Source organism: Candidimonas humi (genome assembly GCF_019166065.1).
In the GTDB taxonomy this organism is placed as follows: Bacteria; Pseudomonadota; Gammaproteobacteria; order Burkholderiales; family Burkholderiaceae_B; genus Candidimonas; species Candidimonas humi.
Map to the genome: position 1 here is coordinate 1 of NZ_JAHTBN010000003.1, position 57,671 is coordinate 57,671.

Sequence of the window (57,671 nt, forward strand, 5' to 3'; positions counted from 1 at the left end):
TGGATCTCTCGGCCACGCTGCACGCGTTCTATGAATACATCTCGGATTCCTAAGATAGAATCTACTGGGGACATCGGTATTCGCTCCATTAAGCTCGTTCTTCGCAAAAACAAGTTTAATGAATACCACTTGTCCCCCGTTCATGAGGAAGAGCCAATTTCAATGAGATTTTTTCATCCCTAATGCTGTTGGGATCGGAAAAATGCCTCTCTAGCACCCCCATTCCTGTACATTTTTTGGCCCATCAATACGGGGGCCGGCATGTCGCATTGTTTCTATTCGCCGCGCGACGTTGCTGCGACCATGGCTTCTATCCCATCTAATTTGGGATTTGGGGAGCAAGCGTGGCGCTGACTGACGTACATACGGATTCCGACATAACTATCAGTCTCTGATGCCTACGCTTACTGGGTTGAGCAGTATGTTATTTCGGTGAGCGGAATGTAGTTCGAGGAAGAGGTATTAAATAATGAGCGTCTGCTAACGGCCAGGACCAGACATTGCCATAGTTAAGGAAACCGTAGTTCCTTCCTACGGTTTCCACCCAGAGCCGGCATGCGGATCAAATGGCATCCCTTGCCTCAGACCTTTTTAAGGATGCTATGGCGGCTGTAAAAAGGGCGGCGTCCTTAGCCTTGTCTCGCTCATAATTTCCACATAGAACCGAATCGAGCGCCCCAGCTGCTTTGCTAAAGACTGTGGTTGCAATCTTGTCATCTTTGAAAGCAGTGGCAACCCTCTCGCAGTATTTTTCAAACTTGTTGGAGTTCATGCGCTCAGTCGTTTCGCCTGCGATGATAAATCGAGCTACGGGAAGCAAATGATATTTGAAAGGCCGGTATTTCGTATCCAACCCCTTGCGCCGAAAGAGAGACTCCAGGCGATAGAGCGCCAAGGCGCTAGCGTAATATGCGACCGGAGGGTGGTCTGCAACGAAAATTCTAGACTCTATGGATTTCAACAACGACCCGTAGTAGCGACTGGCCTGATGCGGAACGGCTAAGAACATTGAGGCGAATGCTCGGATTTGGTTTGCGATAGTGACAATGCGAATTTTCTCGATGCCTGTTGTCGCACGAAACTGCTGGGACCGACGCTCATAGTACAGCTGCGAGTCCCCATCGCCCGCCTCATAGTAGTCCTCCAGCGATTTCTGGAAGTCGGTCAATGACGTAAGTTCCTCTGGTTTGACCATGGTTTGCCGGTTCGTGGCCTTAATTATTTTGTTCTTCACGGCTCCGTCTTGGGAGACAATGAGTTTGAACGGTATCTGAACCTTTTCGAGCTTATTCTTATTACGGAAAAGTACGTTGCTTGTTTGGCACCCATTAACGACTTGGTAGCCTTCAAGAGTAAAGTTGTCCCCAGTTTTCTGGATCGAATCTGCTACGACGGTTACGCCGTTGTTCATCAGCACAAATAGGCGTCGTGCCTCGTCCTCAAGCGTCTTCTCGATCTCCATATTGACGTCGTTGTCGCCTTGGAAGTCGCGCACGTTGTCGTAAAAGAGTCCCTTGAGCATGTTGCCAGAATCGTCCGAGATAAGCTTCATAAACTCCTCTGAGGGCAAGTAACCTAGGTACGACTCTTGTATCCCAGGCAGCGCAGGAAGAGTGATCTTGCTAGCGAACTCAATGGACTTCGAGAAACGGTTCTTTGCGTTCGAGTAAAGCCGCTGGAGGGTCTTCGCGTCTACGGGGATAAACTCAACCGATTCGAAAATATCGAGATCCATTAGGCCGTCGCGTTCAACATCTATTCTCTTGACCAGCTTGGGATCTTCCTGCCACTTGCCTGTGGTGGCATAGTAAATTTTCACGGATGGATTGCCGCGCTTGAACAAGGCGCTTTGTCCGTAGATGAACTTGATGAGGCGCTCCTTCTCCGCGATTCTGCTGTTACGCGTCATCGACGGCTTGACCGATAAAAGATCCTTTAAACCGAAAAAGGTATTAGAGATTTCGTCACCCGAAAACCCGCCGGATTTGGATTGACAGAAGACTAAATTGACTTCGAGATATTTATTCGTAGACACCAAGTCCTGAACTTCCTCCTCGTCTAAAACAAGGGTTCCGTTCACGATGACAGCTACTCCGTCGATACCTAGATCGTCTCCCCCTCCTGTGTACAAATCACCGACATCGAATTCCTCTCCGTATTCATTAGAGACGGCACAGTAGTTAACGAAATGTTCCAGAACGGTGGCGTCGTCCGTCTTCTTGGGAAGCGACTCTTCGGCTTTGAATGCAGCCACTAGATTTTGGGTAACAAGATCCATGCAAGAAACCTAAATGATAGTGTGGGTGTGGCAGATGCTGTTTCTGATAATGTCATGTTGTTTCTAATTATGGCAGAAGCTGTCGTTATTGAGAAGTCTCCGGGATATCCATTGTGAATGGAATTGCAAACCCGTGGAATTAAGGATATGAATGACTCCTATGGGTCGAAAGCGGCCAATCATAAGGGGTTGATTTCGACCCTGAGGAGCCTTTCGCGGCTTTGTGACTACATGGGCCGCCACTGAGGTTCAGCGGGTATAGACGTTATAAAGGCTGACTCGATGAACAACGTTGAAATCCAGATGCCGCAGCGATGACTCAACCTAGCAAAAGTAACTAGAGCACGATAATGGCGAGACTTTTGTTGCGCAGAAATGGGGTATTGAGGCATCTAGCCTCCGTTAAAGTCACGCACGATGGTTCAATAAAACTCAACCTTGTAAGGGAAGGTATCAGCGAGAACGGTTATAAGTGGACTGTCGATGGGGATGGATCAAGTCCGGTTTCTTCGCGGGACACTCCAGAGTCAAAAACAAAGTCGATCACGATCCACACGAGTGGGCGAATCAACTATCACTTTGGCGGTGGTTCTATCCGTTACGTTCCCTGCCTGTTAGATCTAGCGCACGTAGTAACGATCATCCATTACTCTATTCCTAGCGTTGACCTTTTGGATGATGTTGAGCAGTCTCGCGAGGAAGATTGGATCTGTGAGTTCTCTGCTGAAATCGATCATCGAATGGTCTTCTCCTTCTCGGTGCTACCAGCAGTGTTGCCAGCAGTACCCGGGGAATTGGGGCGCTTCGGTGTCGAGGGACTCTACGCATTAACTTGGTGTGCGGAGCTTGACGTCTCAGGAGTAACCACGGGCAACCTTCCCGAAGCGGTATTCACCACATTCCGTCCCAGCGCCAGCTTGCCTACGCAAACAATTCGCGAGGAATATGTGTATTTGCGATTTCGGCGGGCAATGTATGCAAACGACATTACCAAAGCCGTAGCGGATTCACCAAACAGCGACGCAATTACAGCAGAACAGATTGAGGCAATGATTCAGGCTGGCCCCGGGGTATACCCGCCCAACAACGAAGGCATCTGGACAGTGATCACAAGCGTTCCGATGCGGATAGCCCCACGTCTCATTGTCTCCTTCGAAGACGAAAGATTTCGAGCGGAGACTGTAGACCTACGCCCGGGTGATACACGACTAGCAACGGTTAGAGTGCGCTTTAAGGTTTTCGACGAACAGACAAAGAGGTACGTAAAGCAGCGGGTAGCAATTCGCAACCTTGTGCTTGACTCAGAGCTATGACGTGAGTGCGTCCCATAGGGCTTCGGGCTGCGAAACTAGCGGTATAAGAAGGTGAGTTGACTTTTGAACATCCTCCGAGCCTGTGGCTGAATGTCGCTTGTTGGCCGAAAGCTGACGCCCGCAAGGCAGCCTTCTTCCCTAGGCTTTGTTTGCCGAGAACGCCCCTGCAGTCAAATCAATATCCGCACCGCTAATGCGCATCTGACGAGCAGCGTCCTGCCATCGATCGACAACCACGACTATCCCATTCACAATTTGCCGAGCCTGCACATCGGCCAGCCCATAAAAAGCGGCCGTGCTGAGGACAGTCTCTAGGCTAGGCCGATTGTCGACGTCGTCAATATTCAAGACATGCTCTGCCTTGTCGATATTCGGATTGACGTCAAACGCGGGTGCAAGTCTCCATCCTGTCTTGCCAAGCACGAATCCGTGATTGCGAAGGTGGTCGTCGCGGTTGCCGACCGTGACGTTGAACGCCACGCGCCGAAATAGCTGTTCCAAGTCTGCATCCGCATGCTCGGCATCCCCCTGAGCGCGAATGAACTGCGCCAATTCCAGATAGCTCGTACCTTCACTTTGCGTCTTGCGAAGCAGTGTCATCGCCGAGGCATAGAAGCGTCGCGAACTGTTGGCTCGATCGAACCGTTGGACGCAGAAGGTATGGAAGTCGTTGTTTAGCTTGATGAGCTTCGCAGGCGGTACGTCTATCCCAGCTTCTTGCGCGAGTTGATGAACGACATATTCCCAAGCTCCGACGTCTCGATCGTCATCCCTGGCTGGGAACTTGCCGATCCAGAGTGAGCCGTCGGTTTCGGTGAAGTTGGCCTTTGGTCTTGCTCCGCCCAGAGACGCGCCAGGTGCGACGAGTACGGCGAGCCACTTTCGTAGCGCATCGAGGTCGTCGATACGCCGGTTGCTGAGCTGGTAGGCCACGGCTTCCAGCTCTCGTAGCGTCGTTACCGGCGGAGCCGCCATTTTCTCGTCGCCAAGAAACGCTTCTGTACCTGGCCGGCGAAAACGCAGCGCGCCTTGGCGAGTGAGGTCTTGCACGCCGATCAGGAAATCCCAGGCGTACAGCGTACGAGGAGAGCGTTGCTCATCCTTTGCCTGCAGGGTCTCGCGCCGCTTCATCAGTGTTTGTCCCCATCGATCTGGTGACGAGTCCAGGAAGACGCCGAAGTTGCCTAGCTCGGGCTTGGGAAAGAAGGGGTGTTCATCCAGAGATAGGTCGGGATCCAGTGCGAAGGCGCGGGGGTCTTGTAGCCAATCGCGTTCGTAATGGAAGCGGATCTGGCCGCGATCATGGGCGAGCGTGCCGACTTGGCGTGCAGGGCCGAGGTCATCATCCAACCAGACTTCCAGGGTATTGTCCTGCCCGCTCATGTCGATTCCTTGTTGTTTGAGGCTGACGAGGGTTTGATCGCCTTGGCACGGGTGGCCGTGCGGCGCCTGGGAGTTGGTTCAAGCTCGAGGTCCTGCAATTTCCGACCAACTTTGTCGTCGGCCCCAAGCTGATTGAGGTCGCCCTCAAGACCAAGCACGGCCAGAACCCGAACATAGGACCCCAGCGTGGCCCCTGGATCACCCGCCTCAACCTTGTACAAGGTGGTCCTTGAAATTCCTGCTCGTTGCGCTACGACGGCATTGCTTAGCTTGCGTCGCTTGCGGGCAAGACGGAGCCGCTCTCCCAGTGAGGACAGGAGACGCTGCTCTTGAGGGAAGACGATAGGCGGTTTGCGTGGCATGTTCGCTATTATGGTCTATATGATTCTAATTTGTCTATAATAGCGTTAAATAAAAATTTTTGTGTTAGCGCCTAAGGAGAGTGGACAGCAGCCGCCAAGCCGGTCCAAAATGCGGTACATCCTTGCTTGCTCAGCGGGGATGTCGCCTTATTTATCAAAGAGTTGGATGCTAAGTTCTGTTCTCTTCACCCGCTCCATAATTCGAAAAGCCCCGTGTTTCTGCATGGGGCTTTTGTTTATCTGCGAGCATCTGCCGAGCCTTGTTCGACGAACGACTCCGCCCCAGTAACGGGATGTCGGGAGACATTCTCGGACCCGGCTAATTACGAGACCCATGCTAAATGACCCTAGAGCTTATTCTTGCCTTTATAAATTCAAATATGGGTTCAAAATGTATTTAATAGATCATTTATGAGTGATTATTCATGTTGGAGTGGGTTTTTTCTTGGATTTATGTTCGAATATGATCGGTAAAGAGATAGATTCAGTCATATCTGGGCGATTAAAGCATGCAGTCTCCTCGGCCGAAGAATCCTGACTCACGGGTTGCGTTGCCGCGGCCCGTAGAGCGCGCGTTGCACCGTTTGGGGCAGGACATCTCCATTGCGCGCCGTATGCGCCGCTTAAGCCAGGAAGATCTGGCACAGCGTATCGGCACGTCATTGAGTACAGTCAGGCGCACGGAGGACGGCTATCCCGGCACAGCCCTGCACACTTTTCTGCGTGCCTTGCACGTGCTTGGTCGTCTCGATGACGTGGTAAAGGTGATGGCCATTGAGAACGACAAGTTGGGGATGGAGCTGGTGCGGGAGCAATTGCCCCAACGAGTGCGGACGTCCCGTAGCGGCAAGTCGCGTGTGGGCCGCCTCGCTAGCACCAAAGAGGGTATCGCGGCTGACACCGATGAGCTGGAAGGCTTCTGATGGCTACCAGGGTATGCCTTGCGGTAGTTTCATTTGGCCTTCGCCTTTTTCTGCGCAAGAATTTTCTCATTTTCCGCCGCTGCGGCGCGGATCAATGTCTTGAAGGCCCGGTCATCGATTTTGTCGCCTTCATGAAGGTCGATGGCGCGGCGCGTACCGCCTTCCAGGCTGGCATTGAACAGGCGTGACGGATCTTCGAGCGAGGCGCCTCTGGCGAAGGTGAGCTTCACGGTTGCCTTGTAGGTCTCGCCGGTGCATATGAGACCATCGTGCTCCCAAACGGGGACGCCCTGCATATTGTTCGAGGGCTTGCGCCATTTCACGTCCTCGACCACGTCGGGGATAGCTGCTTTGATAAGTGTGCGGACGCGAGCCAGCATTTCGCTGCGCCAATCGTCACGTTTTTCGATCTGATTATCGACCAAGCTCATCTCCAGCCCAGTGCCGGCGCCACGTGCGTCAAGATTGCCTCGATGACGTGCGCGTTGTATTCCACGCCGAGCTGGTTCGGGACTGTCAGCAGCAGTGTGTCGGCCTCGGCGATAGCCTCGTCTTTCTTTAGCTGTTCGATCAGGACATCAGGCTCGGCGGCGTAGCTGCGGCCGAAGACTGCCCGTGTCTTTTCGTCGATGAAGCCCACTTGGTCTTCGTCCTGTCCAGAGCGACCGAAGTAGGCGCGATCCCGATCGTCCACCAGCGCGAAAATGCTGCGGCTGACGGAGACCCTCGGCTCGCGCGTGTGGCCGGCTTCTTTCCATGCAGCCCGGTATGCGCGGATTTGCGCTGCCTGCTGGACATGAAAGGCTTCCCCGGTCTCGTCGTCCTTGAGTGTCGAGCTTTGCAAGTTCATGCCCAGTTTCGCCGCCCAGACGGCGGTCGCGTTGGAGCCAGCTCCCCACCATATTCTGTCGCGCAGTCCTTCCGACAGCGGTTCCAGGCGCAAGAGGCCCGGCGGGTTGGGAAACATCGGGCGCGGATTGGGCTGCGCAAAGCCTTCGCCCTGGAGCAGGTGGAGCAAGGCCTCGGCATGTTGGCGCCCCATGTCGGCGTCGCTCTGTCCTTCGGCAGGCTGGTATCCGAAATAGCGCCAGCCGTCGATGACTTGCTCGGGTGAGCCCCTGCTGATTCCCAACTGCAGCCGCCCGCCTGCGATGAGGTCGGCCGCGCCGGCGTCCTCGACCATGTAGCAAGGGTTCTCGTAGCGCATGTCGATGACTGCGGTGCCGATCTCGATGCGCCGCGTCCTGGCGCCTACGGCGGCAAGCAGGGGAAAGGGCGATGCCAGCTGGCGCGCGTAGTGATGAACGCGGAAGTACGCGCCGTCCAGCCCGAGTTCTTCGGCGGCGACCGCGAGTTCGATGGATTGCAACAACGCGTCCGATGCGGAGCGGGTTTGCGACTGGGGCGACGGCGTCCAGTGGCCGAAGGAGAGGAATCCGATTTTTTTCATCGTGAAGGGCCTTAAGAACTTGGTTTCAGCTTGGGGCGGGGGCCGCAAGAATATGAACAGGTCGGACGGGTCACCGGAGCTTTCACATACCGGGGTCGCCGACTCTCACCTGTGCGGCGTGCTGTCTCCCGCGGGATATTTGACCTTGTTCGCCTGGATTTTGTGGACTATGGCCTCGTTCAGGTCGACGTGCAAGACGCTGCATAGGCGTATCAGATACAGGGCGACGTCGGCCAATTCGTCGCGAACCGCCCTGGCCGTCTTCGGGTCGTCGGCGACCTGGAGGGACTGGTCTTCGGTCAGCCATTGGAAGATCTCGACCAGTTCTCCGACTTCGCCGGTCAGCGCCATGGCGAGATTCTTGGGGGAATGGAAGGGGTTCCAGTCGCGCTCGTCGGCAAAAGCCTGCAGCGCTGTCTCGAGCGCGGCGACATCGATGAGGCGGGTCTCTGTATTCATAGTGCGTCGGTCTTGGCGGCTCTGCGGGAATTTTCTTTTATCGTCGACAGCGAAGCAGGCATGCCGGTCTTCGATTTGCCGGTGGAAACACCGGGTAGGTCCTTTGTACCAGATCGAGAAGCCGGGCTTCACGATGGCATCGAACAATCGGGCCGTGTTTGGCCCGGACGATGCCGCAAGTCGCGCCTTGTAACTGACAATTTTGTCAGCCAACGCGAGGCGGCGGCCTGCATTTGGGCGGATGTCAGGTACCTGCAGTAAGATGCGGCGATCCAGGGCCTGCGCGCATCCAGGCCCGATTGCCATCCGTCCGGCGCCCACGCCCTTAGCCGCATGTCATCCAGCCTTGCTCCCACCGAGACCCAGCCCACCGCCTGGCGCCTGTTCCTGATTTTTTCCCGCATAGGCCTGACCAGCTTCGGCGGTGGACTGAGCGGCTGGCTGCTGCGCGAGTTCGTCCAGGACCGGCACTGGATCAGCGAAGAGGATTTCCTCAACGGCCTGTCGCTGGCCCAGGCGCTGCCAGGGGTCAACGTCAAGAACATGGCGATCTGGATAGGCTACCGCCTGGCCGGCGCGCGCGGGGCGGTAGCGGGATTCACGGGCATCATCGTGCCGCCCGCAATTTTCATCGTGTTGCTGGGCATATTGTTCGCCTCGCTGGCGCGCTATCCCTTGAGCAATATCGCGCTGGCCGGTGCAGCGGCGGCGGCCATCGGCCTGTCGGCCAGCATGGCCATCGTGGCCGCGCGGCGCGTGCCGCGCCGGGTGCTCCCCTTGTTGATAATGGCGAGTACTTTCGTCATGGTGGGCTTGCTGCATTGGCCGCTGGTATGGGTGGTGCTGGCCGAGGCGGCCGTCAGCATCACTGTCGAGTACCGCCGGCTGAAGTCCGAGTAAGGCAGCGGAAACGGCCATGAAAAACGCGCTTTGGGACTTGTTTTCGGTATTCGCGCCGCTGTCGCTGGTCACGGTCGGGGGCGGCCAGACGACGCTGGCCGAGATCCAGCGCCAGGTGGTCAGCGTCCATCACTGGATGAACGCGCAGGAATTCCTCAATGCCTTCGCCATCGCCCGCCTTGCGCCGGGGCCGGGTTCGCTGCTGGTGACGCTGATAGGCTGGCAGGTCAGCGGTTTCTGGGGCGCAGTGGTCGCGACGGTGGGGATCTTCGGGCCCACGGCGTTCCTTATCTATGGCGTGGCCTATCTGTGGAAGCGCCACCGGGGCGCGCGCTGGCAGATCGCCCTGGAGACCGGCCTGCGTCCGGTGGCCGCGGGCATGATCATGGCCGCGGTCTATGTGCTGCTGCTGGCGCTGGAGGGCGGCTGGGCGGCGCGCGGCATCGCGGTCGTATCGACCGCGCTGATGTTGCGCACGAGGCTCAATCCCCTGATCCTGATCGGCGGCGGCGCGGCGCTGATGATCGGGCTGGATCTGGCGGGCTGGTACGGCTGAGCCTGCGCAAGCCCGCTAGTCCCGGGGTTCGATAAAGCTCGGGCTCGATAAAGCGGGAACAAAAGTCGCCGGCTTCGGCGAGCGGGGCGGTGAAGGACGTATCAACTGCGCTCCGGCGGCTTGCGGTCGCGCGGCGCGCCCAGCCCGGCTGCGAGCCAGCCGCCTATGCGCGCGTACGAGGCAATCATGGCGCACAGCATTTGCGCTTCGCGGCTCAGGCGCCGGCCCGCCTTGCGCACCATGGCTATGTCGTAGATGCGCGGCGGATCTTCCACGGCGATGGCGGCAAGCCTGCCCTGGACCAGCGGATGTTCCAGCACCACCTCGGGCAGGCGCGCCAGGCAGTCGGATTCCATCAGCATCGACACGGCGTCGAACAAGGACGAGGAGTAGGCCGCGATGCGGGGGCGGCCCAGCCGGGTGTCGTCGAACAATTCGGTCAGGCTCGCGTCTTCTTCGCCGCGCCCGGGTATCGAGCCGACGACGATCCAGTCGCAGCGGATCAGTTCCTGTACGGTTTTGGCTGCTATCAGCGGGTGCCCGGTGCGCGCCAGGATGGCCGGCCGCCCCTGGTAGAGCATGTCGACCTGCAGGTCTTCGCAAGGCAGCCCGGCGGGCAGGCGCAACAGCGCGATCTCGATGCGGTTGTCGCGCAACTGCAGCAGCAGGTCGCTCGAGACCGTTTGCGTGACGTGCAGCGCCACGGAGGGGTTCTTGCCGCGAAAGTCGTTGAGTACGGTGGAGGCCAGGCGCAGCGCCGGGTCGATGGACAGGCCCAGCGCGATGCTGGGCTGTTGCCGTGCGCCGGTCCGGTACAGCCAGCGCGAGGCCCGGTCCGCCTCCAGCACGGTGGCGTGCGCCAGGTGCAGGAATTCCTCGCCGTCCTTGGTCAGCGTCAATCCCTTGGCATCGCGCGCCAGCAGGGCGACGCCGTGTTCGTCCTCGAGCCTGGCCAGGCTTTTCGTGAGCCCGCCCTGGGATACGTCGAGCGCGCGGGCTGCCGCCCGGAAGCCGCCGTGTTCGACGACGGCGATGAAGTCTCGAAGTTGCTGTAGCGTCATGTCGGGCCTGGGTGATTCCGCGGAGTGATCGCGATGCGGGCGGCAAGCGTTGACCGGCGCCTGGGGGCGCCGCGATCATGCCGGCTGTGCGTAGTTCAGAACTTTATCAAAAGGAGGAGAACAATGAACATGCGAATCGGAGCCTGGGCGGCAGGCCTGGCCATGGCTTGGGCCGGCGCGGCCGTTGCGGCCCAGGGGTTTCCCGACAGGCCTATCACCCTGGTGGTGCCGTTTGCCGCGGGAGCTTCCGCGGATGGCATCGGGCGCGTGCTGGCCCAGGAACTCTCGACCTCGCTGGGGCAGCCGGTCATCGTCCGCAACCAGCCGGGCGGCGGCGGGGCTGTAGGGCTGATGGCGGTGGCGCATTCGCAGCCCGACGGCTATACGCTGGGCCTGGGCGCCACGGGCGCTATCGCGATCAATCCGCATATTCCGAATGCCGCGCCCCTGAAGCCGAACAAGGACCTGGCGCCTGTGGCTAAGCTGGCCGATGTGCCGCTGGTGATCGTGGCGGGCAAGCGCACCGGCTACAAGAACCTGAAGGACATGCTGGACAAGGCCCGCGCGCATCCGCAAGACCCGATCATCTTCGGCACGCCGGGCCAGTACACCGCGCAGCACTTGTCCGGGGAATTGCTGGCCCGCATGGCCGGCATCCGCATGAATGCCGTGCCCTATCGCGGCAGCGGCCCGGCGGTGACCGATCTGCTGGGCGGCCAGATCGGCGTAGCCGTAGTGGACCTGACTTCGGCCTATCCGCACATCAAGACCGGCGACCTGGTGGCCTTGGGCACTACCGGCGCGCGCCGCAGCGCGGTGGCGCCGGAACTGCCCACCATCGCCGAAGGCGGCGTGGCGGGCTATGACGCGCCGGCCTGGATGGGGCTGTTCGCGCCCGCGGGGATTCCCCCCGCCGCCGCCGACAAGGTTTCTGCCGCCGTGAAGGCGGCCCTGGCCCAGCCCGAGGTGCGCAAGCGGCTGATCAATCTGGCCGCCGAGCCCGACTACATGGGTCCGCAGGATTTTTCCCGTTTCATCGCCAGGGAATCGAACCGCTGGGAACAGCTCTTGAAATCCATCAACCAGAGGTAGTCTGTATGAGCAAGACGGGGGGCCAGTTGCTGGCCGACGGGCTGGTGCGCAACGGCATCGAAGATCTGTTCATGATCCCGGGCATCCAGCTCGATTGGGCCGTGGACGCGCTGCGCCAGCGCTCCGGCGACATCAGCCTGTACGTGCCGCGGCACGAGCAGAGCACGACCTATATGGCCGACGGCTATTACCGCGCCAGCGGGCGCGTGGGCGTCGCCATGGTGGTGCCCGGGCCGGGCGCCCTGAACGCGGGGGCGGGACTGGCCACGGCCTACGCCGCGAATTCCCGGGTGCTGTTCCTGACCGCGCAAATCCATTCCCAGGGGGTAGGCAAGGGATATGGCCTGCTGCACGAGATCAAGGACCAGCCCGGCTACCTGGCGGGGCTGAGCAAATGGAGCCGCCATGTGGGCGGCCCCGAAGAAATCGCCGCCGCGGTGGACCAGGCCTTCGACCGCTTGCATACAGGGCGGCCGCGCCCCGTGGCGCTGGAAATCCCCCACGACTACTTGAGCGCGTCCGTGAACGATGCGCCGCCCGCCGCAGCCGCCGGCCAGCCCGGGGCCGGTGCGCCTGCGGCTATCGACGAGGCCGCGCTGGCGCGCGCAGCGGCGCTGCTCGACGGCGCGCGCCTGCCGGTCATCTATGTGGGCGGCGGCATTTTCCATTCCGATGCCTGCCCGGCCCTGCAGGCGCTGGCCGAGCGCATCGGCGCGCCGGTGGTCATGAGCGACAATGGCCGCGGTGCGCTGAGCGACCGGCATCCCCTGGCGATGAGCTCGCTGGCCGGCCGCGCCGTGTTCGGGCACGCCGATGTCGTGCTGGTGGTTGGCAGCCGCTTCATCGATTCGCTGACGCCGACGGCGTCCTGGCCCGCGCAGCCGGAGCTGCGCTATATCTACATCAATATCGACGAGGCCGACTTGTCCGCGCCCCGGAAGCCGGACGTGGCGCTGGCCGCGGACGCCGCCGTGGCGCTGCCCATGCTGGCGGAAAGGCTGAAGCCGCGCCGTGCCATGGCCGAGGCCGACGCCTTGCGCGTAAAGGATTGGGCGCGCCGGCAGATCGACGTGGTGATGCCGCAGTCGGCCTACGTCGACGCGCTGCGCGCGGCCATGCCGGACGATGCCATCTTCGTCAACGAGTTGACTCAGGTGGGCTATCTGGCCCGCGTCGCTTTTCCGGTATATGGGCCGCGCACCTACATTGGTCCGGGCTACCAGGGCACGCTGGGCTATGGGTTTCCGACGGCCCTGGGCGCGGCGGTGGCCGCGGGCGGGCGACGTGTCGTGTCCATTACCGGAGACGGCGGATTCGGCTGGAACCTGCAGGAACTGGCGACGGCGCAGCGCTACGGACTGCCGGTGACCCTGGTGGTGTTCAACGACGGCCATTACGGCAATGTGCGCGCCATCCAGAAGCGCGAGTTCGGCGCCGAGGTCGCGGTCGAACTCGCCAACCCCGACTTCGGCCTGCTTGCCCGGGCCTTTGGCGTCGCTTTCGAGAAAGTCGACACGCCGCAGGCGCTGGGCGGCGCGGTGCAGGCGTCCATGAGCGCCGCCGGGCCGGTGATGATCGAAGTCGGGATAGGCGTAGTGCCCAGCCCCTGGCACTTGCTGCGGCTGCAGCCCATGAAGGGCGCGTCCGGGCCCGCGGCCCCGGCCGATCCGCTCGCAGGCGTGTATTCATGACCCGCTACGAGCACTGCTACATCGGCGGGGCCTTTGTGCCCGTCGAGGGCGCCGGGCGCCATGCGGTGATCGACCCCGCGCGCGAGGAGCAATGCGCCGAGGTCCGGCTTTGCGGCACGCGGCAGGTGGATGAGGCGCTGGGTAGCGCGCGGCGCGGCTTCGAGGCATGGAGCCGCAGCAGCTTGGACGAACGCAGGGATGCCCTGGCACGTCTTCGCGATGCCCTGGAGCGGCGCGCGGATTCGGCCTCCCAGGCACTGGCCCGGGAAATGGGCTGTCCCGTATGGCTGGGCGGCCTGATGCAGGTGCCCATGGCCCTGAAAGGCCTGGAATTCGCCGCCGCGGGGCTGGATCAGGTCATATGGCAGGAACGCATCGGCAACGGCCTGGTCGAGCGCGTGCCCTGCGGCGTCGTGGCTGCGATCACGCCCTGGAACTTTCCGCTGCACCAGATCGCGGCGAAGGTGGCCGCGGCGCTGGCGGCGGGCTGCAGTGTCGTCCTCAAACCCAGCGAGGTGGCGCCGGGCGCCGCCCTGGTTTTCATGCAGGCCGTGCACGAGGCCGGCTTGCCGGCGGGAACCGTGAACCTGATATGGGGCGGCGCCGACGTGGGCGAGCACCTGCTTGCGCATGGGGGCGTGGATCACATCAGCTTCACGGGCTCCAGCGCGGTGGGCCGGCGCATCATGGCCGCCGCGGCGGCCAGGCTTACGCCGCTGACGCTAGAGCTCGGTGGAAAATCGGCGGCCGTGGTGCTGGACGATGCCGACCTGGCCGCGGCGATCCCGGCCATGGCGCGCGCGGGGCTGGCCAATTCCGGCCAGGCCTGCGTCAGCCAGTCGCGCTGGATCGTGCCGCGCCGCCTGCGCGACGAGGCGATCGAGCGCTTTCGCCGGGCGGCGGAGGATTGGCCTCTCGGCGATCCGCTGGAAGCGGCCACGCGCCTCGGCCCGGTGGCGACCAAGACCCAGTACCAGCACGTCTGCCGCATGATCAATGGCGCGTGGGAGCAGGGCGCCACTTGCGTGGCGGGCGGGAAGGCCCGGCCCGAGGGCACGGGTTATTACGTCCCGCCCACGCTCTTCGCCGACGTCGGCCCGGAAATGGACATCGCGCGGCAAGAAGTATTCGGGCCGGTGATTGCCTTGATGTGCTACGACAGCGAAGCCGAGGCGGCCGAGCTTGCCAACGTGACATGCTACGGCCTGTCGGGTGCGGTATGGTCGGCCGACGTGCAGCGTGCCTCGAGTTTTGCACGCCGGATGAGGACCGGCCAGGTCGTCGTCAACGGCGCCGCACAGAACCTGGCGACGCCTTTCGGCGGCTGGAACGACTCCGGATTCGGGCGCGAGAACGGCAGGTTCGGCATTGAAGGCCTGCTGAATTATCGGTCGCTGCACGGGGCCGTCTGAACCGGCGAGCGGGCGCAAGCCAGTGGGCTTGCGTCCCGTCTCGTCCCGTCCCGGCTTGGCACGCTTGGCACGCTTGGCACGGCTTTGCGCGGCTCGCCCTGGCCTCCAGCGATTCATTATTTCGACAAGCCAGCGGCCGAAGCGGCCCCGGCCGATTTTCTGCGCCGGGAACTGGGGCTCCGGTTCGGGCGCTAGACGGGCAAGGCCGCCACATCGCCGGGCCGGGATGCCGGCGCTTGTGCCGCCTCGGGCCGGGTAGCGACGCCTGGCGTGGCGGCCGCAGGCGTATCGGTCAGCGACAGCGCCTGGCGCTCGAACAGCCTCCGGTACACGCCGTTCTTGCGCAATACCAGCGCGTCGTGCGTGCCTTCCTCGATGATCCGGCCCTTGTCCAGCACCAGCAGCCGGTCGAGCGCGCGCACCGTCGACAGCCGGTGGGCCACCACCAGTGTGGTGCGGCCTATCATCAGCCGTTCCATCGCCTGCTGGATCAGGGCTTCGCTTTCGCTGTCCAGGCTGGAAGTGGCCTCGTCCAGGATCAGGATGGGCGCATCGGCCAGGAAGGCCCGGGCGATCGCCACGCGCTGGCGTTCGCCGCCCGAGAGCTTGATGCCGCGCTCGCCCACGAGCGTCTCGTAGCCTTGCGGCAGCGCCACGATGAAATCGTGCGCGCCGGCCAGCTGCGCGGCTTGCTCGATTTCGGCGCGGCTGGCGCCGGGCCGTGCATAGGCGATGTTCTCGGCCAGCGTGCGGTGGAACAACAGCGGTTCCTGCTGCACGATCGCGATGCGGCTGCGCAGCGACGATTGGGTGACCTGGGCGATATCCTGCCCGTCGACCGTGATGGCGCCTGCTTCCACGTCGTAAAGCCTTTGCACCAGCTTGATGAAGGTGGTCTTGCCCGAGCCCGAATGGCCGACCAGCCCGATGCGCTCGCCCGGCGCGATGCGCACCGAGAAATCCTGGTACAGGGGCTTGCCGCGAGCGCCGTGCGTGTCGTAGCCGAAGTCGACATGCTCGAAGCGGATCTCGCCGCGCGTCACCGCGAGGTCGCGCGCGCCCGGCCTGTCGGCCACGCCGGGCGGCAGGCTTTCCAGCGCCACCAGTTCTTCCATGTCGTTGACGGAACGCTGCAAATTGCGGATGTGCATGCCCACGTCGTACAAGTAGCCTTGCAGCATGAAGAACATGGACAGCGCGAAGGTGATGTCGCCCACGCTGGCGCGCCCCGCGGCCCACAGCCACAGCGCCGCGCCCAGTATGGCGGCCTGCATGGCCGCCAGCATGGCGCCCTGCGCGCCGCCGTTCAGCGTGCCGCGCACCCAGGTGCGACGGGTACGCACGCGCCACTTGCCTATCACCCGGCCCAGTCGCGCCTCTTCGCGCGTCTCGGCGCCGAAGGCCTTGACCACGGCGTTGCAGGTGACCGCATCGGCCAGCGCGCCGCCCATGCGGGTATCCCAGGCATTGGCCAATTGCGCGGCCGGCGCCACATAGCCCAGCGACAAGCCGACCGTGACGGCGATATACAGCAGCGCGCCCAGTCCGACCACCAGGCCCATCACGGGCCAGTGCGCACCCAGCAGCAGCGTGGCGCCGGCCAGCATCGCGAGCGACGGCAGCAGGGCGATCAGCAGCGTGTCGTTGAGCAGGTCGAGCGCCCACATGCCGCGCGTGATCTTGCGCACGGTCGAGCCGGCGAAGCTGCTGGCATGCCAGTCGGTGGAAAGTCGCTGCACGCGGTGGAATGCGCCCGCGGCGATTTCGCTCATCATCTTCAGTGTGAGCGAGATGATGTTCATGAAGCCGAGCTGGCGCAGCACCGTGCCGCCGAGCCCGAGAGCGACCAGCAGCCAGAATGCCGACCATGCGGCATCCCAGGCCGCGGCCTTGCCGGCCGGGCCCGCGGCCAGCGCGTCGACCAGACGGCCGGCGAACAGCGGCGTGAATACGTCGGCGACTGCCGACAGCAGTGCGAGCAGCGCAATGGCGCCGATGCGCCAGGGCTGCCTGCGCCAGTGGCGGAAGGTGTAGCCCAGCACTTTCTTGAAGACTTGCCCGCGGAAATCGAGTTGTTTGCGAACCATAATATGTCGAGACCCGGCGGCGCGCGGCCTGCGGGTTTCCCTGCGAAAAAGAAAAAAGAAGAAACAACGGCCAAGGCCCGCGGCATGTGTCCGCGGACGGAGGAGTTTTTTGACTCTCGGGTGGAGGCGTGGGTGCGCAGGCGCTGGCGGTGATGGAAACCGCGGCTTAGCGGACCCGCGCGAGCGACACTAATGTTGCGGTAACGGGTGTCGTACTGTGGCGCGAGGGTCGGTGGAATCCGGAACGGACATGCGGCACCTCCCTGTGCGATGGTTGATGATGAAAAATGCAGCGTTGCTGCGGCCTTGCGGCTGTTGCCGGCTTGCTGCCGATATATACGTGCTGATACGTGCGATGTGGCGGCGAACGCAGCTGAAATGCCTGTATATTTTACCAGCGTAGCCCCTGGTACGGCAAGATCGCGTGCTGCCGGCGCGCAACAAACGGCGTGGATAGAAGGTAACTTACTGGCCAGCCGGAAATAGGGAACCCAATGACTTCCCGACGGGAAAAAAAAGGCTCGCAAGCAGGATACCCGGCATCCAGGCCTCTTATGGAAGGGAGGCCGCGAAAATGGAAGGGAGGCCGCGAAATATCCGACTTGCCTTTCATCTGCGACTCGGCGTTTGCCGCCGGAACATGGCGTCCGGCTCTACGCGCCTTGTTCCAGCAAGCGCCCGATGGTGGCGCCGAGTTCCATGTCTTCGATGTGGCCGAAGTGATGCAGCCTCAATCGTCCCGCGCGGTCGATCAGCAGGGTGGTGGGCGTGCCCTGCATGTTGTAGGCCTGCATGGTCTGCGGCAAGCCGCCATACGCCGATGGCGCGTCGATGCCGACTGGAAAGCCTATGCGGTATTCATGCAGGAACGCGGCAAGCGCCGCGCGCGAGCCCTGCGCTTCGTGGTGCTCGAAAACCGTATGCAGTCCGATGACCGCAAGGCCGGAACCGACAAACGCCTTGCGCGCGCACAGGGCTTGCGGCAGGCCGAGGCTGACGCAGCCCGGGCACAGCATCTGGAAGGCGATCACAAGCACGACGCGGCCGCGCAGGGCGGCCAGCGACAGCGGCTCGGGCGTGTTCATCCACTGCAGTACCTGCCATTCGGGCGCGGGGATGGATATGCTCATGGGATATTGCCTTCTTTTCTTGCTGGGGCCAGGCTGGAATCGGGCGGTTCGCAGGCCTGGGCCGATCCATGCACAGGCGTGGGTAGCTCTTTTCATGCGGGCCGCCCTTCGTCTTCATATTACTGCTTGGAGCCCGCCGTTCCATGGCCTGGGGATTCGGGCCCGGCAGCCCATCCGCACGGTCTATCTACGCGACCCATCAACACGACCCATCAACACGATCCATCAACACGATCGCCGCGGCGCTGGGGGCCGCATGGACATGCGCCGCGGACGGGCGCTATAGTGGCCGTACCGGCGGGCGGCGGCTCAGGGCGCGGCGCCGCCGGCATGCAAGGCAAGCAGAGGAAACACGATGGCAGCAAGCCCCGAAGCCCCGCAGATCATACGCTTGAGCCACGCGCATGCGTCGGCCGAGTTTGCGCCGTCCGCGGGCGGGCTGTTGATGAAATGGACGGTCGACGGCCAGGACGTCATCCATTGGCCCGGCGCTCCGGACTGGACCCCGCCGCACCATATCCGCGGCGGCGATCCGTTGCTCTTCCCGTTCATCGCCAGGCATTATGTGGATGGCAAGCTCGGCTTCTGGAAAGATGCGGCCGGCGTGGTGCGCGCGCTGCCCATGCATGGCTTTGCGCGCGACTTGCCGTTCGATCACGAAGTAGATGCCGATGGCCTGGGCATCGCCATGACGCTGCGCGACGATGCCGCCACGCGCCGCATGTATCCCTTCGGCTTCGTATTCACCGCGCATTTCCGCCTGCATGGCAATGCGCTGGAGACCAGCCTGCGGACTACCAATACGGGCGCCGCGCCCATGCCTTATTACCCCGGGCACCATTTCTATTTCGATCTGCCGGCGGCGCGCCGCGGCGACAGTGTCCTGCATCTGCCCGCCAATCGCGTGCAAGAGGCGCTGCCCCGTGGCGGCGTGACCGAGCCGCGGCCCGGTCCGAGCCGTTGCGTGCTTTCCGACCCGCAATTGATCGACCGCTTTCACGTGTTGAACGAACCCGGGCTGGTGCATCTGGACATGCCCTGGCGGGGCAGGCGCGTGACGCTCGACCTGGCCGATACCCCATGTCCCTGGTATGCGGTGACCACCTGGACGGAAAGCGACAGCGCCGATTTCTATTGCATAGAGCCTTGGCTCGGCCTGCCCGACGCGATCCATCACGGCCAGGGCCTGCGCTGGCTGCAACCGGGCCAGACCGAAGAGGCGCGCTGCCGCATCAGCGTCGCGCCGCTGGCTGCCGCGGCCTGATACGGATTTGCAATCGGCCGAAGATCCAAGACCTTGCATTGCTTTGCCCGGCCTTGTCTTGTTTGGCCAGGCCAGGCCTCGCCTGGCCGCGCCACCTCGCTACCTGCATCGCCTGCATATAGCCCGCTGTCCAGGCCTTCTTGTCGATTACCGGCCTATCCCTGTTTTTGATTCTGTTCCCGGACTATGGAATCGGAGTTTGGCGCATCGGCGTTCGCTTGCCCCCGGCGCGGCCATACCGGGTCGAAGTGCGTCATCACGTCCAGCACGGGTTCGTGCTGCATGACGCGCTTGCGGGCTTCTTCCGCAATGGCGTGGCCCTGGGCGATGGTGAGCGCGGCATCCATTTCCAGGTCGACTTCCACCCAGATCATGTCGCCCATCTTGCGCGTCTTCAGCCTGTGCACGCCCAGCACGCCCGGCGTGGACGCCAGCTGGGCGCGGATGCGCGCCTGCGCTTGGGCGTCGACGGCGCCGTCCATCAGGTCGTGGAAGGCGGCGATGAAGAATTTGGACCCGACACGGGCGATCATGACGCCGACGATCAGCGCGGCCAGCGGGTCGGCCAGCGGAAAACCCGCCAGGTTGGCGATGATGCCGAGGGCCACCACCAGCGAGGACGCCGCGTCCGAGCGGGCGTGCCAGGCATTGGCCGCCAGCAGTGACGAGCGCAGCCGCTTGGCGACGCGCATCATGTAGCGGAACAGCAATTCTTTGGTGCACAGGGCCAGCAGGGCCACGCCCAGGGCCGCAACGCCGACGGTGCCCAGGTCGGCCGGATTCTGCAGCCGTGTGAACGCGTTCCACACCATGCCCGCGCCGACGATCATCAATATGGCGCCCAGCATCAGGGACGCGGCGTTCTCGAAGCGGCGGTGCCCGTACTGGTGGTCGGCGTCCGGCGCCTTCAGGCTGTGCTTGCCGGCTACCAGCACGACCGTGTCGGACACCACGTCGGAAAAAGAATGCAAGGCGTCGGCCACCAGGGCCTGGGAATGCGAGAGCATGCCCACTGTCGCCTGGACCGCGATCAAGCACGTGTTGACGGCGATGCTGGTCAGGGTGCTGCGGCGGCCTTCGGCCGGATTGGGGAAATTGCGCGGAGTGTCGGGCGAGGCGTCCATGGGGACTTGTTGTCGGGCGATGCTTGATGTTAACAGGTGCGGCCGGCTAGGTGCGGCCGGCCAGGTGCGGCCGATGAGGTGCGTCCGGCGCCCGGATGGCTTGCGCTAAACTCGGTGCAACCCGGACTCCGCATGTCGAGGAATGCCTTGAAGCTTCAACTCATCCGCAACCGGCTCGCACGTCTGCTCGGCGGCGCACCGCTGGGGTGGATCCTGGCCGCGCTCGTGGTGCTGGACGGCTATCTGTTCCTGCAACCCGGCCTGTCCGCAGTCAGGCAGGTGCCGGTGCAGGGCTGGCGCGGCTGGCTGGCCATGGACAACCTGAATGCGCTGCTGCAGTCGGGGGTGGCGGGCCTGCCGCGCCTGATGCTGGGCGCTGGCTTGCAGCTCATGGCCCTGGGTCTGATCCTGCGCGCGCGTATCGCCTGGGCGTTTTCGTTGCTGCTGCTGATCGCGGTGGGCACTTTCTCGCTATGGCAGGCCAACGGACATGTGGGCCTGGCCGCCTATACATTGCTGCTGGTATGCCTGCTGGTGGTCTATTGGCGGCAGTTCGACCGTTCCAGCCTGGCGGCGGGCTCGCTGTTCGCGGTGCTCAGCATCGTGTCGCTGCTGATCTATGCCGTGTATGGCAGCCTCTACCTGGGCGACGATTTCCAGCCGAAGATCCACGACGCCGCCACCGCGCTGTATTTCTCTATCGTGTCGATGTCCACCGTGGGCTACGGCGACATCACGCCGCAGAGTACCGCGGCGCGCCTGTTTTCGGCTTCCATCATCATCCTCGGCATCACGGTGTTCGCTACGTCCGTCAGCGCCATCGTCGGGCCTATCATAGGCGGCAACCTGAAACGCCTGGTCAAGGGGCGACTGTCCAACGTCATGAGAAAGAACCACATCATCATCGCCGGCGCGACGCCGCTGGCGCAAAGCGTCTACGAAGGCCTGCGCCGGCGCGGCCACAACGTGACCGTGGTCGTGCCCGATGGGGTGCAGCACGGCTATCCGGCCGACGCCGATCTGATCCAGGGCGACCCCACCGACGCGTCGGTGCTGACCGAGGCCGGGGCGCCGCGCGCGGAATATGTGCTGGCCTTGCGCGACGACGATGCCGAGAACGCCTTCATCGTGCTGGCCGCCAAAGAAATCGCCGGGCCCGAAACGCGCACGGTGGCGCTGGCCAATACCACCACCCACCTGCAGAAAATCAAGAGCGTGAACCCGGACATGGTGTTCTCGCTGCAGTTGCTGGGCAGCGAGATCTTGTTGCGTACGCTCAGCGGCGAGCCGCTGGACAGCGACGCCATCACGCGGCTGTTCTTCGCGCGCAGCACCCAGCCTTCGGCCTGATTGCCCGGCCGCGCGCGCAAGGCGGCGCCTGACGTTAGCGGCTCAGTGTATGCGCATGCCGGGCTGCGCGCCGGGGCAGGGTTCCAGGATGTAGATGCCGGCGTCGACGCTTTCGTCCTCGTGGCTGGCGGCCAGCACCATGCCCTCGGACACCCCGAAGCGCATCTTGCGCGGCGCCAGGTTGGCCACCAGCACCGTCAGCTTGCCGACCAGGTCGGCCGGCGCGTAGGCCGACTTGATGCCCGAGAACACCTGGCGATGGCGGCCTTCGCCAACGTCGAGGGTCAGGCGCAAGAGCTTGTCCGAGCCTTCGACCGCGGCGCAGTCGACGATGCGCGCGATGCGCAGGTCGATCTTGGCGAAATCCTTGATGTCTATGGTGTCGGCAATGGGCTCGCCGCCCGGCGCGGGCGCAGCGGCCTCGGGCGCCTGCGGCGGCTCGAAGAGCTGGTCGAGCAGCTTGGGGTCGACGCGCTGCATCAGGTGCTTGAAGGCGGCGATGCGGGTCGGCGGTTCGGCGGCGTCGGCCCAGGCGAAGCCGTGTTCCAGGCCGAACAATTCGTGCGCCACGGTCTGCGCCAGCGCCGGCAGCACCGGGGCCAGCATCACCGACAGCGCCTTGAAGCCCGCCAGCGCGCGCGAACACACGTCCTGCAGCGCGGCCTTGCGCTCGGCGTCGGCCTGTTCCAGGCCCTTGGCCATGACCCAGGGCTGGGCAGCGTCGAAAGCCTGGTTGATGCGGTCGGCGTAGGCCATGGCGTTGCGTATGGCCCGGCCGTATTCGCGCGCTTCGAAATCGGCGCGCACGCTTTCGGCGGCCTGGGCCAGTTCGGCGCGCAGCGCCGCGACGTCGCCCTGGTAGGCCAGTTCGCCGCCGAAATGCTTGTTGATGAAATTGGCCGCGCGGCTGGCGATATTGACGTACTTGCCGACCAGGTCGCTATTGACGCGGGCCACGAAGTCGTCGGGATTGAAGTCCAGGTCTTCGACGCGCGCATTGAGCTTGGCGGCGATGTAGTAGCGCAGCCATTCGGCGTTCATGCCCAGTTCCAGGTAGCGCAGCGGCGAGATGCCTGTGCCGCGGCTCTTGGACATTTTCTCGCCGCTGACGGTGATGAAGCCGTGCACGTTCAGGGCGTCGGGCACCTTGCGCCCGGAGAAATACAGCACCGCGGGCCAGAACAGGGCGTGGAAATAAACGATGTCCTTGCCGATGAAATGTATCTGCTCGGTGGGCCCGGCAGGGTCCAGCAGCGCGTCGAAATCCAGGCCACGCTTTGCGCAATACGCCATGAGCGAGGCCAGGTAGCCTATGGGCGCGTCCAGCCACACATAGAAAAACTTGCCCGGAGCGTCGGGGATGGGAATGCCGAAATAGGGGGCGTCGCGCGAGATGTCCCAATCGGCCAGGTTGGATTCGGCGCCGGAGGCGCCGCCGCCCAGCCATTCGCGGGTCTTGGCCAGCACCTCGGGCTGCAGCCGCTTATGGCCGGCGGCATTGCTGCCGGCGGTCCAGGACTGCAGGAATTCCACGCAGCGCGGATCGGACAGCTTGAAGAAGAAGTGTTCGGACGACTTGAGCACCGGCGTGGCTCGGGTCAGCGTCGAGTAAGGCTCGATCAGGTCGGTCGGGGCATAGACCGCGCCGCAGACCTCGCAGGAATCGCCGTACTGGTCCTTGGCATGGCAGTTCGGGCATTCGCCCTTGATGTAGCGGTCGGGCAGGAACATGCCCTTGACCGGATCGTAGAACTGCTCGATGGTGCGGGTGGTGATCAGGCCCTGTTCTTTCAGGCGCAGGTAGATCTGCTGCGACAGCAGTGCGTTTTCCTGGGAATCGGTGCTGTGCCAGTGGTCGAACTCGACATGGAAGCCGTGCAGGTATTGCGGGCGCTCGCCCGCGTAGCGGGCCACCAGGGCCTGCGGACTGATGCCTTCGCTTTCGGCCTTGAGCATGATGGGCGCGCCATGCGCGTCGTCGGCGCCCACGAAGTGCACAGTATGCCCGGCCATGCGCATCGAGCGCACCCAGATATCGGCCTGGATGTATTCCATGATGTGGCCGATGTGGAAGGAACCGTTGGCGTAGGGCAGGGCAGTGGTGACGAAGAGCGTGCGCGGCATGAGTGCGTAGGGGCGAAAGTGATGAATGTAAGGAAAGGAATCAGAAATAGAACGGGCCCGGCGGGCAGTTTCGGCCCGCCGGGCAAATACTGGCAAAGCTAGAGGCAAAGTTTACCGCGCCAGCGTCCGGCCATGGCCGCTGGCCGCCGCGCCCCGGGGCGGAAAGAAGAGCCCGGACTCGGTCTAGTGGATTTCGCGCATTTCCACGTCGACCACATCTTTGTTTTTAAATGTCTTTTTATGCGGCGACGGTTTGTGGCGCTGGTCCCAGTAGGCGCGTACGCCGAAGGGGCGGCCCTTGATGCGCGCCACTACGTACAGTACGGCAATTGCAATCGCCGTGGAAACCATGAAAATGAAAGCCATGATGGTGCCGAAGACCGCCAGCACCAGGAATAGCCCTACTCTCAGTATTTGATTGAATGTGTTCATTGTGTAGTGTAGACAGCCCGTGCGGAAAATAATTCCGCCAATCCGCTATTCTTTAGGCTGCAGTCGTCTTTAGGCTGAAGTCATTGTAATCCCTTGGAAAGGCTGGATTGAAATGAGTGTGACCCCACAACAGATTCGTGCGACGCTGGCGCAGGTGGAAGACCCCCGCAGCGGCGCGGCCCTGGCCATTACGGCAGGCAATAGCGATGTCCATCTGGACGGCAACGAGCTGAGCCTCGTGCTCGCCCTGGGCCATCCGCTGCACAATCGCCAGACGGAGCTGCGAAAGCGTATCGAGGCCGCGGTGCGCGGCCTGGGGTTGGAGCTCAAGGACATGCGCGTCACCACCTCGCTGGTCTCCACGCATGCGGTGCAAGGCGGGCTCGAACCGCTGCCCAATGTGCGCAACATCATTGCGGTAGCTTCGGGCAAGGGCGGCGTGGGCAAGAGCACCACGGCGGTCAACCTGGCCCTGGCGCTGCAGCGCCAGGGCGCGCGCGTGGGGCTGCTCGATGCCGACATCTACGGCCCCAGCGTGCCCATCATGCTGGGCCTGTCCGGCCGCCCCAAGAGCAACGACGGCAAGACCATGGAACCGCTGGTCGGCCACGGCTTGCAGGCCAATTCCATAGGCTTCCTGATCGATGCCGACGCGCCCGCGATCTGGCGCGGCCCCATGGTGACCCAGGCGGTCGAACAACTGCTGCGCCAGACCAACTGGGACCGCCTCGACTATCTCATCGTCGACATGCCTCCGGGAACGGGCGATATCGCCCTGACCATGGCGCAAAAGGTGCCGCTGGCCGGCGCGGTCATCGTCACCACGCCGCAAGACCTGGCCCTGGCCGATGCGCGCAAGGCCTTGCGGATGTTCCAGAAGGTCAACGTGCCGGTGCTGGGCGTGGTCGAGAACATGTCGGTGCACGTGTGTTCGCATTGCGGGCATGCCGAGCCGATCTTCGGCGAGCATGGCGGGCGCGACATGGCGGCGGAATTCAATCTGCCCTGGCTCGGCGCCTTGCCGCTGCGCATGGACATCCGCCAGCAGACCGACTCGGGATCGCCCACCGTGGCGGCCGATCCCCAGGGTCCGGTCGCGGCCATGTACCTGGACGTGGCGCGCAAGGTCGCCGACATCGTGGCCAGCCTGCCCCACGATGCCGCGGGCAAGGCGCCGCCGGCCGCGGCCGCGCACTGACGGGGTGCGAGTGCGCGCGGTCGCCGCCGGCCTGCTGATGGCGCTCGGAATGGGCGACGCGGCATGCGCGGCGGCGCCCGAGGTCGTCATCGATCCGGGTGGCGTGGGGCCGCAGGCCTTGCAGTCCATCAATAATGCAGTAGCCGTCATTACCCGCCTCGCCCAGGACCAGGACGCCAGCGAAATGTCGCGCTTGCGCCGGCGCGCGCGCGAAGCGACGGTCTCGGCGCTGGCGACCCAGGGTTATTTCTCGCCCAAGGTGACGCTGGAAGTAGGCAAGGACGTGGGCGGCGAGACTTGGGACATCACCATCGAGCCCAACGAGCGCACCACGGTCAGGAAGGTCGACCTGTCCTTCACGGGCAGCATCGCCACTCCCGCATTTGCCGACCGTATCGCGCAGATCCGCGCGGCCTGGCCGCTGAAACAGGGCAAGCCTTTCGTCAACGACCAGTGGAGCAAGGCCAAGGCCGACCTGGTCGACAATGTCAGCACACGGGATTTTTATCTTGCCAGGCTGGTGAGTTCGCAGGCCATCGTCGACGCCGACGCGGCCCGCGCCGACCTGCGCATGGCCGTGGACAGCGGGCCGCGGGTGCGCCTGGGCGAGATGACGGTCATCGGACTGCGGCGCGTGCCGCAGAAGCTGGTCGACCGCTATGTGCGCTACACGCCCGGCGATGCCTATGACCAGACCCGCCTGGACGACTGGCAGCAGGCGCTGCAGTCCACCACGTTTTTTCGGGGCGCCTTCGTCACCCTGGACAAGAGCCATCCCAAGACCTTGCCCGACGGCGATGTCGAACTGCCGGTACAGATCAAGGTCACCGAGGCGCCGGCGCGGTACTTTGCCACATCGCTGGGCGTGGACAGCGACAACGGCGTGCGGGTCGAGGGCTTGTATCGCCAGAACGTAGTGTTCGGCCAGCCCATATGGATAGAAACCGGCGCGGGGGTCGACAAGAACCGGCAGCGTGTCTTCTATGACGTGCATTTGCCGCCCACCGTGGACGGCAATGACGACAGCATCGGCGTGCTGTACAGCCATTCCGACGTCGAGGGGCTGGACAGCGAACGCGCCGGGCTGGGCTGGAAGCGCAAGCAGGTGCGCAATGCGGCCGGCGACAGCCGCGTGCAGTTCGAGACCCAGTGGGGCCTGGTGGCCGCGTACGACAAGACCAAGATCGAAGGCGACGGCAGCTACGAAGTGCCGACGCTGGTGGGCACCTGGGACTGGCTGCGGCGCGACGTGGACAACAAGTACGATCCGCGCGAAGGCAACCTGGTCGACGTCGGCCTGGGCGCCGGCACGACCCTGGACACCGGCGAGCCTTTCTACCGGGCGGACCTGCGCGCGCAGAAATGGTGGCCCGTGGGCCGCCGCGACGTGTTTACGGTGCGCGGCGAGGTGGGCAAGGTGTGGTCTCATACCTCGCGCCTGCCGCAGGATTTCGGCTATCGCACGGGCGGCGCGCGCACCATCCGCGGCTATCGCTACCAGAGCATCGGCCTGCAGCAGGGCGACGCGGTGGTCGGCGCGCCGGCCTTGGCGGTGGGTAGCGTCGAGTACATGCACTATTTCAATGACCGCTTCGGCATGAGCGTGTTCGTGGACGCGGGCGATGCCGCCGAGTCGTTCGGCGCCATGCAGTGGGCGGTCGGCTATGGCGTCGGAGCGCTGATGCGCACCCCCGCCGGCCCCTTCTTCATCGATCTCGCCTACGGCCAGCGCGACCACAAGCTGCGCCTGCAGTTTTCTCTGGGTATTGCGTTTTGAACAGGCTGTGGCGATGGATCCGGCGCTTGCTGGGCGGGCTGGGCCCGACGGCCTTGCTGTTGATCGCGGTCGCGGCGGGCTTCCTGTTCTGGTGCGCCGGCTCGCAGCAAGGTACGCGCTGGCTGCTGCATACCGCCGCCCAGCAATTGGACGGCCGCATCGAGGGCGTGCAGGGCTCGATCTGGTCGGGGCTGCGGGTGCGCGACGTGGACCTGAAGTTTCCGGGCGCCGCGGTGCGCATGCGGGAACTGCACCTGGACGTGGATTGGCGCGCCTTCCTGGATCACAGGCTGCACATACGCGTGCTGGCCGCCGACCGTGTCGATCTCGACCTTACGAGCACCGGCCAGCCGCCCTCGCAGGAACCGCTGCGCATACCGGCCTTGCCGGTGGGCATCGTGCTGGAGCATTTCGGCGTCGGCGAGCTGAACATACGGCAGGACGGCAAGCCGCTACCGGTCGGCATCAAGGATGTGGCGGCGGCCTTGTCGGTGACCGGCGACGATGCGCGCCTGGACATCGTGAATGTCGGATTGAGCTACGACACGGTGGACGTGGGCGTGGACGGCCAATTGAAGCTGCTCGGCCTGGCGGATCCCTGGCCCATGCAGGGCAGCCTGAAAGTGCACGCGCAAGGCTTGCCCGACGATACCTTGCTGTGCGCCCGCCATTTCGTCCCGACCTTGCCCGAGGGCGACAAGGAAAACCCGGCGAATCAAGCCTGCGAGCTCGACGTGAAGGCGGATCTCAAGGGCACGCTGGATGCGCTGAACGTGGTGCTGGGCGCCCACGGGCAGGGGCTGCAGCTGGATGCCGACGCCGACCTTGCACCGCGCGCCGGCTTTCCCTTGCGGCGTGCCAAGCTGGACCTGGGCCTGCCCGACGGTTCGGCGCTGCAGGCGCGGGTCGACTGGACCGAGGAAACCGTGGCCGGCGCGGTAAAGGACCGGGTGCAGGGCAGCCTCAGCAGCAGCAAGCTGGACCTGGGGGCGCTGGTAGGGCCGGCGATTCCCGCCACGAAGCTGGATTCGACCGTGGACTTCGACGTGCTCCTGGCCGACCGCAAGGAACTGTTGTCGGCCGGACTGCGGGCGCGTTTCGATCCAGGCTCGAGCTGGAACCGCGAGCCTTTGTCGGGCACGCTGGAAACTCGGGTGGTGAGTACCGCCCCGGTGGCCGCCGGGGCGCCGGCCGCTGCAACATCGGTTGCCGGAGCGCAGGTCGCTGCACCCGCAGCGGCGTCGGCCGGGGGCGCCTCCGCGCCGGCTGCGCCACAGGGCCGGCCGGCGTCCGCGGGAAATGCTCCGCAGGAAGCCCGGGCTTCGGCGGCGTCCGCGGGGAAAGCTCCGCAGGAATCTCGGGTTTCGACGGCGGTTGCGGGGACGACGGCGGCGGGAGCCCCGGCTGCTGCTGCGGCCCCGCCGCCGGCCGTGGCCGGCGATTCATGGAAATTCCTGCAGTTGGAAACCCTCAATATGGACTTGCGCCTGGGGCGCAACCATCTGCGGGCGTCCGGGTCCCTGGGCCAGGCGGACAGCCGCCTGAAGCTCGATCTGCAGGCGCCCGTGCTGTCGGCATTCTGGCCGGGGCTGCCCGGCGGCGCGACCTTGTCGGGCCAGGTACAGGGTTCGCCCAGCGCACATTCTACTGACCTGGTCTTGAGCTATCTGCCGGCCCCGGGCAAGCCCGGGCAAGCCGGCAAGTCCGCCAGCGCCGCCAAGACGGCCAAGACCTCCAAGGCCTCCAAGACCGCGAAATCCGCCAGAGCGGCCAAAGCCACCAAGGCCGTGACGGCTGCGAAATCCGCGAAATCCGCGAAATCCGGGAAAGCCGCAAAGGCAGCGGCGGCCGCGACGGCTACGAAAACCATGACGGCCTCGAAGGCCACCGCGGCCACCAAAACCATGACGACCAAGAAGACCGCAGCGGCCGCAAATACAGCGAAGCCCGCCCAGGCGGCGCGCTCGGGCGCTGTGTCGCCACAGGCCGCCGCCCCGATCAAGGCCAGGCTGGCGGCGAAGGGGGCGTGGCAGGCCGACGCCGCAGGGGGCCAGACCTGGCACGGCGAACTGACGCGCTTCGAGGTAGAGCAGGCCGGCATGGGGGTACGGCTGCGCGGCGTGTTGCCGGTGTCGCTATTGCCGCAGGCGCAGGCGCCCGCTTGGCAATGGCAGATAGGGGCGGCCACTCTGGAATTCCTGCTGCCCTCGGGCCAGGGCTTCGTGCTGCGGCACGAAGGCACGCGCGGGCGCCCCGGGCGCTGGGAAACGCGAGGCTCGATAGCCCGGCTGGCGATCAATCCGCGGCTGATCCACGACTTGCGCAGCCGCTTTGGCGCGCCACGCGAGCCGGGCAACGGGCGGGTCAAGGTCGCGCAGGATGAGCGCGCGGGGCGCAGCGAGCTGGTGCTGGCCGCCGACTGGAACCTGAAATTCGACGGCACGCTGCAGGGTGACGCGCGCATACGGCGCCTGTCGGGCGATGTGATGATTCCGGGCTCGCCACCTGTGCCGCTGGGGCTGCGCGAACTGGAACTGGACGCGAAGGCGGTCAAGGCGGGCGCGGCGGCAAGCCGCCTGGACCTGGCGCTGAAGGTCGACACCGCCGCCAAAGGCACCATTTCGGCCAATGCCAGCACCCAGTTGCGCACCTCGGCGCAGGGCGGCCTGGAATTCGGCGCCAAAGAGCCGGTGGATCTGAGCCTGCATGCCGATATTGCCGACCTGGCCTGGCTGAGCCTGTTCGCGGGCGACGACACGGACCTGGGCGGTTCGCTGCATGCCGACGTGAAGGCGGCGCGCAAGGCCGACGGGACCTGGGCCACCCAAGGCACGATCGGCGGCAGCAAAATCAAGCTGGTGCGGCTCGACGACGGCGTGCGGCTGTTCGACGGTACGCTCCAGGCGCACCTGGACGGCCAGCGGCTGGTGCTGGACAAGCTGCAGTTTCCCGCAAGACTGCGCGTCGATCCCAAGGAATGGCGCACCAGCGAATGGGTGCATACCAGCCCCGATGCCAAGAACGGCAGCCTGACCTTGACGGGCGACTGGGATTTGATGAAATCCGCGGGCGCGGTGAATATCGAGCTGTACCGCTATCCCATCCTGCAGCGCTCCGATCGCTACGCGATGATCAGCGGCAAGCTGCGCATAGATGCCGAGATACCGCGCATCGGCATCACCGGCTCGCTGACCGCCGATGCCGGCTGGTTCGACCTGGACATGCTGAGCAGCGTGCCGACCCTGGACGGCGACGTGGTCGTCGTGCGCGCCGGCCAGGAGGCCCCGCCTGCCGCGCCCATGGATGTTTCCATGGACCTGACGGTGGACCTGGGGCCGCGCTTCTATATAACCGGCTACGGCCTGGATTCGGGCCTGGTGGGCAGCATGCGCATCGTGATGGCGCAGGGCAAGCTGACCGCCGAAGGCGCGCTGCGCACCCGCGGCGGCTCGATCTCGGCCTATGGCCAGCACCTGCAACTGCGGCGCGGAACCATTACCTTCCAGGGCGACATCGGCAATCCGGTGCTGAATATCGAGGCCCTGCGCACCGGCGTGGCGGTGGAGGCCGGCGTGCGGGTGGCGGGCACGGCCAAGCGGCCGCGCATCGACCTGGTGTCCTATCCCGACGTGAGCGACGTCGAGAAGCTATCGTGGCTGCTGCTGGGCCGGGCGCCGGACGAGGGCGGCGGGGACACGGCGCTGCTGCTGTCGCTGGGGACCTCGCTGCTGGGGGGCGGCGCGCCGCTGTATCGCAAGCTGGGTCTGGACGAGGTCTCGATCCAGTCTGGCGAACTGGGCAGCACGGGCAGCCTGCTGCCGGTGCAGACGGTGGTCAACGACATCAACAACAGCAGCACCGACAGCGCGCTGGAGCAGCAGTTCGTGCGGGCCAGCAAGAAGATCTCCACCAATATCACACTGAGCATCGAGCAGGCCCTGTCCCAGACCGGCACGGTGGGGCGCCTGAGCTACCATTTGTCCAAGGGGCTGAGCGCCGAACTGAGCGCCGGGACGGTGAACGGCATTGCGCTGGTGTACCGGACATTTTTCAAGGACTAGTGTCGTGCCTCAGAAGTTCGTACCCATGAAATTGCGTCTTCGCGTGTAGGCCGGCGTTGCAAATCCTCGCGATAGTAACGACTATCGCTGCGGTTTGCGCCTTGCCCTGCGCACGAATCCATCAATTTCATTATGAGCACCAACTTCTGAGGCACGACACTGCGGGCTCCCGGCGAGCCGCCGGGGCTTGCCCGGAGCGGCCCGCCACGGCCCCGCCCGGCCGTCGGGGCGCCCCTTTTCGGAGCGCTGCGCGCCGGCCGGGGGACAGGGCTAAAATAAGCGCCCACGCAACCAGGTAAAGACTATGAGCATAAAGAGCGATCGCTGGATCAGGCGCGCGGCCGCCGAGGGCATGATAGAGCCGTTCGAGCCGGGCCAGGTGCGCTCGGCCAACGGCGGCCGGATCGTCAGCTACGGCACCAGCAGCTACGGCTACGATGTGCGCTGCGCCCGTGAATTCAAGATATTCACGAACATCAATTCCACGATCGTCGACCCCAAGGCCTTCGACGAGAAATCGTTCGTGGATTTCGCCGGGGACGTCTGCATCATCCCGCCGAATTCCTTCGCCCTGGCGCGTACCGTGGAATATTTCCGCATCCCGCGCAGCGTGCTCACGGTCTGCCTGGGGAAAAGCACCTACGCGCGTTGCGGCATCATCGTCAACGTGACCCCGCTGGAACCCGAATGGGAAGGCCACGTCACGCTCGAGTTTTCCAATACCACGCCGCTGCCGGCGAAGATCTATGCGGGCGAAGGCTGCGCGCAGATGCTGTTCTTCGAAAGCGACGAGGTCTGCGAGACCTCGTATCGCGACCGCGGCGGCAAATACCAGGGCCAGCAGGGCGTTACCCTGCCGCGCACTTGACGGCATGAACAGGCTCTCGATCAGGAGCGCTATATGAAATTTCGTTTTCCTATCGTCATCATCGACGAAGACTATCGCTCCGAGAACGCCTCGGGTTTCGGCATACGCGCCCTGGCGGCGGCCATCGAGGCCGAGGGCGTCGAGGTGCTGGGTGTGACGAGCTACGGCGACCTGAGCTCGTTTGCCCAGCAGCAGAGCCGCGCCAGCGCCTTCATCCTGTCGATCGACGACGAAGAATTCGACGTCGATTCGCCCGAGGACGTGGCCAACGCCATCAAGAACCTGCGCAGCTTCATCGGCGAACTGCGTTTCCGCAACGCCGACATTCCTATCTACCTGTATGGCGAGACGCGTACCTCGCAGCATATCCCCAACGATATCCTGCGCGAGCTGCACGGCTTCATCCACATGTTCGAGGACACGCCCGAGTTCGTGGCGCGCCACATCATCCGCGAAGCGCGCGCCTACCTCGACGGCCTGCCGCCGCCGTTCTTCCGCGAACTGGTGAAATACGCCTCGGACGGCTCGTATTCCTGGCACTGCCCGGGGCACTCGGGCGGCGTGGCCTTCCTCAAGAGCCCCGTGGGCCAGATGTTCCACCAGTTCTTCGGCGAGAACATGCTGCGCGCGGATGTCTGTAACGCCGTGGACGAACTGGGGCAACTGCTGGACCACACGGGCCCCGTGGCCGAATCCGAACTGAACGCGGCGCGCATCTTCCATGCCGACCACTGCTACTTCGTGACCAACGGCACGTCCACCTCGAACAAGGTGGTGTGGCACGCCAACGTCGCCTCGGGCGACGTGGTGGTGGTAGACCGCAACTGCCACAAGTCGATCCTGCACGCCATCACCATGACGGGCGCGATACCGGTGTTCCTGCGGCCCACGCGCAATCACCTGGGCATTATCGGCCCGATCCCGCTCGACGAGTTCGACCCCGAGAGCATCCGGCGCAAAATCGAGGCCAATCCGTTCGCGCGCGAGGCGCTCGAAAAACGCCCGCGCATCCTGACCCTGACCCAGAGCACCTACGACGGCGTGATCTACAACGTCGAAATGATCAAGGAAAAGCTGGGCACCGAGATCGACACCCTGCACTTCGACGAGGCCTGGCTGCCGCATGCGGCCTTCCACGAGTTCTACCAGGACATGCACGCCATCGGCCAGGGGCGTCCGCGCAGCGAAGAGGCAATGATCTTCGCCACGCACTCCACGCACAAGCTGCTGGCGGGCATTTCCCAGGCCTCGCAGATCATCGTGCAGGAATCCAAGACGCGCAAGCTGGACCGCAATGTGTTCAACGAAGCCTACCTGATGCACACCTCGACCTCGCCGCAGTACGCCATCATTGCGTCCTGCGACGTGGCCGCGGCCATGATGGAGCCCCCCGGCGGCACCGCGCTGGTCGAGGAAAGCATCCGCGAGGCCATGGATTTCCGCCGCGCCATGCGCAAGGTCGAATCCGAATTCGGCAAGAACGACTGGTGGTTCAAGGTGTGGGGGCCGAACCGCCTGGTCAGCGAGGGCATCGGCAATCGCGACGAATGGCTGCTGGAATCCGGCGCGGAATGGCATGGCTTCGGCGACCTGGCCGAAGGCTTCAACATGCTGGACCCGATCAAGGCGACGATCGTCAACCCTGGCCTGGACATCTCGGGCACCTTCGCCGACACCGGCATACCCGCGGCTCTGGTATCCAAGTACCTGACCGAGCACGGCGTGGTGGTCGAGAAGACCGGCCTTTATACGTTCTTTATTCTGTTCACCATCGGCATCACCAAGGGCCGCTGGAACACGCTGCTGACCGCGCTGCAGCAGTTCAAGGACGACTACGACCGCAACCAGCCGCTGTGGCGCATCCTGCCCGAATTCTGCCGCGATCATCGGCGCTACGAGAAAATGGGCTTGCGCGACCTGTGCCAGCGCATCCACGAGGCATACCGCAATCACGACGTGGCGCGCCTGACCACCGAGATGTACCTGAGCGACATGGAACCGGCCATGAAGCCTTCGGACGCCTTCGCCAAGATGGCGCACCGCGAGGTCGAGCGCGTTTCCATCGACGATCTGGAAGGGCGCGTGACGGGCGTGCTGCTGACCCCCTATCCGCCGGGCATCCCTCTGCTGATCCCGGGTGAACGCGTCAATCACCGCATCGTCGACTACCTGCGCTTCGCGCGCGAGTTCAATGCCGAGTTTCCTGGCTTCGAGACCGACATCCACGGCCTGGCCAAAGAGGTCGACGCGGACGGCGAAATCCTTTACTACGTCGATTGCATCCGTGAAGACTAGCGGTGTGTTCCGCCATTGTGTATCGGCATCCAGGGCATGCTTGTGAAGCGCAATAGCGGGTCCGGACATAGAGGTTTCCGGTGATCGCCGGGAATCTTTCGGGCTCCGGGCGTGGCTGAGGTCTTCGACGCGGCGGTCATAGGCGCCGGCGCGGCCGGCATGATGGCCGCCGCCGTCGCCGGCCAGCGCGGCCTGCGCGTGGCGCTGGTCGATCATGCCGCCAAGCTGGCCGAGAAGATCCGCATTTCGGGCGGCGGCCGCTGCAACTTCACCAATCTGGGCGCCGGGCCCGCCAATTTCCTGTCGCAGAACCCCCATTTCTGCCGCTCGGCGCTGGCCGCCTACACGCCGCGCGACTTCCTGGATCTGATGCGCCGCCACGGCATAGCCTGGCACGAGAAACACAAGGGCCAGTTGTTCTGCAACGACTCCAGCGAATCCGTGATCCGCATGCTGCGCGCGGAATGCGACGCGGGCCGCGTGGCCTGGCGCATGCCTTGCTCGGTCGAGTCCGTGGCGCGCGATGCCGACTGCTACGTGCTGCGCACTTCCGCCGGCGAGATTCGCGCGGCCCAGCTGGTGCTGGCCTGCGGCGGCATGGCGGTGCCGCAGGTCGGGGCCACCGATTTCGCGTTGCGGGTGGCGCGCCAGTTCGGCCTGAAAATCGTCGAGCCGCGCCCGGCGCTGGTGCCACTGGTGTTCGACCCGCAGCAGTGGCGGCCCTACGGTGCGCTGAGCGGCGTGGCGCTGGAAGCGGAAGTCAGCCACGGCCCGGCCAGGCATGCGACCCGTTTTCTCGAAGACCTGCTGTTCACGCATCGCGGCTTGTCCGGCCCGGCCATCCTGCAGATATCCAGCTTCTGGAACCCCGGCGAGCCCATCGTGCTGGATCTCGCGCCCGAACTCGACCTGGAACGCGAATTGCTGGCCGCCAAGCCGGGCAACCGGCAGCAGTTGCATTCGGTCCTGTCGACGCTGTGGCCGCGCCGCCTGGCGGAGCAGTGGCTGGCACAGGCGGATGGCGATTCGAGCCGCGGGCATGATGGCGCGCGGGCCGGAGGCGGCCGGGCTGGCGGCGGGAAGCTCGATGGCGCGCGAGCCGATGATGTGCCCGGGCCGGCCGCGGGCCTGGCCGCCATGCGCATGGCCGACATTCCCGACAAGCAGTTGCGCGCGCTGGCCGCCCGCATACATCGCTGGGAACTGCTGCCGACGGGCACGGCCGGCTACAAGAAAGCCGAAGTCATGCGCGGCGGCGTCGACACCCGCGCCATCGATCAGAAAAGCATGCAGGCGCGCAGCGTGCCGGGCTTGTACATAATAGGCGAAGCGCTGGACGTGACCGGCTGGCTGGGAGGCTACAACTTCCAGTGGGCGTGGGCCTCCGGCATGGCTTGCGGCAAGGCGCTGCAGGCGCAGGCCTGAGTCTCGCAACGGATACCCCGGAATGCGCCAGGCGATGCCGTAGCCTCGTGGCTTCCAGGGACGATGCCCGTCGCCGACACGGGCGGTGCCCGCCACCGACACGGACGATGCCGCCGGTCGCCGCACTTTGTGGCGGCCTTGCCATGATGCAGTGCTTGCCGCTGGTGAGCGCCCCGATTTCGCGTTATGCTTCTACATTGCCGTCACTACACGCGGCGGGAGAGAGCCGGCAGACGCCCGGCCGCCGAAGGCGCAATTCGCCCAGAATCGCTCAGGCACCCCGTACCGCCCGTGTATTGCCCATGGCCACAGGCCGGGCAAGGCGGTATTCTGGAGAGACTCGCCGCAGCCCACGGGCTAGCCGCGCGGGCGCCGAAGGTGAATGCTCGCAGGCGCGAGCCAACTCTCAGGCAAAAGGACAGAAGGGCGACATCCGCAACATTCTTGTTGATACGTGTCGTACCTTAGTCCGGAGTCTCCATGTCTTCTGTGCTCGAACGCACCCCCCTGTTTCCCGTCCATGTCGAGGCCGGCGCCAAGATGGTCGATTTCGGCGGCTGGGAAATGCCGCTGGCCTATGGCTCGCAGCTCGAAGAACATCACGCCGTGCGCCGCGACGCCGGCATGTTCGACGTGTCGCACATGCTCAACATCGACCTGCGCGGGTCCGGCGCCCGGCCGTTCCTGCGCCGCCTGCTGGCCAATGACGTGGCGCGCCTGGCCGTGCCCGGCAAGGCCTTGTATTCGTGCATGTTGAATTTCGAGGGCGGCGTCGTCGACGACCTGATTGTTTATTTCTTCGCCGAGGACGACTGGCGCATCGTGGTCAACGCGGCTACCGCGCACAAAGACCTGGCCTGGATGCGCCGCGTGGCTGCGGCCGGGCATTTCGACATCAGCCTGCAGCCGCGCCGCGACTGCGCCATGATCGCTGTGCAGGGCCCGAGCGCCCGCGCCAAGGTCTGGCAGGCCCGCCCCGCCTGGGAATCCTCCACGCGCGATCTCACGCCCTTCAATGGCGTGCGCGTCGACGCGGACACGCTGGTGGCGCGCACCGGCTATACCGGCGAGGACGGCTTCGAAGTCGTGCTGCCGGCCGGGCAGGCCGAGGCGCTGTGGCGCGACCTGGCCGCCCGCGGCGTGCGGCCTTGCGGCCTGGGCGCGCGCGACACCCTGCGCCTGGAAGCGGGCATGAACCTGTACGGCCAGGACATGGACGATTTCGTGCAGCCGCAGGAATCCGGCCTGGCCTGGACCGTGTCCCTGAAGGACCCGGACCGCGCTTTCATAGGCCGCGCGGCCATCGAGCAGGCGCCCATGGCGCGCACGCTGGTGGGCCTGCGCCTGCTGGAGCGCGGCGTGATGCGCGCCCACATGGCAGTGCGCGCCGCGCAAGGCGGCGGCGAGATCACCAGCGGCACCATGTCGCCGACCATGGGCGTGTCGATCGCCATGGCGCGCATCGACGGTCAGGCGCAGCCGGGCGAGCGCGTCGAGGTCGAGATCCGCGGCAAGTGGGTGCCCGCCGAAGTGGCCTCGCTGCCTTTCGTGCGTCACGGTAAGATTCTGGGAGCCTGAATTTCGCGGGGCCGGCCGCAAGCGCGGCACCCCTTTTTTTAGCGTGTACAGGCCTTGATTCCACGGGATTTCCAGTCCTGCAACCCTTCAAGAATTCCACCCCCATTCCCCAAGAGAGGCACATCCATGAGTCTTCCCACCGATCGCAAATACACCACGTCCCATGAGTGGGTCAAGGCCGAGGGCGACGTATTCCTCGTCGGCATTACCGACAACGCCCAGGACCAGCTCGGCGACCTGGTGTTCGTCGGCGAGGTGCATCCGGGCACCGAACTGACCGCCGGCGAGACCGCCGGGGTGGTCGAATCGGTCAAGGCCGCTTCCGACATCTACGCCCCTGTCGACGGCGAGATCACCGCCTTCAACGAGGCGCTGGAATCCGAACCCAACCGCATTAACGAGGCCGCCTTCGACACCTGGATCTTCAAGATCCGTCCCAAGAACCCCGCCGACGTCGACGGCCTGCTGGATGCAGCGGGCTACGAGGCGGCCCAAGGCTGAGGCTGCGTGGCCGCCGTTGTGCCGCTACCTGGATGGGCCATCGGCTACCGGGGGGCAGTGCAGCGGCGCCGGGCCGGCCCGCCATACTTTTTTCATTTCTCCCGATCAGGTTGCATCATGCTGCGCGAATTAGATCCCCATAGCGACTTCGTACCCCGCCACGTCGGCCCATCCCCGCAGGACCAGGCCCGCATGCTGGCCGCCATCGGCGTCGACAGCCTCGATGCCCTGGTGGGCGAAGTCGTGCCGCCCAGCATCCTGAAGCGGGGCGCGCTGCGCCTGCCGGCCTCGCGCAGCGAACCCGACGTGCTGCGCGAATTGCAGGGCATCGCCGAGCGCAACCAGGTGTTCCGCAGCTATATCGGGCAGGGCTACTACGGCACGCACGTGCCCAATGTCATCCTGCGCAACATTCTTGAAAATCCCGCCTGGTACACCGCCTACACGCCATACCAGCCGGAAATCTCGCAAGGCCGGCTCGAGGCCTTGCTGAACTACCAGACCATGGTTGCCGACCTGACCGGCCTGGACATCGCCAATGCCTCGCTGCTGGACGAGGGCACCGCCGCGGCCGAGGCCATGACCTTGGCGCGGCGCGGCTCGCGCGCCAAGAGCCAGGTGTTCTTCGCCTCGGCGCACTGCCATCCGCAGACCCTGCAAGTATTGCGCACCCGCGCCGGCACCTTGGGCATCGAGCTCGTGGTGGGCGACGAAGCCCAGGGCGTGCCCGATTGTTTCGGAGTGCTGCTGCAATACCCGCAGAGCCTGGGCGCCATCGGCGACCACCGCGCCTTGGCCCAGGAACTGCACGCCCGCGGCGCGATCGTGGCGGTTGCCACCGATCTGCTGGCGCTGGCCGTGCTGGCCCCGCCGGGGGAATGGGGCGCCGATATCGCCGTGGGTTCGGCCCAGCGCTTCGGCGTGCCCATGGGCTTCGGCGGCCCGCACGCAGGCTTCATGGCCTGCCGCGACGCCTACAAGCGCAATATGCCGGGGCGCCTCGTCGGCGTGTCCAAGGACGCCCAGGGCCGCCCGGCGCTGCGCCTGGCGCTGCAGACGCGCGAGCAGCACATCCGCCGCGAGAAGGCCACTTCCAATATTTGCACCGCCCAGGTGCTGCTGGCCGTGATGGCCGGCATGTACGCCGTCTGGCACGGCCCGCAAGGCATCCGCCGCATCGCCCAGCGCGTCGCGCGCCTGGCGTCCTGGCTGCGCGGCACGCTTGCCGGCCTGGGCCTGGCCAGCGTCAACAACACCTGGTTCGACACCCTGCTGCTGGACACCGGCGCCGCCACCGAAGCCATCGTCGAGGCGGCGCAGCGCGCCCGCATCAACCTGCGCCGCGTGGGTGCGGACCGCCTGGCGCTGTCCCTGGACGAGACCGTCACGCAGGAAGACCTGGCGCAACTGGTGGCGGTCTTCGCCGAAGGCCTGGGCAAGCCCTGGACGGCGCCCGACTGGAGCCGGGAAGAACTGCCGCCGGCGCAGGGCATTCCCGCCGAACTGCGGCGCGACGCCGAAATCCTGGCGCATCCCGTGTTCTCGCGCATACGTTCCGAGACCGATATGCTGCGCTATTTGCGCGGCCTGGCCGACAAAGACTTGGCCCTGGATCGCAGCATGATCCCGCTGGGTTCGTGCACCATGAAGCTGAACGCTACTGCCGAGATGATCCCCATCACCTGGCCCGGCTTCGGCGCCATGCATCCCTACGCCCCGGCCGTGCAGAGCGCCGGCTACGGCGAGCTGGTCGAGCGCCTGTCGGCCGCCTTGTGCGAAATCACCGGCTACGACTCCATCAGCCTGCAGCCCAATTCCGGCGCGCAGGGCGAATATGCAGGGTTGCTGGCCATACGGGCCTACCACCGCGCGCAGGGCCAGCCGCAGCGCAACGTGTGCCTGATCCCGGCATCCGCCCACGGCACCAACCCCGCCTCGGCCCAGATGGCCGGCATGGATGTCGTGGTGGTCGCCTCGGATGCCCGCGGCAATGTCGACGTCGCCGATCTCGAGGCCAAGATCGCGCAGGTCGGAGAACGCCTGGCCGCCTTGATGATCACGTATCCCTCGACCCACGGCGTATTCGAGGAAGCCATCACCCGCATCTGCGAGCTCGTGCACCAGGCAGGCGGCCAGGTATACCTGGACGGCGCCAATATGAACGCCATGGTGGGCCTGGCCCAGCCCGGCAAATTCGGCTCCGATGTCTCGCACCTGAACCTGCACAAGACCTTCTGCATCCCGCACGGCGGCGGCGGGCCCGGCGTGGGCCCCGTAGCCGTGCGCGCCCATCTCGCGCCTTATCTGCCTGGCGTGCTGGACGATCGGGGCGACTTGCCCGGCAGCGCCCAGGTCGGCCCGGTGGCGGCCGCTCCCTACGGGTCGGCCAGCATCCTGCCGATCTCGTACGCCTATATCGCACTGATGGGCGCCGACGGCCTGCTGCGCGCCACCGAGGTCGCCATCCTCAACGCCAACTACATTGCGCAGCGCCTGCGCGACTACTATCCCGTGCTCTACGCCGGCCGCAACGGCCGCGTGGCGCACGAGTGCATACTGGACATGCGGCCCATCAAGGAAAGCAGCGGCATTTCCGCCGAAGACATCGCCAAGCGCCTGATCGACTATGGCTTCCATGCCCCGACCATGAGCTTCCCGGTGCCTGGCACCCTGATGGTCGAGCCCACCGAATCGGAAGGCCTGGCCGAGCTGGATCGCTTCATCGACGCCATGATCGCCATCCGCGCCGAGATCGCCCAGATCGAGAGCGGCGCCCGCGACGCCGAGGACAATCTGTTGAAGAACGCGCCGCATACCGCGCAGGCGCTGCTGTCTTCCGAGTGGCACCACGACTACACCCGCGAGGAAGCCGCCTACCCGGTGCCCGGGCTGCGCGAGGCCAAGTACTGGTCGCCGGTGGCGCGCGTCGACAATGCCTACGGCGATCGTAACCTGGTGTGCTCCTGCCCGCCCATGGAGGCCTACGCCGAGGCCGACGCAGCCCTGGAGCAACAGTCCGCCGCCTAGCCGCGGCGGAATGCATGCGGCGCGATATTCGCGCTCAATGCATCAGGATACTGATCGCCGAGGCGCACATGATGGTTCCCGAGGCGATCAGCAGTACGCTGACGATGTTCTTCATGACATGGGCGGAAAAGGGCAGCTTCTGGTGTGCCGCTACCCACGTAACGAGGATCACTACCGGCGTGGCGATCAGGGTCAGGCGCATCGACTCGGGCGTGAACTGACCCGAGAACGCAACGATGGCCAGCCGCAAGACCGACCCCGCGCCGAACAGGAATATCAGCGATTCCTGTATGCGGGACATCGGCCACGGCTGCCGGTACATGATGTACACGAGCGGGGGGCCGGGGGCGGCGAACATGCCGCCCAGCACACCCGCCAGGCTGCCCGCCGACAGGAATGCGCCTTGGCCCGAGGTGCGTTCCAGCGGTTTTGCGGTACGCCACAGCAGCAGCGCGCACAAGATGATGCTGACTCCAAGAATTATCCGCAGGACTTGATAGGAACTGCCGGCCAGCCATGTCAGCAGGGCAATGCCCGCGACGGCGCCTGCCAAGCTTGTGAAAAGCGCCGACCAGAGCTCGCGGTTCAAGTGCAGCGCGCGCCGGCGATAGAGGAATATGCAGGAATTGATGATGATGATCACCGTGACGGCGTTGACGGCGTCGGGCAGCGGAACGATGTCGGTTGCTCCGATGAGGCCGAGAAATATCAGCGCGAGGGCGAAGCCCGTCATCACTTGCGCATAGACTGCGATGGCACAGAACAGCAAAAAAAGGACATATGTCTGCATAGGGTTGCGGCCTTGGTCTTAATGGCGTGTCTTGGTTGTTACGAGGTGGGTCAGGATGCTCGAGCCCGGTTCAAGAGCTTGCGGAAAATGGCGGGCAGAATACCTCCCTGAGCGTAGTAAGCAAGTTCCGCGGCGTTCTCCAGGCAAAGCTGAACCGCGTGCACCGTCCGGCTGTCGTCGGGCCGGGTGATAATCATCCGGATTTGTTTTCGAGGCTCGATTCCTTCTTCGAGGTCGAGCAGATCTATGCGCTCGTCGCCACGCAAGCCGAGAGTCGCGGCGTTGTCATTGCCCAGGAAACAGATGGGCAGGACGCCCATGCCGATGAGATTTCTGCAGTGGATACGTTCGAAGCTCTTGGCGACGATGGCTCGTATCCCGAGCAGGCGTATTCCCTTGGCCGCCCAATCCCGGGACGAGCCCGCGCCGTAGTTGTCTCCGGCAATTATCACGGTGTCGACCCCGGTGTCGCGGTAATGCACGGCTACGCTATACAGCCCCGCCTCCGCGCCCTGGGGCTGCAGGACGGTGTTGTTGCGGTGTGGCGAGCCGGGCCGCAGGATGGACATGATGCGGTTCTCGATCCAGGGATTGGCGAACATGCCGCGGACCGTGACTTCATGGTGGCCGCGGCGTGCGCCGTAAGAGTGAAGTTCTTCTACGGGGACGCCTTGTTCCTGCAACCATGTCGCGGCAGGCGATCGCGGATCGATGGGGCCCGCCGGTATGAGATGCTCGGTGGTAAAGCCGTCGCCGAATATGCCGAGAATGCGCGCTCCGCGGATGTCCCGCAGCGGCGGGGCTGTCGGGCCTATCGAGTCGAAGAACGGCGACCGGGAAATATAGGTCGACCGCGGCCAATCGTAGTTCGGCCCCTGGGGGGCGGGCAGCGCGCTCCATTCCTGACTGTCGCCGGACACGTCCAGCTCGCGCCGCATGGGCAGGAAGGCCGGCCGTTGGAATACGTGCGAGACCATAGCCTCGACTTCGTCGGCAGCCGGCCAGATGTCCGATAAATGGACGGGGCCTTTTGTTCCCCGGCCGATGGGCTCCGACTGCAGGTCGACGAGCACGGTTCCGGCCAACGCATAGGCAAGCACCAAAGCGGGGGAGGCGAGATAGTTGGCGCGCAGATCGGGGTGGATCCGTCCGTCGAAGTTCCTGTTGCCCGAAAGGACGCTGGAAAAAATCATACGGTCGGCAAGGATCGCGCGACGGACCTCCGGGTGGAGTGGCCCCGAGTTGCCGATGCAGGTCGTGCAGCCGAAGGCGGCGATGTGAAAGCCCAGTTGTTCCAGCGGTTCGAGCAGCCCGGCGTCCCGAAGGTACGACGCTACTGCCAGGGATCCGGGCGCGAGGGAGGTCTTGACCCGGTGGCCCACGCTCAGGCCGGCTTGCACGGCATTTCGCGCCAGCAGGCCGGCGGTAATCATGGCCGCGGGATTGGACGTGTTCGTGCAGGACGTGATGGCCGCCAGCACCACGTCTCCGTGTCTCGGCCCAGGTGCTGCGGGGTCCCGCGCATGGCCGGCGCCGTCCGTGCCGGGAGCAGGTTGCACTTGCGGAGGCTGAGGGAAAGCGTCGAGAAAGCGCCGGCGCATTTCGCCCAGGGCAACCCTGTCCTGCGGTCGCCTCGGACCCGCGAGGCTGGGCGCGATCGTCGCCAGGTCGACGACTACGTGCCGGCTGTATCGCACCTTGTTGTTCGCCGCGCCGAATGTGCCCTGCAGCACATGGTAGTCGTGCATGAGCTGGACCTGGGCCGGGTCGCGTTCCGTCGCAAGGAAAAATTCCAGGGTCTTTTGATCGGGAGGAAAGAAGCCTATGGTGGCGCCGTATTCGGGGGCCATATTGGCGACCGTAGCCCTGTCGGCAATGGCCAGCGAGGCAACGCCAGGCCCGAAGAATTCGACGAATTGCCCTACGACATCGACCTGCCGGAGCCGTTCGGTAAGAGACAGCGCCAAGTCGGTCGCTCCGATGCCGGGGCGCAACCGGCCCACCAATTCCACCCCCGTAACGCGCGGCATGGCCAGGTAGACCGGTTCGCCCAGCATGGCGGCCTCCGCCTCGATGCCTCCACAACCCAAACCTATGATTCCCGCGGCGTTGATCATGGTGGTGTGGCTGTCGGTGCCGACCAGGCTGTCAGGGAAAACCAGTTCGCCGCGTCGGTGTATGCCCGGGGCCAGGTACTCCAGGTTGATCTGGTGCAGGATCCCGTGGCCGGGAGGTATTACCCTCAATGTTTCGAACGCGGCCGAGGCCCATTTGAAGAAACTATAGCGATCCCCATTTCTTGCAAATTCAAGACGGCGGTTTTTTTCCAAGGCCTGGCTGTTGCCGTAGTAGTCGACACTGACGGAGTGGTCGACCACCAGGTCCACAGGGATGGTCGGTTCCACCAGCCCGGGAGACAGCCCCGCATTCGTAATCGCGTGCCGCAGCGCCGCCAGGTCTGCCAACAGGGGTGCGCCGGTGTTGTCCTGCAGCAGGACGCGCGCGACGAAAAAAGGGATCTCCGCCGATTGCGCCGAGCCCGGTTGCCAATCGAGCAGTGCTCGCACATGGGAGTCCGTGATGGTCGACCCGTCGTGCCGGCGCAGCAAGGATTCGAGCAGAATGCGCAAGCACACGGGAAGATGATCGACCGCCTTGCCGAAGCATGCCGCGCCTCGCGCGATGTCGTAGTAATACAGGTCATCGTGTCCGGGAAACGGCTGCTTGCTGGACAGGTATGAAGAGGATGAGGAAAGGCTCATGGCAGGGTAGGTTTCGAGGTCGATCCGTGTATCGCCGTATTTCCGGCGTAGCCAATGGCCGCGCGGCTACGCTCGGCATCATTGCGACATGGGCGTTATCGGCAAGCCGCGGGTGCGGGGTTATTGGCGCCTGCCGGTGGCCCACAGCCAATCGGGCAGGGCAATCGCGGCCCGGCCGTCACCGGCGGCCACGTCTCGGCACCAGGCGAAGATCCGGTCGATATGCTCCCGATCCAGTTGCGGCGCGAACATTTCCGCCCGCTCGCGCATTCCGTCCCATTCGTAGGGGTCTTCGGGATCGCCTCGCCGTATTTCACGCGTCTGGCTGATCGAGCGTCCATCCCGCAAATGCAAGGTGACGGTACTCGGGCGCAGGTATGGAAACGCCCGCGAGTAAACCTCCTCCGGGAGGATTTCAATGCGTTGCCGCCACTCTTGAAGCCCGGGGTCTTGAGGGCTGGGGCTTTCGATGTCCTCCATGCGGATAACCCCGGCCTGGAGCACTTTCGACAGGCAGTACGGAATACAAAACGGCGCCGCTGCCGGAGAATCCGGCCAGGCCACCCCGGCAATACGCAACGCCTGGCCGAAAATCCTTACCTCTACGCGCTCGACTTCCGTTGCATGCCATCCTCCTTGCATATATAGGGCGCGCGCGGCATCCAGCGCCGTGAACATCTGTGCGCACGTGGGCCAGGCTTTTATGGTTGCTTCGCATATTTTGTCGCCGTGGCCAAGGTCCCGGTCCAGGGCCTCCAGGGGGCCGTCTCCATGAAGCAGCGCGTACAGGCCGCGCGGGCCGCTGATAAAGGCCCGGGCTCCGGGGAAGCCCGCTTTGGCTGCTGCGGCCGCGGCCATGCCGTTACGTACCGCGAATGCGGGGTGCAGGGCCTTGGATGCGTGGGCGCCATCGTCGAAGAACTGCCACGAGCCCGCGGCCTGCGTCGCGGCTATTCCGAGGGCCGCATGCAACTGGGCGCCGTCGAGTCCCAGCGCCACGGCGCTGGCCGCCGCGGCGCCCAGGGTTCCGGCAGTGGCTGTGGCGTGAAAACGGCCGGAATGTGCCGGCCCTAATGCTTCGCCCACACGCAGCGCCGTTTCGTATCCTGCGGCGATGCTGGCCAGCACTCGCCCCCGTGTGATTTTGTCCCGCGCGGCTAGCGCCAGGGCGGGCGGAATTGCGACGATCCCCGGATGCAGCATGGCGCCGCGATGCGCGTCGTCGACCTCGCGCAGGTGGCTTATGGCGGCGTTGGCATATGCCGCGGCCGGCGGACAAACCCCGCCCGCGTCCCCGAACATTGCCGCAGAGCCCTTTCCCGGAAAACATTCCTGGGCCATTTGCCGTATTTTCGCGGCGGCCGGCAGCAAGGCGCCGGACCAGCCCGCGGTAATCCAGTCGCCCAATGCCAGGCCTAGACGATGCCGAGTTGGTGCGGGCCAGTCGCGAGTGGATAAAGCCTCGAGATAGCGGCACAGCCTGGCTTCCGGTAGCGATGACATTCTGCCTCTCTTGTATTTTTCCAGTAGGAAATTGTCCGGGGCGTAACACCACACGCTGTCATAAACGGTCTTTGGGAATCTTGGAGGCGATCATCCTGTATTTCTCTACATCCGCGGACATATAGTCTTTGAAATTCTTCAACAACAACACACGGGTAGTGGCATTGTCTTGTTCGATCAATTCTTGCAGCTTTGGATCGTCCAAGGCTGAGCGTAGGCTGTTGGCCAGCACGTCCAGAATTTTTTCGGGCGTTCCTTTGGGTGCCACTAATCCGTACCACTGCGTAAAATCAGTCTTGACCCCTAGCTCTTTGAGAGTGGGTATATTCGGCATTGCTTTTATGCGATGCTCCCCTGTAACCGCAAGCAGTCGCAAGGTTCCTTGGCGTACCTGGGACATCAGCGGCGATACGGGTGAAAAATAGGTGGAGACGCGTCCGGCAATCAAGTCCATCGTAGCGGGGCCGCCGCCTTTGTATGCAACCTCGGTCATGTCCATTCCGTAATGCCTGTTCAGCCACTCCATTGCGACATTGGTCGTGGAATGCCTGCCCGAGGAAGCATAGAAAGCCTTGTGCGTTTTTGCGTAGCCGATCAGATCCTGTACGGAATGAAAGCTCGAGTTGGCTGCGACAAAAAGGCCGTAGGGGACTTCCGAGATAAGACCGATGGCGGCGAAATCGCCAGGCGTCTTATAAGGCACCAGCTCAGGGGTAACCGAGGGTGCCACGGACATCAGCCCGGTCTGCGCCAGCAGCAGCGTATAGCCATCGGGCGCTGCGCGTGCCGCCATGGCCGTGCCTATAGTGCCGGCCGCGCCGGGGCGGTTTTCCACTACGATGCTTGTGTGCAGTGTCTTTTCCATTGCATGGGCGATTAAGCGTCCATACAGATCGGTCCCGCCTCCCGGCGGAAAACTGACGATCAGCTTGATGGGATGGTTTGGATAAGTGTCCGCGGCCGCCGTGTGGGGAAAGCCAGCCACGCTCAATAGCAGAAATGGCAATGCGCAGACATGTCGTCGCGTAATCCGGCCCAGCCGGAACGCCGCGCCCTTGTTTGCTAGATTCATGTATGTCTCCTGTAAGTTATTTATTGGATGTAGTTACTGGTTTTGCGATGCGAGCACTCGATCGACAGCCGCGCCGCAAGCCCCCAGGTAATGGCTGGGATCGGTGAGTTCTTCAATTTGCTCGGGCGTCAATGCTTGCGACAGCCGCGGGTGCGCACGCAGCGCGGTCGAGAAATCCAGGCCTTGTTCCAGGCCGGCCATGGACGCCTCGTACACCCACTCGTGGGCCGTCTGCTTTCCGACCCGGCGGCCCACTTCGAGCATGACTCTTTCGGAAAGCAAATATCCTTTCAGCAGCCCGATGTTCCTGCCCATGGCCTGCCGGTCCACACGCAGCCCGCCGAGCAGCATGATGGACTGGGCCAGCATGGCCCCCAGGATCATGCAGCACTCCGGCAGCGCCTTGTATTCGACCTTCCAGGAGATTCCATCGCGCTCGCCCTCCTGGACCATGCCTTCCAGCATCAATGATGCGTTGGCCCGCAGCGTCCTGGACAGCCCCGCGATGTTTTCCGACAGCACGGGGTTGCGCTTGTGCGGCATGGTCGACGATCCGACCTTGCCTTCCGAGAAAATTTCCTCGACTTCGGCTATTTCGTTGCGTTGCATATTGAACAGCTCATTGGCGATCTTCGAGAGCGTGGCCCCGAGCATCGCTATGTTCAGCGCATATTCCGTGAATCGGTCGCGCGCCGGCGCCCAACTGATCAGGGGGCTGTGCAGCCCCAGCCTTTTGAGCGTGCCGTCTTCCACCGCTTTGGCGAGCTCGCCCATGGACGCCTGGCTGCCCACGGCGCCGGCAACCATTCCCGTCAACACGGCTTCCCCCGAGCGTTCGAAGCGTTGCGCGTGGCGCCGCATTTCGTCCGACCAGATCGCGCATTTGTGCCCGAAAGTGATGGGCAGGGCTTGTATGCCGTGTGTCCTGCCGACCATGGGCGTGTCCCGGTGCTCGAGTGCGAGCCTGTTCAATTCCGCTTGCACGCGTGCGATATCCCGGACGAAGACTGCGTGTGCGTCTTTCAGTTGCAGCACCGTACCGGTGTCCACGACGTCCTGGGTCGTCGCGCCGAAATGCAGCCATTCCCCGCTGGTTCCGGAACACTTTGCCTGAATGTGTCGCAGCACTGGAACGAGAGGGTGTTTGATGCGCCGTACTTCTTGCGCGATGGCGGCCGGGTCGAGGTTCTCGATCCTGCAGTGCTCGCCGATTTCCACGGCGGCAGCCTGCGGGACCATTCCCAGCTCCGCCTGAGCGGCTGCGAGCGCCGCTTCGAACATGAGCCACTTTTCATACCGGGCTTGCTCCGAAAAAATCCGCCGGAGCTCGGCAGTGCTCCAGTTGTCTTGCAAGCACTGCATATCAAATACGGAACTGGCCACATGTCCTCCTGTTTCTGGCTCGACACCGAGCGATATTTGTCCTGGTCTTTAAAATGTGTTGTAGTCGCCGCCCTGTTCAAGCCATGTTAAGGTGTCTGCGGTCTCGATAGGCCTGGAATAATCGTTGCTCAGCCTCGGAAATTGTGATGTTCGAAGCAAACCCGGGAAGCAATCCGCATGACGCATGAGGGGATGGGTTCATGACTGTGAGTTTGCGTGCGCTTCAGGCCTTTCTGGCCTTTCACAAGCGAGGAACGATTGCGGGCGCGGCAGAGGAAATACACCTGTCCGCCGCCGCGGTCAGCGCGCAGCTCAAGTTGCTGGAGGAGCGCGTGGGGGTGCCGTTGTTCCTGCGCACGAAGCGTTCCCTGGCGCTATCTCCAGACGGTTTGCGCCTCATTCCCATCGCCGAGAAGATGCTGTCCGTGCAGGAGGAGCTTCTGCATTTTTCGGACTTCGGGAGCCTGCACGGCAGGCTGTCCATAGGGGCGATAAACACCGTGCTGGTGGGGATATTCCCTGCGGTGCTCAACAGGATCAAGCGAGAGAACCCGAAGCTCAAAATTGAGGTCTCCAGCGGCCTGTCGTCCGAACTGGTCTCCAAAGTCGAGGCGGGGGCGCTGGATGCGGCGGTAATCAATATGCCGCCCTACGGATTGCCTTCGGGCCTCATCATCCACCCCTTGTACAAAGAGCCGATAGCTCTGGTGCAGTCTGCCGCCACCCACTACCGGACCATAGACGAGGCGCTCCAGAAGGCGGAGTACATCGCGCTGAACCGCAACACCTGGCTCGGGCGCTTTATCGACAATTGGCTCTCGTCCGCGGGATTAAGCGCGTTTCCGGCCATGGAACTGAGTTCTCAGCCTGCCGTGCTGGCCGCTGTGGAGTTCGAGCTTGGCGTTTCGATCTTGCCGGTTATCCGGGGTCAGGTCCTGTCGCATAACCGACGGGTGTCCTACACGAAAATCGAAGGCTTCCAACGCATTGTCGGGCTGGTCGAGCGGCAGTCCCACGTCAAATCGCACATCATCGCCCAGTTGCTGAGCGTTATCACGACGCTGACCGGCGAGTCCTGAACTTGTTTGCGGTGCCAGCGGGCAAGGGGGCCCGCAGGGGCGGGCCACGCCACAAGTGTGCAGCGTGCCTGTTATGGGGGCCGCGCCGGCGAGCGGCACGAACAAACGATTTTTCCATCTATTGCAGACCCCGGTTCCCTTGTCCCTAGGGAAAATCACCGATCGGGATTTCCCCTAATTAGATCTCTTGGTTATTAATATATTATTAAAAGAGATATAGAAAGAGGGTAAATCAGTGAGCACCAACGACCGTCCGCCCGTTCCCGCGGGGCGGCTACGCAAGGCGCCCGAGGGGTTTGTTTCTGGCGATCTCATCAACGAAATCTGCGCGCACGGCATGGACGAAACCCGCCGTGGCTTCCTGCGTAAGAGCTTCCTGGCCGCCGGCGCGGCCCTGACCGCGGGCGCCGCCGGCCGCGCGCTTGCCGCTACTCCTGCGGCCGGGGCGGCCGCCCAGGCTGCGCAGGGCGATCCCATGATCCTGCAGCCGCGTCCCTGGAGCACCATGCTCGGCCATCCCGTGGCCTTCCATCCCTACGGCGTGCCGTCCAAATACGAGGCCAACCTGCAGCGCCGCCAGTCGCCCGGCCTGACCCAGACCGCGCAGGCTTCCGTAGCCTTCGCCCCGCTGCAGGGCTTCTTCGGCATCATCACCCCCAATGGGCTGCATTTCGAGCGCCACCACCAGGGCTGGGTCGACATCGACCCCGACCAGCACCGCTTCATGATCAACGGCATGGTCAAGGAGCCCAAGGTCTACACCATGGACGACCTGATGCGCATGCCCTCGGTATCGCGCATCCACTTCATCGAGTGCGGCGCCAACACCGGCATGGAATGGGGCAATGCCGCCGTGCCCACCGTGCAATACACGCACGGCATGCTGTCCTGTTGCGAATACACCGGCGTGCCTCTCAAGGTGCTGCTCGACGATTGCGGCGCCGACCTCAAGAACGGCAAGTATGTCCTGGCCGAAGGCAACGACGGGTCCAGCACCACTCGCACCATTTCCATGGAGGCCGCGCTCGACGATGTCATGGTGGCCTGGGCCATGAACGGCGAGATGCTGCGCCCCGAGAACGGCTATCCGCTGCGCCTGGTCGTGCCGGGCGTGCAGGGCGTGTCCTGGGTCAAGTGGCTGCGCCGCATCAAGGTCGGCGACCAGCCCTGGAACGCCATGAACGAAACCTCGGCCTATGTCGACCTCATGCCCGATGGCATGCTGCGCCAGTACACCTCGATCCAGGAGTGCAAGTCCGTCATCACCAGCCCTTCGGGCGGCCAGATGCTGATGGGCAAGGGCTACTACAACGTCAGTGGCCTGGCATGGTCGGGCCGCGGCAAGATCAAGCAGGTCGACGTGTCTTTCGACGGCGGCCGCAACTGGAGGACCGCGCGCCTCGAAACCCCCATCCTCGACAAGTGCCTGACCCGCTTCAACATCGATTGGGTCTGGGATGGCTCTCCCGCCATATTGCAGAGCCGCGCCATGGACAGCACCGGCTTCGTGCAGCCCCGCTACGGGCAATTGCACGCGGTGCGCGGCACCCGTTCCACGTATCACAACAATGCCATCCAGTCCTGGCAAGTGGCCGACACCGGGGAGGTCTTCAATGTACACGTGGAGTAGAACGGCGGCGGCTCGCGCCGCGCTACTGGCAGGCCTGGCGTGTACCGCGGCCCTGGGTGCAGCATCTGCGGCGCCGGCCGCAACGGGCGGCCACGGCGCCGCCGCGGCTCCTGCGGCAGCGGGGCCCCGCGTGGCCCATGCCGCGGTTCCGGGTTCCGGCGCCATGAATGCCTTCAGCCTGGGCCGGGAGGCCACGCCCGCCGAATTGCAGGCCTGGAACATCGATGTGCGTCCGGACTTCAAGGGCCTGCCGCCGGGCAGCGGTACCGTCGAGCGCGGCAATACCATCTGGGACTCCACCTGCGCCTCGTGCCATGGCACGTTCGGCGAAAGCAACGAGGTCTTTACTCCCATCGTCGGCGGCACCACCGACGAAGACATCAAGACCGGCCATGTCGCTTCGCTGCTCAGCCCTGCCCAGCCGGTGCGCACCACCTTCATGAAGGTCGACACGATCTCCACGATGTGGGATTTCATCTACCGGGCCATGCCCTGGAACAAGCCCAAGTCGCTCAAGCCCGATGACGTCTACGCCGTGCTGGCCTATCTGCTGAACCTGGCGGAAATCGTGCCCGAAGACTATACCTTGTCGGACAAGAACATCGCCGAGGTGCAGGCGCGCATGCCCAATCGCAATGGCATGGTGTTCTGGAAAGGCATGTGGGATGTCAACGGCAAGCCCGATACCCACAATACCGCCTGCATGAAGGACTGTATGCCGGATGTGAAGGTCGCTTCCAGCCTGCCGGCCTATGCGCGCAATTCCAATGGCGACTTGGCGACGCAGATGCGCATCGTCGGGCCGGTGCGCGGCGCCGATACCCTCAAGCCGGCGCCGACCGGGACGCCCGCACAGAATGCGGCGGTTGCGCAGCTGTATGCCCGCAGCGCCCTGGGGCTGGACGGCGCCAAGCCGGCGGCCGCCTCCGGCCAAGGCTCTACCGGCCAGGCCGCTGCCTCCGGCCAGGCGTCCGGCACGAGCGTGGCGTCGGCGGATGGGCAAAAGGCCCAGGAACTGCTGAAAACCAACGGCTGCACTGCCTGTCATGCGGTGGACAAGAAGGTTCTGGGCCCGTCTTTTATAGATATTTCCAAAAAATATAAAGGACAGGGTTATGCTATCGAAAAACTTGCTAAGAAAGTCCGCGACGGTGGTAGCGGAGTCTGGGGAAGCATACCGATGCCGCCTCACCCCGACCTGGGTGAGGCCGACCTGAAGACCATGCTCGAATGGATCCTGGCAGGCGCCCATGCTGCGCAGTAGCGGGGCGTGCGCGGGCGGGATGTTGCCCGCCCCGGCGCCGATGCTTTGCGCGCGCGGCCCGGACGCGCAATAACGGCTTTTTTACGGTCTTTTGCAGCCAGGCTGTTTCAAAACATCATGAATTCGCTCAAAATTCGAATTTCGCTCAAAGAGGAGTTAAACCATATGAATCACCAGCGTAGAGACGTACTGCGGTTGGGTACGGTACTGGGGCTGGCCGTGGCTGCCGGGGTGCTGCGCCCCGAAGAGGCGCGCGCGGCGCAGGAACAATGGAACAAGCAGGCGTTCGACGGCCATTCCGTCGATGACGTGGTCAAGGCGCTCAATGGCTCCGCGCCCGCGGACAGCGCCGACGTCACGTTGGTGGCGCCGGACATCGCCGAGAACGGGGCTGTGGTGCCCGTGGGCGTGGTCAGCAAGCTGCCCAAGACCACGCAGATCGCCATCCTGGTGCCCAACAATCCTAACGCGCTGTCGGCCTTGTTCGATCTGCCCGAGGGCTCTCTGCCCGATATCGCCACCCGCATCAAGATGGGCAAGACGTCCGACATTTATGCGCTGGTCAAGGCCGACGGCAAGTATTACACCGCACACAAGAACGTCAAGGTGACGCTGGGCGGCTGCGGCGGCTGAGGCGGCCCCCGACCAACCCAGTCACTGGATCTGAACATAAAGGAAGAACACACATGGCAACCAGACCAATGCGCATACGCGCCGTCGAGAAAGACGGCGTGACCGAAGTCAAGGTACTCATGAGCCACATCATGGAAACCGGCCAGCGCAAGGACAGCTCGGGCAAGATCATCCCGGCGCACTTCATCGACGTGGTAGAGGCCAAATGCAATGACAAGACCGTGCTGAGCGCTCAATGGGGCCCGGCCGTGTCGCGCGACCCGTTCCTGTCGTTCAAGTTCAAGGGTGGCAAGAAGGGCGACAAGCTCACCATCGCCTGGAAAGACAACGAGGGCGAAAGCCGTAGCGATACAACAGAAATCCGCTAGACGGAGGGGAGCGGACGGCGCTACGCTTGGCGCACATCCGACCTCGGGAGAAGCCAATATGAAAAGAATAGTCTTGAGCGCACTGGCCCTGGTGTCAGGCTGCGCAGTATTTGCAGCCGGCGCGGCGCAGCAATCCGCTTCCAGCGCCGAGCAGGGCATCGAGCAATACCGCCAGATGCTGGGCGAGGGGGGCAACCCGGCCGACCTCATCGTCATGACGGGCGAAGATCTCTGGAAAGAAAAGCGCGGCCCCAAGAAAGCTACGCTCGAGAAATGCGACCTGGGCATGGGTCCCGGCGTGGTCAAGGGCGCTTATGCGCACCTGCCGCGCTACTTCAAGGACACCGGCAAGGTCATGGACCTCGAGTCGCGCCTGCTGTACTGCATGGTCAATCTGCAGGGGCTGGACCGCGACGACATCATCAAGCACGCCATTTCCAAGTCGGGCGAATATTCCTCCGACATGGAATCGCTGGTGGGCTACGTGGTGGACAAGTCCAAGGGCATGAAAATCGAAGTTCCGCAAAGCCACAAGCAGGAACGCGAAGCCTATGCGCGCGGCAAAGAGATCTTCTTCTTCCGCGGCGGGCCCTATGATTTCTCCTGTGCCTCGTGCCATGGCGCCGACGGCCAGCGCATTCGCCTGCAAGACCTGCCCAACCTGACCAAGCAGGGTCCGGCGCGCGCCGCTTATTCCTCGTGGCCGGCCTATCGCGTTTCGCAGGGCGCCCTGCGCACCATGCAATGGCGCTTGCAGGACTGCTTCCGCCAGCAGCGCATGCCTGTCCTGAAATACGGCTCGCAGGCTTCGATCGATCTCACGGTATTCCTGGGTGTGAATGCCAAGGGCGGCGAAATGGCCGCGCCCGGTCTGAAACGCTGAGGGGAACCCACATGAAAAAAATGATATTCGCACCATTTGCAGCCGCGCTGGTCCTGTCCGCGGCCGGCGCCCCGGCCCTGGCGGCCGAACATGCGGCCAAGAACGATCACGACGCCCTGGTGGCCGAGCTGAAAGCGTCTTTCAGCGAAAAAGGCGTGGCCAAGCTCGACCGCTTCGATCAGTCGGCCATGCAGCGCGCCTGTTCCCAAGTAGGCCTGACCGGCAAGCCCCTGAGCAAGCAGCAGGAAGAAGCCATCACCAAAGAAGCCCTGGCCAGCGTCAAGGCGCCCGCCGACGGCAAGTACCTGGGCGACTGGAAGGCCGGCGAGAAGACCGCCCAGAGCGGCAAGGGCTTGCAGTTTTCCGACAAGCCGGGCGCGCCCAGCGGCGGCAACTGCTACGCCTGCCACCAGATGACCAAGGCGGAAATCTCCTACGGCAATATCGGCCCGTCGCTGCTGCATTACGGCAAGCTGCGCGGCGATTCCCCGAAGGTCGTGGAATACACCTGGGCCAAGATCTACAACTCCCATGCCTATAGCGCCTGCTCGGTAATGCCGCGCTTCGGGGCTGCGGGCATCCTGACCGAAGCCCAGATGAAGAACGTCATGGCCTTGTTGTTCGATCCAAAGTCGCCGGTCAACGACGACACGGTCAAGCCTTGAGCCCTGGCCGGGCCGCCGCTGCGGCCCGGCATTTCCCAGTCATAGCATCCAGAGCATCCATCATGTGGCCCAGAAGTTCCGTCCGGCTATTGCTTGCCGGCGCAGCAATTGCGGTAACCGGCCTGTTGCCGGCAAAGGCGCTGCGGGCCGAGCCCGCCGTGGGCGACACCGTAAAACTGCCGGCGTTGACGCTGCTCGACGGGCGCCACTTGCCCGCCGATTATTACCACGGCAAGCCGCTGATCGTGGAGTACTGGGCCTCATGGTGTCCGTTCTGCGCGCGCCAGAATCCGTACTTGCAGAAGCTCGTGCCGCTGGCGCGCAGCAAGGGCCTGGAAATCCTCACCGTCAGCGTAGACCGCAAAGAATCCGCGGCGCGCGACTACGTGAGCAAGCATTCCTATACCTTCCCGGTCGCCATGGAGACGCCCGAACTGCGTGGCCTGTTCGGCAAGCGCAGGGTGCTTCCCCAGATTTTCGTGATCAAGGCCGACGGCAAGATCGCCGAGGTCATACCCGGCGAGATGTTCGAGGAAGACGTCCTGGACCTGATCAAGTACGCGCCCGGCAAGCCCGGGTAGCCGCAAGCGCCTGGCCTGCATCGGCCGGTGTTCGTAGCGCCATGCCCGGCAGCCGCGGCGATGCGCAAGCAACTGCCGTCTTCCATGCCGGTGCGGCGCATGCGGATGCCGGCATCGACCGCGCCCGGGCGGCAAGCCCGGCGGGGGCGCCGCAGCCGCGGCGGCCGTTTCTCCATCCAGCAATCAGCACAACCTGCGAGTAGCCATACATGATCAATCGCCGTGAATTCCTGCAGATTCTTGCCGTTGCCGCCGCGGGAGGCATGGGCCTCTCGAATTCGGCGCGCGCCGCGGAACAGGCCGCCGCCAAGTTCTACGACCTGCCGCGCTTCGGCAATGTGCATCTGCTGCACTTCACAGACTGCCATGCGCAGTTGCTGCCCATTTATTTCCGCGAACCCAGCGTCAATCTCGGGGTGGCGGGCGCACGCAACCAGCCGCCGCACCTGGTGGGCGATTATTTCCTGAAGCATTACGGCTTTGCGCCGGGCTCGGCCCAGGCCTACGCCTATACCTGCCTGGATTTCGAGCAGGCCGCGCGGCAATACGGCAAGGTCGGGGGCTTCGCGCACCTGGCCACGCTGGTACGCCGCCTGAAGGCCGGGCGCCCCGGGGCGCTGCTGCTGGACGGGGGCGACACCTGGCAAGGCTCGGCCACCGCGCTATGGACCAAGGCGCAGGACATGATAGATGCCAGCTTGCAACTGGGCGTGGACATCATGACGGCGCACTGGGAATTCACCCTGGGCGCGCAGCGCGTGCAGGAAGTGGTCGAAGGCGCCTTCAAGGGCAAGATCGATTTCATCGCGCAGAACATCGAGACGGCGGATTTCGGCGATGCGGTGTTCCCCTCATACACGATGCGCGAGATGAACGGCGTGAAGCTGGCCGTGATCGGCCAGGCCTTTCCCTATACGCCGATTGCCAATCCGCGCTACATGGTGTCGGAATGGACCTTCGGCATCCAGGAGGAGCATCTGCAGAAGGTCATCGACGAGGTGCGCGGCAAGGGCGCCCAGGCGGTGGTGCTGCTGTCGCACAACGGCATGGACGTCGACCTGAAGCTGGCCTCGCGCGTGCGCGGGCTGGACGCAATCCTGGGCGGCCACACCCACGACGGCGTGCCCGAGCCGGTGGTGGTTTCCAATGCGGGCGGCAAGACCCTGGTCACCAACGCCGGCAGCAACGGCAAGTTCCTGGCCGTGCTCGATTTCGACGTGAAGAACGGCAAGGTATCGGATTTCCGCTACAAGCTCATGCCTGTTTTCGCCAACTACCTGGATGCGGATCCGGCCATGGCGGCGCTGATCGACAAGGTGCGCGAGCCGTATGCGGCCAAGCTGGCCGAGGCCCTGGCCGTGACCGACGAAACCCTGTATCGGCGCGGCAATTTCAACGGCACCTTCGACCAGCTCATCCTCGATGCCTTGATGGCCGAGAAAGAGGCCGAGATCGGCTTTTCGCCGGGCTTCCGCTGGGGCACCAGCCTCTTGCCGGGCGCGACGATCACCATGGAAAACCTCATGGACCAGACCGCCATCACCTACCCGTACACCACCGTGACCGAAATGCCCGGCAGCCAGATCAAGACCGTGCTCGAGGACGTGGCCGACAACTTGTTCAACCCCGATCCCTATTACCAGCAGGGCGGCGACATGGTGCGCGTGGGCGGCCTGCGCTACAGCATAGAGCCCAACAAGCCCGCCGGCAGCCGCATCGGCGACATGAACCTGAACGGCAAGCCGATAGAGGCGGACAAGAAATACAAGGTGGCGGGCTGGGCGCCCGTGGCCGAGGGCGCCAAGGGCGAGCCGATATGGGACGTGGTGGCGCGCCACCTGCGCGCCCACAAGACCATAGGCAAGCTGACCCTGAACGAGCCCGTGGTCAAGGGCATGCAGGGCAACCAGGGCAGCGTGTGATTTTTTTCTTACTGT

The 57,671-nt window shown here is 64.0% G+C and carries 44 protein-coding genes and 2 riboswitches; of the genes, 27 read left to right on the forward strand and 17 right to left on the reverse strand.

The features are described 5' to 3' along the window. Positions 1–562: 562 nt before the first annotated feature. Positions 563–2,278 carry an AIPR family protein gene (locus tag KVP10_RS06970; protein ID WP_217963841.1) on the reverse strand — a complete coding sequence of 572 codons (1,716 nt, stop codon included), beginning with the start codon at positions 2,276–2,278 and terminating at the stop codon, positions 563–565. A gap of 350 nt (positions 2,279–2,628) precedes the next feature. Here KVP10_RS06970 and KVP10_RS06975 point away from each other — a divergent pair, with 350 nt between their 5' ends. After that, on the forward strand, positions 2,629–3,591 hold the full coding sequence (locus tag KVP10_RS06975) for a hypothetical protein (protein WP_217963843.1): 963 nt from the start codon (positions 2,629–2,631) through the stop codon (positions 3,589–3,591). A gap of 138 nt (positions 3,592–3,729) precedes the next feature. Here KVP10_RS06975 and KVP10_RS06980 read toward each other — a convergent pair whose 3' ends face one another. Both KVP10_RS06980 and KVP10_RS06985 read right to left on the reverse strand, forming a co-directional pair. After that, complete coding sequence (locus KVP10_RS06980; protein ID WP_217963844.1) at positions 3,730–4,974, reverse strand: type II toxin-antitoxin system HipA family toxin; 1,245 nt, start codon at positions 4,972–4,974, stop codon at positions 3,730–3,732. Further along, a complete protein-coding gene (locus KVP10_RS06985; protein ID WP_246600457.1) occupies positions 4,971–5,336 on the reverse strand; it encodes a helix-turn-helix domain-containing protein in 366 nt (121 codons plus the stop codon). Before KVP10_RS06985 ends, KVP10_RS06980 begins: the two co-directional genes overlap by 4 nt. A 509-nt stretch (positions 5,337–5,845) precedes the next feature. Between KVP10_RS06985 and KVP10_RS06990 the strand changes: the two genes are divergently transcribed. Next, entirely contained in the window at positions 5,846–6,259 is a 414-nt protein-coding gene (locus tag KVP10_RS06990) for a helix-turn-helix domain-containing protein (RefSeq protein WP_217963845.1), read from the forward strand. 29 nt (positions 6,260–6,288) lie between these two features. On the opposite strand, the gene KVP10_RS06995 is transcribed toward KVP10_RS06990, so the two are convergent. The 3 genes from KVP10_RS06995 to KVP10_RS07005 all read right to left on the reverse strand — a co-directional run bounded on the left by KVP10_RS06995 (position 6,289) and on the right by KVP10_RS07005 (position 8,168). Continuing rightward, positions 6,289–6,690 (reverse strand): DUF1801 domain-containing protein, encoded by a 402-nt coding sequence (locus KVP10_RS06995; protein ID WP_217963847.1) that lies wholly within the window; start codon positions 6,688–6,690, stop codon positions 6,289–6,291. Then, complete coding sequence (locus KVP10_RS07000) at positions 6,687–7,709, reverse strand: LLM class flavin-dependent oxidoreductase (RefSeq protein WP_217963848.1); 1,023 nt, start codon at positions 7,707–7,709, stop codon at positions 6,687–6,689. Before KVP10_RS07000 ends, KVP10_RS06995 begins: the two co-directional genes overlap by 4 nt. 105 nt (positions 7,710–7,814) lie before the next feature. Next, positions 7,815–8,168 carry a nucleotide pyrophosphohydrolase gene (locus KVP10_RS07005; RefSeq protein WP_217963849.1) on the reverse strand — a complete coding sequence of 118 codons (354 nt, stop codon included), beginning with the start codon at positions 8,166–8,168 and terminating at the stop codon, positions 7,815–7,817. Between the two features lie 333 nt (positions 8,169–8,501). Between KVP10_RS07005 and KVP10_RS07010 the strand changes: the two genes are divergently transcribed. Both KVP10_RS07010 and KVP10_RS07015 read left to right on the forward strand, forming a co-directional pair. Then, positions 8,502–9,068 (forward strand): chromate transporter, encoded by a 567-nt coding sequence (locus tag KVP10_RS07010; RefSeq protein WP_217963850.1) that lies wholly within the window; start codon positions 8,502–8,504, stop codon positions 9,066–9,068. Positions 9,069–9,084: 16 nt separating this feature from the next. Beyond that, a complete protein-coding gene (locus KVP10_RS07015; protein ID WP_217963851.1) occupies positions 9,085–9,624 on the forward strand; it encodes a chromate transporter in 540 nt (179 codons plus the stop codon). Positions 9,625–9,725: 101 nt separating this feature from the next. Here the strand turns inward: KVP10_RS07015 and KVP10_RS07020 are convergent, their stop codons facing one another. After that, complete coding sequence (locus KVP10_RS07020) at positions 9,726–10,685, reverse strand: LysR family transcriptional regulator (RefSeq protein WP_217963852.1); 960 nt, start codon at positions 10,683–10,685, stop codon at positions 9,726–9,728. Between the two features lie 123 nt (positions 10,686–10,808). Here KVP10_RS07020 and KVP10_RS07025 point away from each other — a divergent pair, with 123 nt between their 5' ends. Genes KVP10_RS07025 through KVP10_RS07035 form a run of 3 tightly spaced genes read left to right on the forward strand, consistent with a single transcriptional unit; the run spans position 10,809 to position 14,880 of the window. Then, positions 10,809–11,777, forward strand: a complete 969-nt coding sequence (locus KVP10_RS07025) for a Bug family tripartite tricarboxylate transporter substrate binding protein (protein WP_217963854.1) — start codon at positions 10,809–10,811, stop codon at positions 11,775–11,777. 5 nt (positions 11,778–11,782) lie between these two features. Beyond that, positions 11,783–13,468 (forward strand): thiamine pyrophosphate-dependent enzyme, encoded by a 1,686-nt coding sequence (locus KVP10_RS07030; RefSeq protein ID WP_217963855.1) that lies wholly within the window; start codon positions 11,783–11,785, stop codon positions 13,466–13,468. After that, a complete protein-coding gene (locus KVP10_RS07035) occupies positions 13,465–14,880 on the forward strand; it encodes an aldehyde dehydrogenase family protein (protein ID WP_217963857.1) in 1,416 nt (471 codons plus the stop codon). The genes KVP10_RS07030 and KVP10_RS07035 overlap by 4 nt, the downstream gene beginning before the upstream one ends. A 191-nt stretch (positions 14,881–15,071) precedes the next feature. Here the strand turns inward: KVP10_RS07035 and KVP10_RS07040 are convergent, their stop codons facing one another. Together KVP10_RS07040 and KVP10_RS07045 are read right to left on the reverse strand one after the other, a co-directional pair. Next, a complete protein-coding gene (locus KVP10_RS07040; protein WP_217963859.1) occupies positions 15,072–16,967 on the reverse strand; it encodes an ABC transporter ATP-binding protein in 1,896 nt (631 codons plus the stop codon). 653 nt (positions 16,968–17,620) lie between these two features. Beyond that, positions 17,621–18,097 carry a redoxin domain-containing protein gene (locus tag KVP10_RS07045; protein ID WP_217963860.1) on the reverse strand — a complete coding sequence of 159 codons (477 nt, stop codon included), beginning with the start codon at positions 18,095–18,097 and terminating at the stop codon, positions 17,621–17,623. Between the two features lie 355 nt (positions 18,098–18,452). Between KVP10_RS07045 and KVP10_RS07050 the strand changes: the two genes are divergently transcribed. Continuing rightward, positions 18,453–19,361, forward strand: coding sequence for an aldose epimerase family protein (locus tag KVP10_RS07050; RefSeq protein WP_217963861.1), 909 nt, complete (start codon positions 18,453–18,455; stop codon positions 19,359–19,361). A gap of 155 nt (positions 19,362–19,516) precedes the next feature. Here KVP10_RS07050 and KVP10_RS07055 read toward each other — a convergent pair whose 3' ends face one another. Continuing rightward, positions 19,517–20,485, reverse strand: a complete 969-nt coding sequence (locus KVP10_RS07055) for a cation diffusion facilitator family transporter (RefSeq protein ID WP_217963862.1) — start codon at positions 20,483–20,485, stop codon at positions 19,517–19,519. 147 nt (positions 20,486–20,632) lie between these two features. Here KVP10_RS07055 and kch point away from each other — a divergent pair, with 147 nt between their 5' ends. Then, positions 20,633–21,835: a voltage-gated potassium channel protein gene (kch, locus tag KVP10_RS07060; RefSeq protein WP_246600458.1), complete on the forward strand. Its 1,203-nt coding sequence runs from the start codon at positions 20,633–20,635 to the stop codon at positions 21,833–21,835. Positions 21,836–21,877: 42 nt separating this feature from the next. Here kch and metG read toward each other — a convergent pair whose 3' ends face one another. After that, positions 21,878–23,959, reverse strand: a complete 2,082-nt coding sequence (gene metG, locus KVP10_RS07065) for a methionine--tRNA ligase (protein WP_217963865.1) — start codon at positions 23,957–23,959, stop codon at positions 21,878–21,880. 183 nt (positions 23,960–24,142) lie between these two features. Beyond that, the gene (locus tag KVP10_RS07070; protein ID WP_217963867.1) at positions 24,143–24,391 is read right to left on the reverse strand and encodes a hypothetical protein; all 249 of its coding nucleotides are present in this window, start codon (positions 24,389–24,391) and stop codon (positions 24,143–24,145) included. 112 nt (positions 24,392–24,503) lie between these two features. Between KVP10_RS07070 and apbC the strand changes: the two genes are divergently transcribed. The 9 genes from apbC to gcvP all read left to right on the forward strand — a co-directional run bounded on the left by apbC (position 24,504) and on the right by gcvP (position 41,121). Further along, positions 24,504–25,589, forward strand: a complete 1,086-nt coding sequence (apbC, locus tag KVP10_RS07075) for an iron-sulfur cluster carrier protein ApbC (protein ID WP_217963868.1) — start codon at positions 24,504–24,506, stop codon at positions 25,587–25,589. Positions 25,590–25,626: 37 nt separating this feature from the next. Then, the gene (locus KVP10_RS07080; RefSeq protein ID WP_217964484.1) at positions 25,627–27,366 is read left to right on the forward strand and encodes an autotransporter assembly complex protein TamA; all 1,740 of its coding nucleotides are present in this window, start codon (positions 25,627–25,629) and stop codon (positions 27,364–27,366) included. Positions 27,367–27,392: 26 nt separating this feature from the next. Then, positions 27,393–31,427 carry a translocation/assembly module TamB domain-containing protein gene (locus tag KVP10_RS21250; protein WP_246600459.1) on the forward strand — a complete coding sequence of 1,345 codons (4,035 nt, stop codon included), beginning with the start codon at positions 27,393–27,395 and terminating at the stop codon, positions 31,425–31,427. Between the two features lie 304 nt (positions 31,428–31,731). Then, positions 31,732–32,295, forward strand: coding sequence for a dCTP deaminase (gene dcd, locus KVP10_RS07090; protein WP_217963870.1), 564 nt, complete (start codon positions 31,732–31,734; stop codon positions 32,293–32,295). Positions 32,296–32,328: 33 nt separating this feature from the next. Beyond that, the gene (locus KVP10_RS07095) at positions 32,329–34,590 is read left to right on the forward strand and encodes an arginine/lysine/ornithine decarboxylase (RefSeq protein ID WP_217963872.1); all 2,262 of its coding nucleotides are present in this window, start codon (positions 32,329–32,331) and stop codon (positions 34,588–34,590) included. 111 nt (positions 34,591–34,701) lie between these two features. Then, entirely contained in the window at positions 34,702–36,015 is a 1,314-nt protein-coding gene (locus KVP10_RS07100) for a BaiN/RdsA family NAD(P)/FAD-dependent oxidoreductase (protein ID WP_343218701.1), read from the forward strand. 206 nt (positions 36,016–36,221) lie between these two features. Next, positions 36,222–36,313: riboswitch (glycine riboswitch) on the forward strand. 22 nt (positions 36,314–36,335) lie between these two features. After that, positions 36,336–36,447, forward strand: a riboswitch (glycine riboswitch). A gap of 48 nt (positions 36,448–36,495) precedes the next feature. Continuing rightward, entirely contained in the window at positions 36,496–37,593 is a 1,098-nt protein-coding gene (gcvT, locus tag KVP10_RS07105; RefSeq protein WP_217963873.1) for a glycine cleavage system aminomethyltransferase GcvT, read from the forward strand. 126 nt (positions 37,594–37,719) lie between these two features. Further along, on the forward strand, positions 37,720–38,094 hold the full coding sequence (gcvH, locus tag KVP10_RS07110; protein ID WP_217963874.1) for a glycine cleavage system protein GcvH: 375 nt from the start codon (positions 37,720–37,722) through the stop codon (positions 38,092–38,094). Between the two features lie 117 nt (positions 38,095–38,211). Continuing rightward, a complete protein-coding gene (gene gcvP, locus KVP10_RS07115) occupies positions 38,212–41,121 on the forward strand; it encodes an aminomethyl-transferring glycine dehydrogenase (protein ID WP_217963875.1) in 2,910 nt (969 codons plus the stop codon). A gap of 34 nt (positions 41,122–41,155) precedes the next feature. Here gcvP and KVP10_RS07120 read toward each other — a convergent pair whose 3' ends face one another. From KVP10_RS07120 to purB, 5 genes are all read right to left on the reverse strand, one after another. Continuing rightward, entirely contained in the window at positions 41,156–41,911 is a 756-nt protein-coding gene (locus KVP10_RS07120) for a TSUP family transporter (RefSeq protein ID WP_217963876.1), read from the reverse strand. Positions 41,912–41,961: 50 nt separating this feature from the next. After that, positions 41,962–44,673 (reverse strand): aconitate hydratase AcnA, encoded by a 2,712-nt coding sequence (acnA, locus tag KVP10_RS07125; protein WP_217963877.1) that lies wholly within the window; start codon positions 44,671–44,673, stop codon positions 41,962–41,964. 120 nt (positions 44,674–44,793) lie between these two features. After that, positions 44,794–46,176 (reverse strand): MmgE/PrpD family protein, encoded by a 1,383-nt coding sequence (locus tag KVP10_RS07130; protein ID WP_217963879.1) that lies wholly within the window; start codon positions 46,174–46,176, stop codon positions 44,794–44,796. Between the two features lie 58 nt (positions 46,177–46,234). Further along, a complete protein-coding gene (locus tag KVP10_RS07135) occupies positions 46,235–47,248 on the reverse strand; it encodes a Bug family tripartite tricarboxylate transporter substrate binding protein (protein ID WP_217963881.1) in 1,014 nt (337 codons plus the stop codon). A gap of 33 nt (positions 47,249–47,281) precedes the next feature. After that, the gene (gene purB / locus KVP10_RS07140) at positions 47,282–48,610 is read right to left on the reverse strand and encodes an adenylosuccinate lyase (RefSeq protein ID WP_246600529.1); all 1,329 of its coding nucleotides are present in this window, start codon (positions 48,608–48,610) and stop codon (positions 47,282–47,284) included. A gap of 221 nt (positions 48,611–48,831) precedes the next feature. Between purB and KVP10_RS07145 the strand changes: the two genes are divergently transcribed. From KVP10_RS07145 to soxB, 9 genes are all read left to right on the forward strand, one after another. Then, positions 48,832–49,710: a LysR family transcriptional regulator gene (locus KVP10_RS07145; protein ID WP_217963883.1), complete on the forward strand. Its 879-nt coding sequence runs from the start codon at positions 48,832–48,834 to the stop codon at positions 49,708–49,710. 235 nt (positions 49,711–49,945) lie between these two features. After that, positions 49,946–51,340 (forward strand): sulfite dehydrogenase, encoded by a 1,395-nt coding sequence (soxC, locus tag KVP10_RS07150; protein ID WP_217963884.1) that lies wholly within the window; start codon positions 49,946–49,948, stop codon positions 51,338–51,340. Between the two features lie 163 nt (positions 51,341–51,503). Continuing rightward, positions 51,504–52,604, forward strand: a complete 1,101-nt coding sequence (locus KVP10_RS07155) for a c-type cytochrome (RefSeq protein ID WP_246600461.1) — start codon at positions 51,504–51,506, stop codon at positions 52,602–52,604. Positions 52,605–52,769: 165 nt separating this feature from the next. Continuing rightward, positions 52,770–53,237 carry a thiosulfate oxidation carrier protein SoxY gene (gene soxY / locus KVP10_RS07160; protein WP_217963886.1) on the forward strand — a complete coding sequence of 156 codons (468 nt, stop codon included), beginning with the start codon at positions 52,770–52,772 and terminating at the stop codon, positions 53,235–53,237. 53 nt (positions 53,238–53,290) lie between these two features. Beyond that, positions 53,291–53,605, forward strand: a complete 315-nt coding sequence (soxZ, locus tag KVP10_RS07165; protein WP_217963887.1) for a thiosulfate oxidation carrier complex protein SoxZ — start codon at positions 53,291–53,293, stop codon at positions 53,603–53,605. Between the two features lie 58 nt (positions 53,606–53,663). Next, positions 53,664–54,488 carry a sulfur oxidation c-type cytochrome SoxA gene (gene soxA, locus KVP10_RS07170; protein ID WP_217963888.1) on the forward strand — a complete coding sequence of 275 codons (825 nt, stop codon included), beginning with the start codon at positions 53,664–53,666 and terminating at the stop codon, positions 54,486–54,488. Positions 54,489–54,499: 11 nt separating this feature from the next. Then, positions 54,500–55,153, forward strand: a complete 654-nt coding sequence (soxX, locus tag KVP10_RS07175; protein WP_217963890.1) for a sulfur oxidation c-type cytochrome SoxX — start codon at positions 54,500–54,502, stop codon at positions 55,151–55,153. A 62-nt stretch (positions 55,154–55,215) separates the two neighbouring features. Continuing rightward, positions 55,216–55,734 carry a redoxin domain-containing protein gene (locus KVP10_RS07180; RefSeq protein WP_217963891.1) on the forward strand — a complete coding sequence of 173 codons (519 nt, stop codon included), beginning with the start codon at positions 55,216–55,218 and terminating at the stop codon, positions 55,732–55,734. 212 nt (positions 55,735–55,946) lie between these two features. Continuing rightward, positions 55,947–57,656, forward strand: a complete 1,710-nt coding sequence (soxB, locus tag KVP10_RS07185; protein ID WP_217964487.1) for a thiosulfohydrolase SoxB — start codon at positions 55,947–55,949, stop codon at positions 57,654–57,656. Positions 57,657–57,671: the final 15 nt, after the last annotated feature.

Bases quoted from the DNA above. Each gene is read 5' to 3' on its own strand.
- KVP10_RS06970 (WP_217963841.1), bottom strand. From the start codon at position 2,278: ATGGATCTTGTTACCCAAAATCTAGTGGCTGCATTCAAAGCCGAAGAG.
- KVP10_RS06975 (WP_217963843.1), top strand. From the start codon at position 2,629: ATGGCGAGACTTTTGTTGCGCAGAAATGGGGTATTGAGGCATCTAGCC.
- KVP10_RS06980 (WP_217963844.1), bottom strand. From the start codon at position 4,974: ATGAGCGGGCAGGACAATACCCTGGAAGTCTGGTTGGATGATGACCTC.
- KVP10_RS06985 (WP_246600457.1), bottom strand. From the start codon at position 5,336: ATGCCACGCAAACCGCCTATCGTCTTCCCTCAAGAGCAGCGTCTCCTG.
- KVP10_RS06990 (WP_217963845.1), top strand. From the start codon at position 5,846: ATGCAGTCTCCTCGGCCGAAGAATCCTGACTCACGGGTTGCGTTGCCG.
- KVP10_RS06995 (WP_217963847.1), bottom strand. From the start codon at position 6,690: ATGAGCTTGGTCGATAATCAGATCGAAAAACGTGACGATTGGCGCAGC.
- KVP10_RS07000 (WP_217963848.1), bottom strand. From the start codon at position 7,709: ATGAAAAAAATCGGATTCCTCTCCTTCGGCCACTGGACGCCGTCGCCC.
- KVP10_RS07005 (WP_217963849.1), bottom strand. From the start codon at position 8,168: ATGAATACAGAGACCCGCCTCATCGATGTCGCCGCGCTCGAGACAGCG.
- KVP10_RS07010 (WP_217963850.1), top strand. From the start codon at position 8,502: ATGTCATCCAGCCTTGCTCCCACCGAGACCCAGCCCACCGCCTGGCGC.
- KVP10_RS07015 (WP_217963851.1), top strand. From the start codon at position 9,085: ATGAAAAACGCGCTTTGGGACTTGTTTTCGGTATTCGCGCCGCTGTCG.
- KVP10_RS07020 (WP_217963852.1), bottom strand. From the start codon at position 10,685: ATGACGCTACAGCAACTTCGAGACTTCATCGCCGTCGTCGAACACGGC.
- KVP10_RS07025 (WP_217963854.1), top strand. From the start codon at position 10,809: ATGAACATGCGAATCGGAGCCTGGGCGGCAGGCCTGGCCATGGCTTGG.
- KVP10_RS07030 (WP_217963855.1), top strand. From the start codon at position 11,783: ATGAGCAAGACGGGGGGCCAGTTGCTGGCCGACGGGCTGGTGCGCAAC.
- KVP10_RS07035 (WP_217963857.1), top strand. From the start codon at position 13,465: ATGACCCGCTACGAGCACTGCTACATCGGCGGGGCCTTTGTGCCCGTC.
- KVP10_RS07040 (WP_217963859.1), bottom strand. From the start codon at position 16,967: ATGGTTCGCAAACAACTCGATTTCCGCGGGCAAGTCTTCAAGAAAGTG.
- KVP10_RS07045 (WP_217963860.1), bottom strand. From the start codon at position 18,097: ATGAGCATATCCATCCCCGCGCCCGAATGGCAGGTACTGCAGTGGATG.
- KVP10_RS07050 (WP_217963861.1), top strand. From the start codon at position 18,453: ATGGCAGCAAGCCCCGAAGCCCCGCAGATCATACGCTTGAGCCACGCG.
- KVP10_RS07055 (WP_217963862.1), bottom strand. From the start codon at position 20,485: ATGGACGCCTCGCCCGACACTCCGCGCAATTTCCCCAATCCGGCCGAA.
- metG (WP_217963865.1), bottom strand. From the start codon at position 23,959: ATGCCGCGCACGCTCTTCGTCACCACTGCCCTGCCCTACGCCAACGGT.
- KVP10_RS07070 (WP_217963867.1), bottom strand. From the start codon at position 24,391: ATGAACACATTCAATCAAATACTGAGAGTAGGGCTATTCCTGGTGCTG.
- apbC (WP_217963868.1), top strand. From the start codon at position 24,504: ATGAGTGTGACCCCACAACAGATTCGTGCGACGCTGGCGCAGGTGGAA.
- KVP10_RS07080 (WP_217964484.1), top strand. From the start codon at position 25,627: ATGGCGCTCGGAATGGGCGACGCGGCATGCGCGGCGGCGCCCGAGGTC.
- dcd (WP_217963870.1), top strand. From the start codon at position 31,732: ATGAGCATAAAGAGCGATCGCTGGATCAGGCGCGCGGCCGCCGAGGGC.
- KVP10_RS07095 (WP_217963872.1), top strand. From the start codon at position 32,329: ATGAAATTTCGTTTTCCTATCGTCATCATCGACGAAGACTATCGCTCC.
- gcvT (WP_217963873.1), top strand. From the start codon at position 36,496: ATGTCTTCTGTGCTCGAACGCACCCCCCTGTTTCCCGTCCATGTCGAG.
- gcvH (WP_217963874.1), top strand. From the start codon at position 37,720: ATGAGTCTTCCCACCGATCGCAAATACACCACGTCCCATGAGTGGGTC.
- gcvP (WP_217963875.1), top strand. From the start codon at position 38,212: ATGCTGCGCGAATTAGATCCCCATAGCGACTTCGTACCCCGCCACGTC.
- KVP10_RS07120 (WP_217963876.1), bottom strand. From the start codon at position 41,911: ATGCAGACATATGTCCTTTTTTTGCTGTTCTGTGCCATCGCAGTCTAT.
- acnA (WP_217963877.1), bottom strand. From the start codon at position 44,673: ATGAGCCTTTCCTCATCCTCTTCATACCTGTCCAGCAAGCAGCCGTTT.
- KVP10_RS07130 (WP_217963879.1), bottom strand. From the start codon at position 46,176: ATGTCATCGCTACCGGAAGCCAGGCTGTGCCGCTATCTCGAGGCTTTA.
- KVP10_RS07135 (WP_217963881.1), bottom strand. From the start codon at position 47,248: ATGAATCTAGCAAACAAGGGCGCGGCGTTCCGGCTGGGCCGGATTACG.
- purB (WP_246600529.1), bottom strand. From the start codon at position 48,610: ATGCAGTGCTTGCAAGACAACTGGAGCACTGCCGAGCTCCGGCGGATT.
- KVP10_RS07145 (WP_217963883.1), top strand. From the start codon at position 48,832: ATGACTGTGAGTTTGCGTGCGCTTCAGGCCTTTCTGGCCTTTCACAAG.
- KVP10_RS07155 (WP_246600461.1), top strand. From the start codon at position 51,504: ATGAATGCCTTCAGCCTGGGCCGGGAGGCCACGCCCGCCGAATTGCAG.
- soxY (WP_217963886.1), top strand. From the start codon at position 52,770: ATGAATCACCAGCGTAGAGACGTACTGCGGTTGGGTACGGTACTGGGG.
- soxZ (WP_217963887.1), top strand. From the start codon at position 53,291: ATGGCAACCAGACCAATGCGCATACGCGCCGTCGAGAAAGACGGCGTG.
- soxA (WP_217963888.1), top strand. From the start codon at position 53,664: ATGAAAAGAATAGTCTTGAGCGCACTGGCCCTGGTGTCAGGCTGCGCA.
- soxX (WP_217963890.1), top strand. From the start codon at position 54,500: ATGAAAAAAATGATATTCGCACCATTTGCAGCCGCGCTGGTCCTGTCC.
- KVP10_RS07180 (WP_217963891.1), top strand. From the start codon at position 55,216: ATGTGGCCCAGAAGTTCCGTCCGGCTATTGCTTGCCGGCGCAGCAATT.